At 56.6% G+C, this 57,671-nt stretch carries 46 protein-coding genes and 1 pseudogene (2 of these 47 running past the window's edge); 13 read left to right on the top strand and 34 right to left on the bottom strand.

The genetic code is table 11. The annotated features are described in order from the left end of the window. Together ACW5W7_RS00255 and ACW5W7_RS00260 are read right to left on the bottom strand one after the other, a co-directional pair. Nucleotides 1-365: the start of a CheR family methyltransferase gene (locus ACW5W7_RS00255; protein WP_349918493.1), read on the bottom strand. 460 nt of this gene lie to the left of the window's left edge; 365 of the gene's 825 nt are visible here — the first part of the coding sequence; the start codon lies at nucleotides 363-365; its stop codon lies off the left edge, out of view. An 18-nt stretch (nucleotides 366-383) separates the two neighbouring features. Beyond that, complete coding sequence (locus ACW5W7_RS00260) at nucleotides 384-1,295, bottom strand: chemotaxis protein CheV (RefSeq protein WP_349918494.1); 912 nt, start codon at nucleotides 1,293-1,295, stop codon at nucleotides 384-386. A gap of 233 nt (nucleotides 1,296-1,528) precedes the next feature. Between ACW5W7_RS00260 and flgA the strand changes: the two genes are divergently transcribed. The 3 genes from flgA to ACW5W7_RS00275 all read left to right on the top strand — a co-directional run bounded on the left by flgA (nucleotide 1,529) and on the right by ACW5W7_RS00275 (nucleotide 2,955). Continuing rightward, nucleotides 1,529-2,134 carry a flagellar basal body P-ring formation chaperone FlgA gene (flgA, locus tag ACW5W7_RS00265; protein WP_349922492.1) on the top strand — a complete coding sequence of 202 codons (606 nt, stop codon included), beginning with the start codon at nucleotides 1,529-1,531 and terminating at the stop codon, nucleotides 2,132-2,134. Between the two features lie 93 nt (nucleotides 2,135-2,227). Then, on the top strand, nucleotides 2,228-2,542 hold the full coding sequence (gene flgM / locus ACW5W7_RS00270) for a flagellar biosynthesis anti-sigma factor FlgM (RefSeq protein ID WP_349918495.1): 315 nt from the start codon (nucleotides 2,228-2,230) through the stop codon (nucleotides 2,540-2,542). Beyond that, nucleotides 2,539-2,955, top strand: a complete 417-nt coding sequence (locus ACW5W7_RS00275; protein ID WP_349918496.1) for a flagella synthesis protein FlgN — start codon at nucleotides 2,539-2,541, stop codon at nucleotides 2,953-2,955. The genes flgM and ACW5W7_RS00275 overlap by 4 nt, the downstream gene beginning before the upstream one ends. Nucleotides 2,956-2,979: 24 nt before the next feature. Here ACW5W7_RS00275 and yfcE read toward each other — a convergent pair whose 3' ends face one another. Both yfcE and ACW5W7_RS00285 read right to left on the bottom strand, forming a co-directional pair. Then, nucleotides 2,980-3,522, bottom strand: a complete 543-nt coding sequence (gene yfcE, locus ACW5W7_RS00280) for a phosphodiesterase (RefSeq protein ID WP_456500360.1) — start codon at nucleotides 3,520-3,522, stop codon at nucleotides 2,980-2,982. Further along, entirely contained in the window at nucleotides 3,519-5,183 is a 1,665-nt protein-coding gene (locus tag ACW5W7_RS00285) for a peptide ABC transporter substrate-binding protein (protein ID WP_456500361.1), read from the bottom strand. The genes yfcE and ACW5W7_RS00285 overlap by 4 nt, the downstream gene beginning before the upstream one ends. A gap of 240 nt (nucleotides 5,184-5,423) precedes the next feature. Here ACW5W7_RS00285 and ACW5W7_RS00290 point away from each other — a divergent pair, with 240 nt between their 5' ends. Beyond that, nucleotides 5,424-6,329, top strand: coding sequence for an EamA family transporter (locus ACW5W7_RS00290; RefSeq protein WP_434663071.1), 906 nt, complete (start codon nucleotides 5,424-5,426; stop codon nucleotides 6,327-6,329). Between the two features lie 175 nt (nucleotides 6,330-6,504). On the opposite strand, the gene rsuA is transcribed toward ACW5W7_RS00290, so the two are convergent. Continuing rightward, entirely contained in the window at nucleotides 6,505-7,197 is a 693-nt protein-coding gene (rsuA, locus tag ACW5W7_RS00295) for a 16S rRNA pseudouridine(516) synthase RsuA (RefSeq protein WP_456500362.1), read from the bottom strand. 187 nt (nucleotides 7,198-7,384) lie between these two features. Between rsuA and ACW5W7_RS00300 the strand changes: the two genes are divergently transcribed. Next, nucleotides 7,385-8,578 carry an HD-GYP domain-containing protein gene (locus tag ACW5W7_RS00300; protein ID WP_456500363.1) on the top strand — a complete coding sequence of 398 codons (1,194 nt, stop codon included), beginning with the start codon at nucleotides 7,385-7,387 and terminating at the stop codon, nucleotides 8,576-8,578. Here ACW5W7_RS00300 and ACW5W7_RS00305 read toward each other — a convergent pair. Next, nucleotides 8,575-8,764 (bottom strand): annotated as a pseudogene (locus tag ACW5W7_RS00305) (hypothetical protein). The gene ACW5W7_RS00300 and the pseudogene ACW5W7_RS00305 overlap by 4 nt on opposite strands. A gap of 241 nt (nucleotides 8,765-9,005) precedes the next feature. On the opposite strand from ACW5W7_RS00305, the gene ACW5W7_RS00310 reads away from it, so the two are divergent. Beyond that, nucleotides 9,006-9,899, top strand: a complete 894-nt coding sequence (locus ACW5W7_RS00310) for an EamA family transporter (RefSeq protein WP_456500364.1) — start codon at nucleotides 9,006-9,008, stop codon at nucleotides 9,897-9,899. A 109-nt stretch (nucleotides 9,900-10,008) separates the two neighbouring features. Further along, the gene (locus tag ACW5W7_RS00315) at nucleotides 10,009-11,859 is read left to right on the top strand and encodes an extracellular solute-binding protein (protein WP_456500365.1); all 1,851 of its coding nucleotides are present in this window, start codon (nucleotides 10,009-10,011) and stop codon (nucleotides 11,857-11,859) included. Between the two features lie 100 nt (nucleotides 11,860-11,959). On the opposite strand, the gene ACW5W7_RS00320 is transcribed toward ACW5W7_RS00315, so the two are convergent. Both ACW5W7_RS00320 and ACW5W7_RS00325 read right to left on the bottom strand, forming a co-directional pair. Then, nucleotides 11,960-12,352, bottom strand: coding sequence for a DUF2750 domain-containing protein (locus ACW5W7_RS00320; protein WP_349918508.1), 393 nt, complete (start codon nucleotides 12,350-12,352; stop codon nucleotides 11,960-11,962). Between the two features lie 88 nt (nucleotides 12,353-12,440). Next, complete coding sequence (locus ACW5W7_RS00325) at nucleotides 12,441-12,992, bottom strand: hypothetical protein (protein ID WP_456500366.1); 552 nt, start codon at nucleotides 12,990-12,992, stop codon at nucleotides 12,441-12,443. Between the two features lie 241 nt (nucleotides 12,993-13,233). On the opposite strand from ACW5W7_RS00325, the gene ACW5W7_RS00330 reads away from it, so the two are divergent. Next, nucleotides 13,234-13,482 (top strand): TIGR02647 family protein, encoded by a 249-nt coding sequence (locus ACW5W7_RS00330; protein ID WP_349918511.1) that lies wholly within the window; start codon nucleotides 13,234-13,236, stop codon nucleotides 13,480-13,482. Here ACW5W7_RS00330 and ACW5W7_RS00335 read toward each other — a convergent pair. From ACW5W7_RS00335 to ACW5W7_RS00365, 7 genes are all read right to left on the bottom strand, one after another. Beyond that, the gene (locus ACW5W7_RS00335) at nucleotides 13,469-13,768 is read right to left on the bottom strand and encodes a hypothetical protein (protein ID WP_349918512.1); all 300 of its coding nucleotides are present in this window, start codon (nucleotides 13,766-13,768) and stop codon (nucleotides 13,469-13,471) included. The genes ACW5W7_RS00330 and ACW5W7_RS00335 overlap by 14 nt on opposite strands. A gap of 96 nt (nucleotides 13,769-13,864) precedes the next feature. Next, on the bottom strand, nucleotides 13,865-14,074 hold the full coding sequence (locus tag ACW5W7_RS00340) for a cold-shock protein (protein ID WP_005331438.1): 210 nt from the start codon (nucleotides 14,072-14,074) through the stop codon (nucleotides 13,865-13,867). Between the two features lie 205 nt (nucleotides 14,075-14,279). Further along, entirely contained in the window at nucleotides 14,280-15,380 is a 1,101-nt protein-coding gene (locus tag ACW5W7_RS00345) for a dihydrolipoamide acetyltransferase family protein (RefSeq protein ID WP_456500367.1), read from the bottom strand. A 94-nt stretch (nucleotides 15,381-15,474) separates the two neighbouring features. Beyond that, nucleotides 15,475-16,461 (bottom strand): alpha-ketoacid dehydrogenase subunit beta, encoded by a 987-nt coding sequence (locus ACW5W7_RS00350; protein WP_456500368.1) that lies wholly within the window; start codon nucleotides 16,459-16,461, stop codon nucleotides 15,475-15,477. A gap of 68 nt (nucleotides 16,462-16,529) precedes the next feature. Then, a complete protein-coding gene (pdhA, locus tag ACW5W7_RS00355) occupies nucleotides 16,530-17,627 on the bottom strand; it encodes a pyruvate dehydrogenase (acetyl-transferring) E1 component subunit alpha (RefSeq protein WP_456500369.1) in 1,098 nt (365 codons plus the stop codon). A gap of 271 nt (nucleotides 17,628-17,898) precedes the next feature. After that, a complete protein-coding gene (gene astE, locus ACW5W7_RS00360) occupies nucleotides 17,899-18,924 on the bottom strand; it encodes a succinylglutamate desuccinylase (protein WP_456500370.1) in 1,026 nt (341 codons plus the stop codon). A 271-nt stretch (nucleotides 18,925-19,195) separates the two neighbouring features. Then, nucleotides 19,196-19,405, bottom strand: a complete 210-nt coding sequence (locus tag ACW5W7_RS00365) for a DUF1127 domain-containing protein (RefSeq protein WP_349918520.1) — start codon at nucleotides 19,403-19,405, stop codon at nucleotides 19,196-19,198. Between the two features lie 517 nt (nucleotides 19,406-19,922). Here ACW5W7_RS00365 and ACW5W7_RS00370 point away from each other — a divergent pair. After that, the gene (locus ACW5W7_RS00370) at nucleotides 19,923-20,816 is read left to right on the top strand and encodes a DNA replication terminus site-binding protein (protein ID WP_456500371.1); all 894 of its coding nucleotides are present in this window, start codon (nucleotides 19,923-19,925) and stop codon (nucleotides 20,814-20,816) included. A 68-nt stretch (nucleotides 20,817-20,884) separates the two neighbouring features. On the opposite strand, the gene ACW5W7_RS00375 is transcribed toward ACW5W7_RS00370, so the two are convergent. From ACW5W7_RS00375 to rfbB, 19 genes are all read right to left on the bottom strand, one after another. Continuing rightward, entirely contained in the window at nucleotides 20,885-24,835 is a 3,951-nt protein-coding gene (locus ACW5W7_RS00375; RefSeq protein ID WP_456500372.1) for a DEAD/DEAH box helicase, read from the bottom strand. A gap of 266 nt (nucleotides 24,836-25,101) precedes the next feature. Continuing rightward, on the bottom strand, nucleotides 25,102-25,755 hold the full coding sequence (locus ACW5W7_RS00380) for a YceH family protein (protein WP_456500373.1): 654 nt from the start codon (nucleotides 25,753-25,755) through the stop codon (nucleotides 25,102-25,104). Between the two features lie 227 nt (nucleotides 25,756-25,982). Then, nucleotides 25,983-26,432: a hypothetical protein gene (locus ACW5W7_RS00385; RefSeq protein ID WP_434663102.1), complete on the bottom strand. Its 450-nt coding sequence runs from the start codon at nucleotides 26,430-26,432 to the stop codon at nucleotides 25,983-25,985. 140 nt (nucleotides 26,433-26,572) lie between these two features. Then, the gene (locus ACW5W7_RS00390; RefSeq protein ID WP_456500374.1) at nucleotides 26,573-28,279 is read right to left on the bottom strand and encodes a Wzy polymerase domain-containing protein; all 1,707 of its coding nucleotides are present in this window, start codon (nucleotides 28,277-28,279) and stop codon (nucleotides 26,573-26,575) included. Nucleotides 28,280-28,375: 96 nt separating this feature from the next. Then, complete coding sequence (locus tag ACW5W7_RS00395; protein ID WP_456500375.1) at nucleotides 28,376-29,473, bottom strand: LPS O-antigen chain length determinant protein WzzB; 1,098 nt, start codon at nucleotides 29,471-29,473, stop codon at nucleotides 28,376-28,378. A gap of 135 nt (nucleotides 29,474-29,608) precedes the next feature. After that, entirely contained in the window at nucleotides 29,609-30,889 is a 1,281-nt protein-coding gene (locus tag ACW5W7_RS00400) for a sugar transferase (RefSeq protein WP_456500376.1), read from the bottom strand. 27 nt (nucleotides 30,890-30,916) lie between these two features. Then, the gene (locus ACW5W7_RS00405) at nucleotides 30,917-31,726 is read right to left on the bottom strand and encodes a glycosyltransferase (RefSeq protein WP_456500377.1); all 810 of its coding nucleotides are present in this window, start codon (nucleotides 31,724-31,726) and stop codon (nucleotides 30,917-30,919) included. A gap of 73 nt (nucleotides 31,727-31,799) precedes the next feature. Then, entirely contained in the window at nucleotides 31,800-32,639 is an 840-nt protein-coding gene (locus tag ACW5W7_RS00410) for a glycosyltransferase (protein ID WP_456500378.1), read from the bottom strand. Further along, nucleotides 32,636-33,949 (bottom strand): O71 family O-antigen polymerase, encoded by a 1,314-nt coding sequence (locus ACW5W7_RS00415; RefSeq protein ID WP_456500379.1) that lies wholly within the window; start codon nucleotides 33,947-33,949, stop codon nucleotides 32,636-32,638. The genes ACW5W7_RS00410 and ACW5W7_RS00415 overlap by 4 nt, the downstream gene beginning before the upstream one ends. 35 nt (nucleotides 33,950-33,984) lie before the next feature. Next, complete coding sequence (locus tag ACW5W7_RS00420; RefSeq protein ID WP_456500380.1) at nucleotides 33,985-35,421, bottom strand: hypothetical protein; 1,437 nt, start codon at nucleotides 35,419-35,421, stop codon at nucleotides 33,985-33,987. Nucleotides 35,422-35,430: 9 nt separating this feature from the next. After that, nucleotides 35,431-36,681 carry an O-antigen translocase gene (locus tag ACW5W7_RS00425; RefSeq protein WP_456500381.1) on the bottom strand — a complete coding sequence of 417 codons (1,251 nt, stop codon included), beginning with the start codon at nucleotides 36,679-36,681 and terminating at the stop codon, nucleotides 35,431-35,433. Next, nucleotides 36,678-37,781 (bottom strand): DegT/DnrJ/EryC1/StrS family aminotransferase, encoded by a 1,104-nt coding sequence (locus ACW5W7_RS00430; RefSeq protein ID WP_456500382.1) that lies wholly within the window; start codon nucleotides 37,779-37,781, stop codon nucleotides 36,678-36,680. The genes ACW5W7_RS00425 and ACW5W7_RS00430 overlap by 4 nt, the downstream gene beginning before the upstream one ends. Nucleotides 37,782-37,786: 5 nt before the next feature. Then, complete coding sequence (locus tag ACW5W7_RS00435) at nucleotides 37,787-38,194, bottom strand: MaoC family dehydratase (RefSeq protein ID WP_456500383.1); 408 nt, start codon at nucleotides 38,192-38,194, stop codon at nucleotides 37,787-37,789. A 1-nt stretch (nucleotide 38,195) separates the two neighbouring features. Beyond that, nucleotides 38,196-38,936, bottom strand: coding sequence for an N-acetyltransferase (locus tag ACW5W7_RS00440; protein WP_456500384.1), 741 nt, complete (start codon nucleotides 38,934-38,936; stop codon nucleotides 38,196-38,198). Further along, nucleotides 38,933-39,331 (bottom strand): sugar 3,4-ketoisomerase, encoded by a 399-nt coding sequence (locus ACW5W7_RS00445; RefSeq protein WP_456500385.1) that lies wholly within the window; start codon nucleotides 39,329-39,331, stop codon nucleotides 38,933-38,935. Before ACW5W7_RS00445 ends, ACW5W7_RS00440 begins: the two co-directional genes overlap by 4 nt. Further along, nucleotides 39,322-39,879, bottom strand: coding sequence for a dTDP-4-dehydrorhamnose 3,5-epimerase (gene rfbC, locus ACW5W7_RS00450; protein WP_456500386.1), 558 nt, complete (start codon nucleotides 39,877-39,879; stop codon nucleotides 39,322-39,324). The genes ACW5W7_RS00445 and rfbC overlap by 10 nt, the downstream gene beginning before the upstream one ends. A gap of 5 nt (nucleotides 39,880-39,884) precedes the next feature. Next, entirely contained in the window at nucleotides 39,885-40,763 is an 879-nt protein-coding gene (gene rfbA / locus ACW5W7_RS00455) for a glucose-1-phosphate thymidylyltransferase RfbA (protein WP_456500387.1), read from the bottom strand. Nucleotides 40,764-40,887: 124 nt separating this feature from the next. Continuing rightward, nucleotides 40,888-41,775 carry a dTDP-4-dehydrorhamnose reductase gene (gene rfbD / locus ACW5W7_RS00460; protein WP_456500388.1) on the bottom strand — a complete coding sequence of 296 codons (888 nt, stop codon included), beginning with the start codon at nucleotides 41,773-41,775 and terminating at the stop codon, nucleotides 40,888-40,890. After that, nucleotides 41,775-42,860 (bottom strand): dTDP-glucose 4,6-dehydratase, encoded by a 1,086-nt coding sequence (gene rfbB, locus ACW5W7_RS00465; protein ID WP_456500389.1) that lies wholly within the window; start codon nucleotides 42,858-42,860, stop codon nucleotides 41,775-41,777. The genes rfbD and rfbB overlap by 1 nt, the downstream gene beginning before the upstream one ends. A gap of 849 nt (nucleotides 42,861-43,709) precedes the next feature. Between rfbB and ACW5W7_RS00470 the strand changes: the two genes are divergently transcribed. From ACW5W7_RS00470 to ACW5W7_RS00485, 4 genes are all read left to right on the top strand, one after another. Continuing rightward, the gene (locus tag ACW5W7_RS00470; RefSeq protein WP_456500390.1) at nucleotides 43,710-44,384 is read left to right on the top strand and encodes a response regulator; all 675 of its coding nucleotides are present in this window, start codon (nucleotides 43,710-43,712) and stop codon (nucleotides 44,382-44,384) included. Nucleotides 44,385-44,418: 34 nt separating this feature from the next. Continuing rightward, complete coding sequence (locus ACW5W7_RS00475) at nucleotides 44,419-45,777, top strand: ATP-binding protein (protein ID WP_456500391.1); 1,359 nt, start codon at nucleotides 44,419-44,421, stop codon at nucleotides 45,775-45,777. A gap of 187 nt (nucleotides 45,778-45,964) precedes the next feature. After that, the gene (locus tag ACW5W7_RS00480; RefSeq protein WP_456500392.1) at nucleotides 45,965-57,076 is read left to right on the top strand and encodes a VCBS domain-containing protein; all 11,112 of its coding nucleotides are present in this window, start codon (nucleotides 45,965-45,967) and stop codon (nucleotides 57,074-57,076) included. A gap of 17 nt (nucleotides 57,077-57,093) precedes the next feature. Further along, nucleotides 57,094-57,671, top strand: the start of a protein-coding gene (locus ACW5W7_RS00485) for a TolC family protein (protein WP_456500393.1). It continues 949 nt past the right edge of the window; 578 of the gene's 1,527 nt are visible here — the first part of the coding sequence; its start codon is at nucleotides 57,094-57,096; its stop codon lies beyond the right edge, outside the window.

Here is a 57,671-nt window from a genome sequence, read left to right on the forward strand (position 1 = left end):
GTCATGGCGATGGAATAGGGCTCCTGCCCGGAGGAGGAGGCGGCCGACCAGATCTTGATGGGGCGGCCGCTCTTGCCCAGCTCCGGGAAGATCTTGTCGCTGAGCAGCTGGAACGGATAGGTATCGCGAAACCACAGGGTCTCGTTGGTGGTCATGGCGTCCACCACGGCCATCTTCAGCTCCCGCTCCCGGATCCCCATGGAGCGGGTCACCAGTTCAGACAGACTCTCGATACCAAACTGAGTCATCAAGGGCGACAGACGACTCTTGACCAGATACTGTTTGTTGTCACCCAGCACGATCCCGCTCTGTTGCGCCAGAAAATTGCTGAATTGTTTGTATAAGTCGTCCGAAAGTGTCTTCATGCAGTTTTTTCTTCTTTATTAGAGTGCGCCTTGTACGGCCTTGGCCAATTCATCCGGCTGGAACTTGGCGATGAAGTTGTTTGCACCAACCTTCTGGACCATGGCCTGATTAAACACCCCACTGAGGGAAGTGTGCAGAATAACATGCAAATCCTTGAGTGCGGGATTGTTGCGGATCTCGGCGGTGAAGGTGTAACCGTCCATCTCCGGCATCTCGATGTCCGAGATGACCAGGGCAATCTGATCCAGGATGGGCCCCTGCTTGGCCATCTCCAACAGCATGTTGAGGGCCTCGCGCCCATCCTTGGCCAGCACGCACTGCACGCCGATGGCTTCCAGCGCCCGCTGCACCTGCTTGCGCGCCACCGAAGAGTCGTCCGCCACCAGCACCGGGCGGCCATGGGGATTGCGCTCCACGCTGGCGTCCACCAGCTCGGCACTCACCTCGGTGGAGACCGGCGATATCTCGTTCAAAATCCGCTCCACGTCCAGGATCTCCACCAGCTCGCCGTCCACCTCGGTGACCGCCGTCATGTAGTTGATGCGCCCGGCGCCTTTGGGGGGCGGCAGAATGGATTCCCAGTTCATGTTGATGATGCGCTCCACCGAGTGCACCAGGAACCCCTGAATGGATCGGTTGTACTCGGAGATGATGATGAAGCACTTGGAGAGATCCTGGATCGGACGTTTACCCATCGCCATGCTGAGATCGATGACCGAGATGGTCTGGCCACGAATGTGCGCCACCCCGCGGATGCAGGAATTCAGCTTGGGCATGACGGTCAGGGGCGGACACTGCAGCACCTCACGCACCTTGAAGACGTTGATGCCAAATCTTTGACGTCCGTTGAGACGAAACAACAACAGTTCCAACCGGTTTTGTCCCACTAGCTGGGTACGTTGATTGACCGAATCGAGAATACCCGCCATAAACACTCCCTAAAAACGCTGGCATTAATCATGCATATGTCTTCGCATACAGGCTGGCGTGCGTCAGACTCTTGTTGTCTGGGCGGCCAAATTCTGCAGCAAGCATAGTTAACTACGGTGGTATACGTGAACAGCTTATCGACCGGCAAGCAAAAATGATTAGTAGACTTTTCCTCATCTTACTGCCTTTTGTCGGCCTCTCTCAGGCCCGGGCATCCGAGGTCACCCAATACCTGCAGGAGCAGGCACAGGAGTTCGTGCTCGGCCAGCTGGATATCCCCCTGGATGCCCAGGCCGAGGTGACTGCCGCCTCCATCGACGAGCGCCTCCCCTTGAGCCGCTGTGAAGAGGCCCTGACCCTCTCCTTCCCCAGCAAGATAGAGATCCGCCGCAACACCACCGTCTATCTCAAGTGCGAGGGGGACAAGCCCTGGGATCTCTACCTGCCGGTACGGGTCAGCATCCAGAAACCCTATGTCACCGTGGCGGCCCCCGTGGCCAAGGGCGACATCCTGAGCGAGGGCATGCTGACCCTGGCCTATCAGGATCAGACCCTGATCCGTGGCGACTACCTGAGCGACACCGCTCCCCTCATCGGGGTGCGCAGCAAGCGGGAGCTCAAACCCGGCCAGCCCATCCGCCTCACCCAGGTTTGCGTGGTGTGCAAGGGGGACCAGGTCACCCTTAGCGCCGAAAACAGCAGCATGCAGATCAAAACCATGGCCCGAGCCTTGCAAGATGGCAGCTTCGGAGACATGATCAGGCTCGTCAACATCCGCTCGGGCAGGCAGGTGCAAGGCAAGGTCGATGCCGTCGGTTCCGTGGTGGTCACATTCTGATTATTTTGTTAATGCCCGATTTTTTTTCTAAAGTTCTGACCGCCGTCACCGATAACCAGATAAGCGAACAGCAAAGCAGACGAAGGTAACCCTATGGCTATCAACAATATCAACAACTTGGCAAACAGCCGGCTGCAAAACAATGCAACCAGCGTCGCCAGCAAGTCTACGACTTCGGCCGAAGGCAGCCGCGCGACCCCCGTCAAGGCTGACTCTGTCTCCTTGACCAGCGAGGCACAGCAATTGCAACAGATGAGCAAAACCCTCAACACCGTCTCGACCGGTAACGAGAGCCGCGTCGAGAGCCTCAAGAAGGCCATCGCCAGCGGTGAATACAAGGTCGACAGCGAAGCCGTCGCCAAGAAGATGTTCAGCTTCGAAGCGGATCTGGATAAACGCCTCGGATGATGGACTTAGCCGAGCTGTTGCGCGCCCAGGACGACCATCTCTCCCAGATGCAAGGCGTGCTGGCGGAGGAATTTGATCTGCTCAAGCAGCACAGGGCGCTGGCCCTGCCAGCCTTGGCCGAGCGCAAGCAGCAACTGCTGGCTGCCATCGAAACCCTGGATCAGACCCTGGCCAAGCAGCCGGATCTGCGTCAGCAACTGAGCGCCTTCCCCGCGCAGTTGCAGGCCCTGCAAAGCAAACTGGATGCCTGTCAGGAGCAAAACGATCTCAATGGTCGTCTGCTCGAACTCAGCATCATCTCCAATCGCCGTCTGGCCAGCTTCCTCAGCAAGCTCAGAGACAGCAACTCCCTGACCTATGACGCCAAGGGCAACACCCGTTCGGGGACCCGCTCCCTCGGCATCAAGGCCTGATCGCCGCTCTCTTCTCGCTTTTCGTTACAACGCCAGTCGCATCAGCTCGGCCCCATCGGCGCAACCGTGAATGCTCAGGACACCATCCTGATAGCGGCCATAACTTGCCGCCCACTCCCCTCGCGGAAAACAGATAGACCCAGGATTCACCAGCACCCGATCCCCTTCCCGCTTCAGCACGGGCAGATGGGTGTGGCCGCTGATGAACAGGCTGCCCGCAGGCAGGGGCACCGCCTGCGGCTGATAGAGGTGACCGTGGCTCGCGAACCAGCGTCGCCCGTCCACCAGCAGCTGGTTGTAGGGGGCCGTGATGGGGAAATCGAGCAGCATCTGATCCACTTCCGAGTCGCAATTGCCCCGAACCGCCATGATCTGCGGCGCCAGTCGGTTGAGCCGCTCGGCCACCGCCGCCGGGGCATAGCCCTCGGGGACCGGATTGCGCGGGCCGTGATTGAGCAAGTCCCCGAGCAGCAGATAGTGATCCGGCTGCCAGGGGGCGAGCCGCGCCAGCGTTGTCTCCAGCGCAAGCAGGCTGCCGTGAATGTCGGAGATGATGGCGATCTTCATGGTGCGCTCCCTTCCTTTGCGACCGGCGGCTGGCTGAAGTAGAGATCCTTGGTGGCGATGGAACCCTTGAGATTGCTGCTCGGCAGGCCGCGCAGGGAGGGGTCCACCAGCCGCATCTGGTTGTAGTGATAGACGGGGATGACGGGCATCTCGTCCATCAGCATTCGCTCGGCCTGATGGTAGTAGCCGTTGCGGGCCTTGCCATCCAGGCTGTCCGCCGCCTGTTGCAACAGGGCATCGAAGGCGGGATTGCAGTAGCCGCTCTCGTTCTGGGGATCCTGGCAGCGGAAACTGCTGAGCATTGATGATGGTTCAACATAATCACCAAACAAAAATGAACGGGCCAGCATAAAATCACCGCTGTCCTTCGCCACCTGGTAGGCATTCCACTCCATGTTGTTGAGCACCACCTCCACCCCCAGCGGCTTCCACATGGCGGCCACCGCCAGCGCCAGCCGCTTGTGATTCTCCGAGGTGTTGTAGGTCAGGGTCAGCGTGAGGGGATGATCCCGGTTGTAACCCGCCTCGCTCAGCAAGGCCGCGGCCTTGGCCAGCCGCGTCGGCTGATCCAGGGTGGCGAGCTCGGAGCCGAGCGCCTCATAACCCGGCATGGCGGGCAGCAGGGACCAGGCCGGCGGCTCACCCTGGCCGCTCACCTTGTCGGTCAGCAAGCGGCGATCGATGGCCATGGCGAGGGCCTGGCGCACCCGTACATCCTGCAGCTCCGGGCGGCGCAGGTTGAAGGTATAGAGATAGGTGCCTAGCAGGGGCAGGCCCCAAATTCGCTCGGGGGTCGTCTCCTTGGTCTTCTGGTAGTACTCCAGCGCCACCTTGTTGGTGAGCTGGATCTCGCCCGCTTCGTAGCGCAGCCGCTCCGCATGCTGGGAGGCGAGCGGCAGGTAGGTGACCCGCTGGATGCGGGTATGGGCGTCGTCCCAGTACTGGGCGTTGCGCTCGGCCTCTATCCGCTCGTTCGGCACCCAGTTCACCAACTTGTAGGCGCCGTTGCTCACCAGCTTGCCGGGCTGGGTCCACTGCTTGCCAAACTGCGCGATCGCCTGCTTGTTCACCGGCACGAAGGGGCGCTGGCTGATGAGCTGCAGGAAATAGGGCACGGACCGCTCCAGGGTCACCTTGAGGATCTGGTCGCTCTCGGCCTCCACCCCCAGAGCATTCAGATCCAGGGCGCCGGCATAGATGGACTGGGCATTGTTGATACCGGTGGCCAGCAGCAGGCCGGCAGACGGGGAGCCCTGCGCCGGATCCAGCAGCCGCTGCCAGGCATAGACGAAATCCCGGGCCGTCAGCGGCTCACCGTTCGACCACTTGAGCTGGGGACGCAGGAAGAAGCGCCACACCAGGCCATCCTCGCTGGTCTCCCAGCGCAGGGCCTGGGCCGGCACTATCCTGCCCTGACCATCTTCACTCACCAGTCCTTCGAACAAGTCCACCAGCACCACTTCACCGGGAAAACCGGAGCGGATCTGGGCCGGATCCAGGGATTCGGGCTCGGCGCCGTTCCCCTTGACCAGGGTCTGTCGGTCCGCCAGCGCCGGGCTCTGGACAACGGTGGTCGCCTGTAAGGGAGGAGCTAGCATCAGACCCAGTAGAAAAGGGGGAAGCCAGCGGCGGGCACAATGGGGGGCAAGGGGGGAACGCATCACATCAACCTCATTCAATTCTGTTCACAACAAAAATAGGGGGAAGGCCGGCGGCGCGCCTTGGTCAAGAATGCATGATGCCGCGCTTGTTATCCCCGAAGACGGGCCGTATTGTATCGGGCTTGCCCGGCAGATGGAGTCTTTCGGGCTATTTTTTTCAGAAGTTTTTTGCGATGTCCGCCAGTGAAGGCTCAGTCACGACCTGGCACGCCTTTTCGATCATCTATGCAGGGATATGTTATGGGGTATGAGTGGCTGGCTCTGGCTGCCGCCGGCTTGTGGGCGGTCGCCGCCCTGATTTCCGTCAAACCGGCCCGTCATCTGGGGGCCTTTGCCTACAGTCGCTGGCGGATGTTCCTGGTCACGCTGATGCTGGGCAGCGCCAGCCTGGCCACCGGTGGCTGGCAGACCCTGACCCAGAGCGCCCTCCCCCTGCTGGCCCTGTCCGGCCTCATCGGCATCTTCGTCGGCGACACCGCCCTGTTCGCCTGCATGAACCGGCTGGGCCCCCGGCGCAGCGGCCTGCTGTTCTCCTGCCATGCGCTCTTCTCCGCCCTGCTCGGCCTCTGGTTGTTCGGTGAGCAGCTCGGTGGCTGGCGCTTGGTGGGGGCCTTGCTGGTGCTGGCCGGGGTCATGCTGGCGATCCTGTTCGGACGACGTGGCGGGGCCCAGGACAACGAGTGGGAGCATGTGCGCGGGCACCTCGCCATCGGCATCGCCCTCGGGCTCACGGCCGCCCTCTGTCAGAGCCTCGGCGCCATCATCGCCAAGCCGGTGATGATGGGCGGCGAGGTGGATGCGGTGAGCGCCTCCGGCATCCGCATGGGCAGCGCCCTGCTGGCGCACTGCACCCTGCGGCTGTTGCGGGTGCCGCTCGCCATGCCGCACCACCCCATCAACCGGCAGGTGCTCGGCATGATAGGGATCAACGGCTTCCTCGCCATGACCCTCGGCATGACCCTTATCCTGGTGGCCTTGCGCCAGGGGGACGTGGGCATGGTGGCCATTCTCTCCTCCACCACCCCGGTCATCCTGCTGCCCCTCCTGTGGTGGCACTCGGGCACGCGCCCCGCCCTGCCCGCCTGGGCGGGCGCCCTGCTGGCGACCCTGGGCACGGCCCTTGTCCTCGGCATGGGCGGGAGCTGACCGCCTCTTTGCCGCTCCATCGTTGTTCAACGAATCGGGGGGGGGGGGGGGGGCCCCCCCCCCCCCCCCCCCCCCCCGACTCAGGCTCCCGTCATCCCGGTCTTTTCTGACCTCACACCGTCTCCTGAAAGGGGCAATGTCATGGCGCTGAGGCCAACTCTTGCCCCTCAGGCAACTAGAACTGGGCTATCTCCTCGGCGGTCAGTTCGCGGTACTCCCCTTCGGCCAGGTCGGCATCCAGCGTCAGGCCACCGATCCGCTCCCGATGCAGCCCCACCACCTTGTTGCCGATGGAGGCAAACATCCGCTTCACCTGATGATACTTGCCCTCGTGAATGGTCAGGCGCGCCTCGCACTCGCCGAGCAGCTCGAGCTGGGCCGGCTTGGTCTTGTCGTTCTCGTTGCGAAGATACACCCCATCGGCAAACAGGGAGATGGCATCCTCGCTCACCGGATCCGCCAGCCAGACGTGGTAGGTCTTGGCGCATTCGTGCCGTGGCGAGGTGATGCGGTGGGACCATTGGCCATCATCGGTGACCAGCACCAGCCCCGTGGTATCGAGATCCAGCCGCCCCACCACGTGCAGCTTGCCCATGGAGGGCTCGTCCATCAGGAAGAAGACGGTGGGATGATCCGGGTCTTCATTGGAGCAGACATAGCCCTCCGGCTTGTGCAGCATGAAGTAGCGGTTCTGTTGATTGAGGGTCAGCATGACGCCGTCGAACTCGATTTGGCTCTGCTCGTTGATATGAAAGGCCGGCTGCTTGACCTGAATGCCATCGACCATCACCTCCCCCTGGCGGATCAGCTTGCCCGCCTGGGAGCGGGTCAAATCGGAGCAATCGCAAATAAATTTATCGAGCCGCATGCACAACCTCGGAGTCCATGATGAAAGGGGCGTCATTATATCGGCCATGTCAGGCAACGCCAGCACTATGGCCGAGGATACACGGTGTGACACAAGGCCACTCGGCGATCATGACGCCATCGATGGCCGGTGTTAGACTGCCCGCAGAGGGCCCACGTTACGCATAATAAGAATCGCAGGAAGTCGTATGAAGTCGCACACGCCTCATCCCGTCATCCCCGTCAGCCAGTTGCAACCCGGCATGTATGTCATCGCCATCACCAGCCAGACCGGTACCATGGAAATAGCCCAGATGGGACTGGTCACCGATCGCAAGCAGATAGCCTCCCTCGTTCAGCGCGGCGTCACCACGGTACGGGTGGATCTCGCCCGCAGCAAGCTGGCAGGCATCGACACCCTGCTCGCCCCCGAGCCCATTCCTGCCGCCGCCCCCCAGCCTCCGGGCAACCCAGCCAACGGTGAGGGGCGCACGCTCAAGATCCGCCGCCTTTATCAGGAGGCCCGCGAGCTGCAAGGCAAGTTTATTCGCCAGCTCAAGGCGGGAGAGCCCATCGACATCACCCCGCTGGCCGCCGTCGCCGAAGAGATGGTGGACACCATGTTCAGCCACGGGGATGCCATGCTCTGCCTCGCCCGGATCCGGGCCAAGGATGCCTATCTGATGGAGCACTCCATGAACGTGGCCATCCTGCTCGCCAACTTCGGCCGCCATCTCGAGCTGGATCGCAGCGTGCTCAAAGAGCTGACCCTGGGGGGCCTGCTCCATGACGTGGGCAAGATCATGACCCCGGACGCGCTGCTCAACAAACCGGGCAAGCTGACCGAGGAGGAGTTTGTCATCATGCGCCAGCACGTGGTGCACAGCCACGACATCCTGATCGCCACCGCCGGCATCACCCCCACCATGCTGGAGGTGGCTGCCAATCACCACGAGCGGCTCGACGGCAGCGGCTACCCACGCCACCTGAAGGGCAGCCAGCTCTCCCTCTACACCCGCATGAGCGGCATCGTCGATGTCTATGATGCGGTGACCGCCGACAGGGTCTACAAGCAGGGCATGTCCCCCACCCAGGCGTTCCGGATCCTGCTCAAGGGAGCGGATCACCACTTCGATCGGGAGCTGGTCAATCGATTCATCAAGTGCATGGGGGTCTATCCGGTCGGCACCCTGGTGCGCCTCTCCAACCAGCGGCTCGCCATCGTCATGCAGCGCAATGCCCAGGAGCCGCTCAAACCCGTGGTCAAGGTGATCTATCACGCCACCCAGCGCCACTACCTCGAGGTGCAGTGGCTGGATCTGGCCAGAAGCGGGAGCCAAGAGAGCATTGAGTGCACGGTGGATCCCAAGGAGTTTGACATCCACCTCGCCCGCTTCATCTAGCACTCCGGCGCCGCGTTGGCCTGTTCGCGGCAATGGCGGATAAGAAACTCCTCATCCAGGGGGGGAGAGATCGAAACGCAGGCTCACCTCCTCGATGGCCCGCAGATCATGCTGATGGTGTTCACCCAGCCAGCGTATCGCGCGGCGCAAGTCTTCACCATGGGGCTGCAGGGAGTGATCGCTCATGGGGTATCTCCAGCCAAGGGGCCCGGGATGCCGGGCCCTCCTCACAGAGTCTAGTTCCGCCCCAAGTCTTGGCCGAGTGACGCCGCCCAGAGCCTCGCCCTCATCCATTGGCAAGAGATTGCCATCCCTTTCATCTCACGGGTTGACGCGGATCACCCCTTAGCGGTTATGCTCGAGCTTCTGCCCGTGCGCCGGTTCACCCGGCGCCTTCTCTTCTCAGTCATGCCAAACAAGGATGTATATGCAAGCCAAGGACAAGTGTCTGGCCGCCCTGGTCATTCTCTGCTGGGGCCTCAACTTCGTGGTGATCAAGTGGGGGTTGGAGGGAATACCGCCCCTGCTGCTGGGTGCCCTGCGCTTCATCGGCGTGGTCTTCCCCGCCATCTTGCTGGTACCCAGACCCGCCATGCCTTGGCGCTGGTTGCTCGCCTACGGCGGTGCCATCAGCCTGGGGCAGTTCGCCTTCCTGTTCAGCGCCATGAAGTTCGGCATGCCCGCGGGCATGGCTTCCCTGGTGCTGCAATCCCAGGTGCTGTTCACCCTGCTGTTCGCCATGCTCTGGCTGGGGGAGCGTTGGCAGGCCCACCATTGGGTGGCCTTGCCCCTGGCCGGGGGGGGTCTCTACCTCATCGCCGCCAACGGCGAAGGCAATCTCACCCTGCTCGGCTTCGCGCTCACCCTGTGCGCCGCCGCCTGCTGGGGCCTTGGCAATGTCATCAATCGCCAGATAGGCCTGCGCTACCAGACCACGCTGCCGAGCCTCATCGCCTGGGGCGGCCTAGTGCCCATCCTGCCCTTCCTCGCCCTCTCCTGGCTGTTCGAAGGACCGGAGCGCATCGCGGACAGTCTGCTGCGCTTCAGCTGGCAGGGGCTCTTGTGCGTCATCTATCTGTCGTTTGTCGCCACCTGGCTCGGTTACGGCCTCTGGGGGCGGCTGCTGATGCGCTACCCGGTCGCCCAGGTGGCCCCCCTCTCCCTGCTGGTGCCCTGTGTCGGCATGGTGACCGCCGCCCTCTTGCTGGATGAACACCCCAACACGCTGCAGTGGCTGGGGTCTGCCCTGGTGCTGCTCGGCTTCGTGGTACACCTGCTGGGAGGGCGCCTGCGGCTGTTCAAGACGCAATCCGAACGCTGAGCGATAACCCATTGACCCGCACGGGAAAACTTTCCATATTGAAGCAGGCCCCGAGGGGCCTGTTATCGTTTGCTGCCGGCAGGACGCCCATCATCAGGAGAGCAAGGACATGCTGCACCCTTCGTCACCGACCATTTCACTCCCCTCACGCATTCGACTGATCACTGCCTTTGCTGCGCCGCTATTTTTTAGCACATTCGTCTGGAGTGCAGCCCTGCCGGCAGATCTCGTGTGGGAGAGCAACGACACAGACCCGGTCTACGCCGATCCCGCCGCCCAGCGCGGGGGCACCTTTCACGACTTCATGCTGAGCTTCCCCCTCACCCTGCGCAAATACGGGCCGGACTCCAACGGCGGCTTCGCGGCCTACATCCGGGAGGGCACCCTGCCCCTGCTCGCCACCCACCCCATCACTGGCAAGCCCATGCCCATGCTGGCGAACCAGTGGGCGTTCGGGGCCGATCACAAGACCCTCTATTTTCGCATCAACCCCAAGGCCCGCTGGTCGGACGGCGAGCCGGTCACCACGGACGACTGGCTGTTTACCCTGAAGATGATGCGCAGCAAGGAGATCAACGATCCCTGGTACAACAACTACTACTCGACCCAGATAGTGGATGTGACCAGGTACGACGACCACACCTTCTCCATCACCAGCGGCACCGAGAAGAGCCGGGAAGATCTGCTGGACTCCCTCCCCTTCTCCCCCGAGCCGAGCCACGCCATCAAGCTCACCGCCAACTGGGTCAAGGAGTACAACTGGAAGCTGCTGCCGGTCACCGGCGCCTACCGGATCGGCGAGGTCAAGAAGGGCAAATCCGTGACGTTCGAGAGGGTCAAGGATTGGTGGGGCAACGACGAGCGCTACTTCCAGCACCGCTTCAACCCGGACAGGATCGAGGTCAAGGTGCTGCGGGATCAGAACATCGCCTGGCAGCACTTCCTGCGCGGGGATCTGGACAGTTTCGGGCTCGTCATGCCGAACTGGTGGCACGACAAGAGCAAGACGGCGGAGTTCGAGAAGGGCTATATCGACAAACTCTGGTTCTACACCCAGACGCCCCAGTCCCCCATGGGCCTCTACCTCAACACCGCCGACCCCTTGCTGCGCAATCCCGACGTGCGGATCGGCATCCAGCATGCGCTGGCCATCGACAAGATGATAGCGACCCTGCTGCGGGGGGATTATCAGCGCCTCAATACCTATGGCTCCGGCCAGGGGGCCTTCACCAACACCGAGATCAAGGCGCGCCCCTTCGATCCCAAACTCGCCCGCGAGTACTTCGCCAAGGCCGGTTTCAGCAAGGCCGGGCCGGACGGCGTGCTGCAAAACGACAAGGGGCAGCCCCTCTCCCTCACCATCACCTACACCACGGCGGAACATGCCCAGCGGCTGACTCTGCTGCGGGAGGAGGCGAAGAAGGCAGGGCTCAATCTGGAGCTGAACCTGATGGATGCCTCCGCCGGCTTCAAGTCCATGCTGGAGAAGAAACACCAGAGCGCCTGGATGGCCTGGGCCGGTAGCCGCTACCCCGCCTACTGGGAGTTCTTCCACAAGGTGAACGCCAACAAGCCCCAGACCAACAACATCATGAACATCGACGACGATGCCATCTCCGTCCTGGTGGAGCAGTACGACAAGGCGTTCGACTTCACGAGAAAGGCCGAGTTGTCACGCCAGATCCAGCAGCGACTGTTCGACCTCGCCAGCTTCGTCCCCGCCTATCAGGTACCCTACACCCGGGCCGGCGCCTGGCGCTGGGTGAAGCTGCCCAAGATACCGGCCACGCCCCAGAGCGATCTGCTCTACTGGCCGCTGGATGGCGCCAGCTCGGGTTACAGCTACGGCGGCCTGTTCTGGATAGACGACAAGATCAAGCAAGAGACTCGGGCAGCCATCAAGAGTGGTCAGCGCTTCCCCCCCGTGACGGTGATGGATACCCGCTATCAGCAGCCGTGAGCGCATCTGATGACGGTGGCGCCGAGATAGCCCAACCCTCCTCGCCATAAACAAAGACCCCGCACTCAGGCGGGGTCTTGTCTTGGCAGAGGCGAAGCGCTTAGCCGCGCTTGGCCTGCTTCTCGGCGATGGCGTCAGCCACGTCGGCCGGCTCCAGTACGATGCCTTCCTGCTCCGGGGTCGGGAACACGGCGACGCACAGCTCATCTTCCGCCATGCCGTCGATCCAGCGCTCCAGCCACACCTTGAGGGTGATGGACTGCGGCTTGCACTCGGCCCACTCCCCCTCGGCCCAGGCCTTGGCGTATTCAGGATGCGGCCAGACCGGGATGCAGTCTTCATCATCGGTGGTCAACATCATGACGCCGTGCTCGTCGGTCAGGACAAACAGCTCTTCGTGCTCGACCAGCTTGCTGATGAAGTGATCGAAGCGGTAATCGGCGTTCAGTTGCAGCGCGGCATTGCGCTCGGTGTCGCTAAGTTCATAGCTCATCGGTCAAGTCTCTCATTCAATAAAGGGCGACATGTTCACATCTTGCCGTCGGCTTGTCCAGCCGGGCATGCAGCGTCGCCACAAAGCCTCACCCCAGGGCCGGGGTGACGAGGGTGATCTCGGGGAGCTCACTCAGACGCTGGCGCAGCCAGTAGGCGGACTCCACCTCCACGAAGCAGAGCTGATCCCGCCCGGCCCTGGCCCCTTGCATGAGTTGCTCGAGGCGAGCCTGCTGCTGCTGCTCCCAGGCGGCGGCCAACTTGGCACCATGGGCCTCGTCCACCACTTCGCGGCGCAGCTCGAACAGGTTATCGGTGATCGGGCTGTTTATCTTGGCCGGATGGCTCCAGTACATCAGCAGGTTGTCCAGCATCTCCTCGTCATAACTCGCCAGCGCATCGAGCTCTGGGGTCTCCCCGCCATTGCCGCTTGCAAAATCGCACCAACCCGAGGCGAGGGAGGCCAGCTGCTGGGCACCTTTGCCTTGCTGCGCCAGAGCCGTCACTTCTGCTCCTTTGATGGCGGGCAGCCAGAGATCCCCCTGATGGCGCTCGACCAGCGGCAGCAGCAACGCAGGAGAATAGTGAGGAAAACGGGGGCCGAGCCTGTGCAGCAGAGAAACCAGAGTGACTGTGATCATGAGAGGCGCCTTGGGCAAAAGGCCGGATCATCCGGGCCAGAAAACAGAAGAGGGATGAGTCTACCATGTTTCATGGGCACGTTGACGGACACAGACCCAGATCCACAGTCGGCTCCAGGCCAAAAAAGCAGCGCTCGCACCGCCGCCGCCCTCATAAAGCCCAATACTTTGAGCCAGCGCCCACTAAAGTGAAACCGGGAATGCTAGTTTGCATACATCTTTAGCGTTAAGGAGTGCATCCATGAGTGGGATCGAACAGGTTTCCGAGGATTTTGTGAATGAGCTGAAAATACTGGCCTGCTTTGATCCGGCCAACATGAGCCAGGGGATCAAGCTGCGCAGCGATCTCTCCCCGGCGCTGAGCCTGGCGGCGGAGCGCCTGCACAGTCAGGGCCTGATCAGTGCCGTTGACGGCGGTTACCTGACCCCCTTCGGCATGACCATGCTCGAGCATCTCCAGCATCTGCTGGTAGCACTCAAGCCGAATTGAGCTCCTGCGGGGCCCAGAGCGAGAAGTTGAGCAACTCCCAACTTCCCTGGTGCTTCAACAGACAGGCAAACAGCAAAGGACCTTCGGGTCCTTTTACTTTGCCGTCCACCAGCCACTCCCCCACCCGTTTGGCCACGGGCTGCACCTTGACCTCCTCGGGCTGGGCCGTTTTCCCCAGGCGTACCTGCACAAACTGCTGACACACGGAAGCAGCCTCATTCGCCACAGGGTTGGGCGCGGGTGTCGCAACAAGCAGGGTGGCACTCAGCAGTAGGGATGGGATCATGGTGATTGGCACGGCTCAGACATGGATTCAAGAATATGCCATAAACAAAAAGCCGCGCTACCAGAGGCAGCGCGGCTTTCTTAAATTCTGTAAGAATTACAGAGCAGTTACGTTCTCAGCCTGCGGGCCTTTCTGACCTTGGGTCACAGAGAACTGTACGCGCTGACCTTCAGCCAGGGTACGGAAGCCGTTACCGCTGATGGCGCTGAAGTGAACGAAAACGTCCGGGCCGTTTTCTTGCTGGATGAAGCCAAAACCTTTGGTTTCGTTGAAAAACTTAACGGTACCGGTGATCATGTTAGACATATCTTTAACCTGTATTCAAAATAATTACTTATGCTTTTCAGCGGGTAAAGCTCAAAAACGGGATTTACTTATGAACAACAGGAAAAGATGCAAAACATCGTATTCATTGACATAACAATCGCCTTTTCAAGCTGTCTGAGATTATACGTCCCTTTGTCGATTACGCAAACAAATTTGTACCCTGCCAACGGCAGGGTACAAAGGCTTACACATCAACAGATTCCAGTGCCTGAACCAGGGCTTTGAGGAAGCGTGCAGCCTCGCCGCCGGTGCAGGCGCGATGGTCAAAAGTCATCGACAAGGGCAACGCCCGTACCGGTCTCGCCTCCCCGTGGATGAACACCACCTTCTCGAACAACTTGCCCGCCCCGATGATGGCCACCTGGGGGGGCGTCACTATGGGGCTGGCATAACGGCCCGCGATGGCGCCGAAGTTGGTGAGGGTGATGGTCGCCCCCTGCAACATCTCCCGCGGCACGGCGCGGGCCTTCACGTCGGCGATCATCCGATCCAGCCCCTGGCGGATATCCGCCCGCTCCCGCTCGGCCACGTTTTCCATCACGGGCACGTAGAGCCCGTGTCTGGAGTCCACCGCGATGGCCACGTTGACCTCGTTGAACAGCCGTCTCGACAGAGTATCCCCGTCAAACCAGGCGTTCATGGAGGGCTCAGCCCTACACGCCACGCCGATGGCCTTGATGAGGCGCACAGTCACATCTTCATCGGCGCGCCAGTGGCGCAGATCGACTTCATCGGTGAGGCTCACCGGCACCACTGTCTTGTGGGAGAGTTCCATCGCCTTGGCCATGGCCCGGCGCGATCCCTTGAGAAACTCGTTGCCACTGCCCTGCATCGCCTCAAACGCCAATTGCACGTCCTGCTCGGTCACCATGCCGGCACTGCCGCTTCCCTGTATTTTGTCGATATCGAGACCGAGCTTTTGCGCCAGCAACCGCACTGCGGGCATGGCCTGCACCAGGCTGCCGCCGGGGGCCATGGCGCCGACCACGAAGTGATCCTCGATGTGCTGCTGATGGGCGCTAACCTTGCCCACGACGGTACCGTCATCCTCACCCCCTTCAAACTCCACCAGAGGGGCGCCGATATGGAGGATGTCCCCCTCCTGGCCACAGAGCCGGGCGATGACCCCGGCCACCGGCGAGGGCACGTCCACCAGCGCCTTAGCCGTCTCCACCGACAGCAGCACCTGATCCACCTGCACCGTATCGCCGGCGCTCACCTTCCATTCCACTATCTCGGCCTCGGCCAATCCTTCGCCCAGATCCGGTAATTTGAAAAATTTCATGACCCGTTCTCCATCCGCTGGGAAATCACCGCACGTTGAAAAATTCCATGCCTGTCGTTTGCGTTGGGGTGCACACCCCATGTCATGAACAAGGTCATAGCCAGTTTTTCTCCATCAGCTGATGAGCCGCATCCGCGATGTCCTGCTCGGTGATGAGGTAATACTCCTCGTTGCGATAGTAGGGCACGGCGGCGTCCACCCCGGTGAGGCGTTTGGGCGGTGCCTTGAGGGAGGTCAGCGCCTCCTCGGTGACCCGCGCCACTATCTCGGCACCGACCCCGAAGCTGCCGCAGGCCTCGTGCACCACCAGCAGCCGACCCGTCTTGCGCACCGAGCTGAGGATGCTCTCCATGTCCAGCGGCTTGATGGTGGCCAAGTCCAGCACCTCGCACTGGATGTCCCGCTCCGCCAGTTGGGCGGCGGCCCGCATCACCTCCTGAATGCAGGCACCCCAGGCGACTATGGTGAGATCCCGCCCCGGTCTCAGGGTAAAGCAGACATCCAGTGGCAGACCCACACCATCATCCACCACGTCGGACTTCATGGAGCGGTAGATGCGATCCGGTTCGAAGAACATCACGGGATCCGGGTCGCGGATGGCGGAGAGCAGCAAACCATATGCCCGCTTGGGGCTCGACGGGATCACCACCCGCAGGCCGGGAATATGGGCGAACAGCGCCTCCACGCTCTCGCTGTGGTGCTCCGGCGAATGGATGCCGGCGCCATAGGGGGAGCGGTAAACGAGGGGACAGGAGAGCCGGCCGCGGGTGCGATTGCGCATGCGCGCCGCCTGGCAGATGATCTGCTCCATGCCGGGGAAGATGAAACCCTGGAACTGGAACTCCGCCACGGGCTTGAGCCCCTGGGTGGCCATGCCGACCGCCACCCCGGCGATCAACCCTTCGGCGAGCGGGGTATCTATCACCCGCTTGAAACCGAACTTGTCCCTTAGGCCCACGGTGGCACGAAACACCCCGCCGTTGACCCCCACATCCTCACCGAGCACAACCACATCCGGGTCGAGCTCCATTTCGTGATGCAGCGCCAGATTGATGGCTTCGAGCAACGTTATTTCACTCATGCAGCCTCCCCAAGCCCAGAGCCATCTCGTGATGCAATGTCAGGCGGACTGCTTCGAGCAGCGTCATTTCACTCATGATGTGTCTCCCCGCCCTGCAACTGCATCCCCTTGGCGATGATGCGCTGACGCTGGGTGCGATAGTCCTTCGGCAGCTCGGCGAACTGGTAATCGAGCAGGGTTTCCGGCGCCTGGGGCGCCGTCCCCTCGTAAACGGCGACGGCGCGCTCGACCTCACGGGCGGCCTCTGCCAGCAGCGCTTGCTCCTGCTGCTCATCCCACCAGCCCTGCTCGGCCATGAACTGGCGCAGCCGCTTGACCGGCTCCTTGGCCCAGGCGGCTTCCACCTCGGCGGATTCCCGATAGCGGGTGGCGTCATCGGCTGTGGTGTGATCCCCGAGCCGGTAGCTGACCGCCTCGATCAGGGTCGGCCCCTTGCCGCTGCGGGCCCGCTCCATGGCGGCGCGGGTCGCCTCATAGACGGCCACCACGTCGTTGCCGTCGACCTGCAGGCTGCGCACCCCGGCCCCTATACCCTTCTGGGCCAGGGTGGGGGCGCTGGTCTGCAACTTGCGCGGCACCGAGATGGCCCACTGGTTGTTGTTGATGATCATCACCATGGGCAGGTGCCAGACGCCGGCGCAGTTGAGCCCCTCGAGGAAATCCCCCTTGGAGGTGCCCCCATCGCCGATGGTGACCACGGCGACCCTGGGCTGATTGCGCAGTTTGAAGGCCGCGGCGATGCCGGCGGCGTGGGTGATCTGGGTCGCGATGGGCACGCAGATAGGCAAATCTTCCGATAATTCGCCGTCTGGCTTGTAGAAAACGCTACCCCGCTCATCCCCACCCCAATATTGCAGGTTTTGCTCCATGGGCACGCCTCTCACATAGAGGGTCGGCATGTCCCGGTAATAGGGTACGTAGACATCCTCTGGCTGCATGGCGAGCCCGACCCCGATCCCCACCGCTTCCGCCCCCAGGTGGGAGGGGAAGGTGCCGAGTTTGCCGGTTCGTTGCAGCGCAATCGCTTTCTTGTCATAGCTGCGCACCATCACCATGTTGCGGTAGAAGGTGTGCAGTGTCGCCTTGTCCAGCCAGGTCGGCAGTGTCGCGACCGGGCGCCCCTCCTCATCGAGGTAACGAAGGAAGGGGATGTCGACATGGGTCATAACTGGCTCCTTGCCGTTGTCAGCGTCACCACCATGAGGTGACCCTCAAAATGTAAACAACATGTTAACTTTGTGGCAATGGGATTTCGTCAGGTTAGACCAGTAGAAACTTCTTTAATTTCAGAAAGAAGAGGAGATTTTCGGCGAGCAGAAAGGAAGAAGGGAGCCCGTTCGGGCTCCCTGTCAGGGTGAGTTCGGGATCACGTCCATCGGCTATGTTGCCCCCGCGGCCGCCTGGGGCGCCACTTCAGTGGGAAGAATCGGGCTCAGATCACTCCCACAACCGGGTCGGCACCACCAGCAGCATGGTGCGCTGGCCGATGGCCACGTTGGCGTTGGGAAAGACCACTGCCTCCCGCGGTTTCTCTACCCTGTACTGCTGATCCCCGTCCTCCGCCAGCACAAATCCCTGGGGAAACTCGGTGAAATTGTCCACGTCGCTGGCAAACAGGAAGCGGAACTGCTCGGAACGCTTGTTGATCACCCGATCGATGGCGAACAGGGTGAAGTCATCGGCGCGCCAGGGTTCGAGCGCCATCTCGTCCCAGGTTACCAGTTCCTGCAGCGCCTGACGGGCTTCGATGAAGCGGGTCATGTCGTTCTCGCCAAAGGGGCGCACCTTGCCGAGCTCCACCGTGAAGGCGTGGGCGCCGTGGCGATGGGAGCTGTAATAACTGAAGGTGGTGGTCGGCCCGCCGGAGAGCAGTATGGTGCGCACCCCGCAGGCACCGAGGAATTGCACCTGCTCCTTGCAGTGGGGCCGCTCGTGGGGGAAGGGATAGACCGCAAACTTCTCGTGGCGCGAGCCGCGAATGGCGGTGTGCAGATCGTAGTGATAGCGCGGCCGGGCCGGGTCTTCGAAGAAGCGGCTCACATACTGCTCGAGGCGCATGGCGCGGATCCGCTCCCGGTTGCAGAGCCCCTCCCCCTTGCTGTGGGCGCCGGAGAAGAGGCGGTTCATGTTCTCCTCCACCTCCCGCAGTCCCAGATTCATGGCGGCCGGGTTGCCAAACAGGAACAGCACCCGGTGACGGGTTTGCAATTCACCGCTCAACAAGCGCGTCAGCAGCTGGTTGCAGATCTCGATGGGGGCGGTCTCGTTGCCGTGGATGCCGCAGGAGAGGACGATGTCCTTGCGTCCACCCGGCTCATCACCCGCGCCGCTGGCGGGCTCCAGGCAGAGCACTCCCGTGTCCCACACGCTCACCTTGTCGCCGTTTGGCAGCGTATAGGCGAAGGGCTCGAGCTGCCACTCGTGGCGGCGGGTCAGGGCCAAAAAGTCATGCTGGGGAATCATCCATCTCACCCTCTTGTCGGTTCACACTTGTCGATGTCAGACAAGGCGGATTATACGCAAGAGCCGGAGCCTTAGAACCAATTTTTAAACAAATTCAAACAGTAAGGATACAAATGCAACAGTGGCTAACGGGGGAGATCGATGAAGAACAGAGGGAGAAAAACGGGACACTGCGGGAGGACGGGGATAACAGGGATCAGCTCATGCCGCTCTCAGAGGCGGGATGGCGGATGACAATCAGCAGAAAAACGAGGCATCCATGCCCGGTCATTCAGCCACGCCAGAACGGCTTGGTGGTCTCTTGATAACGGTCGGCTTCGTTCAGGCCGATGTCTTTGAGCAGGTAGGCGGGCAGCTCGGAGAGCTGACGACGGCTGCGGCTGCGCTCAAGCCAGGTCAGGACGGTCGTTTTGACGCGAGCCACCAGATTGGTCTGGCTGGAATGCTGGTAACCGGCTTCGGTATAAGTCATGTTGGCCATGGGATGGCTCCTCTGAATAAAGTGCGACACTGGGTTCAAATTTGTTGCGCAGAGCTTAGTCAGGGAGCAGAGGCGTCTCAATTGACGAATTTTGATACAAGAGATTAGGAAAACTAATGATCAACATCACAGGAACGCCCAGTGTAACCTCTTGATTTCAAAAGAAAATGATATTTTAATACGCCAATGGGTGCCCCCGTAGCATTTTCTCCTGCCTCTTCCGCTTCTAACTATGCAGTTTCTCGCAGTAGCTATGCATGGCATCTCACCGGCAAGCATGCCGATAACCGTGGGTTCACAGCCAATTGTTAATCATGTGATCTTTCATTGATCCTTATTTAACAGTCAGATACAAACAATCAACGCTCAAATGGCACTGACCCTCCCGCCCCTGCTGGCAGATTGCAAGGGGGACTTGGCGCCCCGCCTTCATGCTGATATGGTTATTTATACAGTAGTTTTACCCAGCCCCGCCGCCCGTTACTCAGCCGGCAGGCGCTCACCACAGGATATGTCGATGGACGCCTTTACCCCGACCGCCGCCTTGCGCCAGCAGATGGAGACCCTGGAAGCCGCCCTGGCGCACCTCGCCAATCGCCTCGGCCAGTTACCCCTGCAGGAGGCCCATGTCTATCCCCTCCCCGCCGTGCCCCTGGGGGAGGAGCACGATCCCATCGACACCATAGAGGTGGGCTATCTAACGGGTGAGGAGGCACTGGCCGTCACCCAGGCCGCCTATCAGGATCACTGTGCCCGCCCCGGTTGCTCCACCAAGGCGACCCTGCGCCTGCCGGGCTGGCTGCGCTTTCCCGCCGCCTGCGCCGGGGAGCTCGTCCCCCTGATTGAGGCGATCAACGGCCACAAGCTCGCCTTCAAGGCACTGGTGCAACAGGCAGGGGGACGGGATGAGAAGTTCGAGCTGGTGCATCAGGCGCTGCCTGGGGTCATCACCCTGCAGGTCTATCGCAAGCTGACCCTGCTCCAGGGAGAGCTGCATTCCCTCGGCTTCACCTGGGCGGACAAACAGAGCATCAGCCGCCTGACCCGGGAGCAGGTACTGGAGATGCTGGAGCGCAGCCGCCGCTATGTGCCGGCCCTGTCGGACAACGAGGAGTGGAGCAAGATGGTGGATCAGGAGGTGTATGACATTCGCCGCCTGCCGGCCGACGTGGAGCTGCGGATCCGGCGACCGGTCAAGACCCACCCCATGATCAACCTGCTGTGGCAGGACAGGGCGCCGCGCAAGCAGCAGCTCAAGGCGAGCCTGCCGCTCCTGCTCTGCTCGGACACGCCCCCCAGCGTCACTCACCTCGGCCACTATCCTCCCAAGCTGCGTCAGGCCCGGCGGGATCGCAAGATAGGCGGCGAGGCCATCATAGAGCGGCTGCACCTCTACCGCTATCAGGGGTAGGCAGGAACCCAAACGACGAGGGGCGCATCACCGGATGCTCCCCGCGGCACGTTCGCCCGCCCGGGCAATCAGCTCATCAGCAGGGCACGCAGGCTCTCCACATCCAGTCCCTTCACCTCGGACTGACCACTCAAGAGGCCATCCGCCAGCGCCCGTTTCTCATCGTGCAGGGCCACAATCTTCTCCTCCACCGTCTGCTCGCACACCAGGCGATAGACGGTCACCGGCTGGGTCTGCCCCATGCGGTGGGCCCGATCGCTCGCCTGATCTTCCACCGCCGGATTCCACCAGGGATCCAGGTGCAGCACGGTATCGGCCTGGGTCAGGTTAAGCCCCGTGCCCCCCGCCTTGAGGCTGATGAGGAACAGGGGCACCGGTTCGTGACGAAAACGCAGGATGGACTCCTGACGGGATTTGGCGGAGCAGCCACCATCCAGATAGCAGTAGTCCCACTGGCGCTGCTCGATGCGTGCCCGCAACAGGCTCAGCAGATCCACGAACTGGCTGAACACCAGCACCCGATGGCCCCCGTCGATGGCCTCCTCCAGGAGCCCCATGGCTTCGTCCAGCTTGCTGCTGGTCTGTGACCACTCCGGCATCACCAGCTGGGGGGAGCAGCAGAGTCGGCGCAGCCGGGTCAGGCCGCTCAGCACGTGCATCAGGGCGCGGCCATCGGCGCTTTGCACCTGCTGCACCACCTCCCGTCTCGTCGCCTCGTAGAGCTGACGCTCCTCCGGGGAGAGGCTGATGTGATGGATGATCTCCGTCTTGTCCGGCAACTCGGTCAGCACCTGCTGCTTGAGGCGGCGCAGGATGAAGGGGCTGATCACCGCCCGCAGCAACGACATATGGCGGGGATCTTTGACCGCCTTGCCAAAGCGACGCTTGAACTCGCTGAGGCTGCCGAGCAGCCCCGGGTTGATGAAGGCAAACAGGCTCCACAGCTCGCCGAGGTGATTCTCGATGGGGGTGCCGGAGAGCGCCAGGCGAAAATCGCCGTCGAGCTGGAACAGCAGCTTGGCACGCTGGGTGCCGGCATTTTTGATCTGCTGCGCCTCATCCAGCACCATGCTCGACCAGTGACGGGACTTGAGAGCCTGGGCGAGGCTGCCGAGCATGCCGTAGTTGACCAGCACGATCTGACCCGGCCTGGCCTCCTGGATCAGTGCCTCCCGCTCGGCCGGGTTCTCGAACACCACCACCTCCAGTTCGGGGGCGAACCGCGCCACCTCCTCCTGCCAGTTGGTGACCACTGACTTGGGCACCACCACCAGGGCCGGTCCCAGATGCTGGCGCATGCGCAGCAGGATCAGCGCCTGCAGGGTCTTGCCAAGGCCCATGTCGTCCGCCAGACAAGCGCCGAAGCCGTGGTGGGCCAGGGTCGCCATCCAGCGCACCCCCTCCTTCTGGTAATCCCGCAGCGCCGTCAGCAGCTCGGGCGGACACGCCACCTCCTGCTGCCACTCCTGCTGGAGGGACTGCCAGGCCTCGTCCCCCGCCGTGGTCACCGCGGACAACAGGCGGGCCAGAGGATAGGCCAGCTTGTTGTTGATGCGCTGTTCGGTGTCGAGCATGGCCCCCAGCATGGTGAGGCGATCCACCAGCTTGTCGGTCAGCATCAGGCTGGTCTTGTCATCGAGCTGGACGGTGCGCTGGCCCGGGGTGAGCTGACGCAGGATGAGACGCAAGTCGAGGATCTGGTGTTCGTCCAGCGCCAGGGCCCCTTCCACCTGGAACCAGTCCTGGCGCCGCTCGATGCGAAGGCTCAAGGCCGCCTCGTCCAGACTCTTGAGGCGCGCGCTGTCCTGATGCCAGTGAATGACCACGCCGGCGTCCACCAGCTCCGGCAGGGCGTTGACCAGGGTCAGCGCCTGCTCACCCTCCAGCTTCCACTCGTTGCCCGGCAACCCGATGGGCAGTTGGCTGCGAAGCCGCTGGGCCGCCTCCTTCTCCGCCCCCAGATCCCGCTGCCAGTAGTGATACGCCTTCATCCCCTGCCGGACGATGGCCTCCCCCTTGCCAAGGGGCAGAGGGGGCAAGTCCCCCTCCCGGGTCACCAGCTGGACCACCAGCTGGCCATCTTGCCAATCCAGCTGCACCGAGGCCACGCCCGGCCAGGGGGCGATCTCGGCATTGCCCTGCAGGCCCGCCACCTGGCTGTGCCAGGGGAGATCCGGGATGGCGTCCAGGGTGCGTTGCAACTCGGCCAACCCCGCCTCGGGCAGGGGGGGAATGGTGGTCAAGGCAGGCAATCTGTCTACCAATGCCTGCGGCGTCAGAATAAGCTGCCATAAATCCTGCGCCAGCGGCACGATATGCGCCCCCCGAGCCGCAGCCCGGGGGTTTAGCAACGCCCGCATGCCCGGCATCCGGGACTCTGGAGTCGAAGGCTGGGCCGTCTGCGCCAAAGCTTCCGGATCGCTCTGCCCGTCATCCGGCACGATCTGCAGCAAGGGGGCGCTGATGGCCAGTTGCAGCTTCTGGCCCTTGGCGTTGAACAGGCGGGGATGGTCGGCAAGGGGCGCCCAGGCCTCTCGCGGCAGCTTGCTCATTGAGCGCGGCAGGGTACGCACCAGCGCCCAGTCGGCCTCGTCCAGCAGGGCCGCATACTGGGTGGAGAGCAGGGCGGGATCCACCCGTCGACCGGCGGTCCACTCCCCCTTGGTGCTCTGCTTCTGGATCTTGCATTCCAGTTCGGGCCCCTCGGCGTGAAGCAGCCAAACCAGCCGCTCCTGCGCCTTGCGCACGCCGCTGGAGCGCCCCAATCCCTGCAGCCAGTTCAGCCAGCTGGCGGAGGCGGGTGCCTTGTCATCTTCCGGCTCATCGTCGCCCTCACCATTGCTGCTGACCGGTAACTGATTGAGAGGAGGACGCTGTGCCCCCTGCCCCAGTAAGCTGCGCAGCAGATCCTGGCAAAACGCCATCAACCGGTGATGGGGCTCGGCCTCCAGCAGGTGGGAGAGATCCCACTTGTGCAAAATGGCCACCTGGGGGCTCTGCTCCCCATGGCGCGCGAGGGCGCAGAGATCGAGCCAGAGATAGCCCCAGTGCAGCTCCTCAAGGGGCAGTTGCAGGGTATCGAACAGACCGACCGCCTGACCGTGGCGATCACCGGCCCACTGCCCCAGCAGATCCCCGAGCAGCGGGAAGCCACTGCGTGCCCCCCCCTGACCCAGGCTGCGCTGCCACTGCTTGCGCTGCTCGCTGGCCAGCACGGGATCGGCCTGCTGCAACCAGCCCAGCCAGAGCAGGGTGCTGAACATGGGGGGCCAGGCGGGGGGCTCCCCCTCGTCCTGCCGTTCGGCCTTCCACTGCGCCAGGGCCCCGAGCAGGCGCTCCCCCAGGGGATGCTCATCGGTGCGCTCCGCCAACTGCTGCAGTGCCGGCCAGTGAGTGGTCACCCCGCCCCTGACCTCCCCCTCTGGCGAGCCGCAGAGCCACTGCCACTCGGCAGCCAGCATCTGTACCCGCCCGGACAGGGGGGCGGCGCAGGCCGCGGCAATCTCTGCCAGCGGCCAGCCTGACGCGGGCTCGGCATCCAGCAGGGTCTGCAGGGCGAAGTGTTCCAGCAGGAGTTGCTGCCAGGCGGGGCTCGCTCCGGGCAGCAAGCGATGGGCATCGGGCAAGTCCAGCAGACTCAACAACTCGGCACTCTGGTAATAGGCGGGTATCTGGCCCGCCTCCCCCAGACAGAGTTCGCGCACCAGGGCTTGCGCCATCTCCTGCCCGGTGACGGAGGGCACCCGTGACCACTCCGGCATGGGACAATGGCCACCACGCACTCCCAGGATCAGGGCCAGCGTCCCCTCCGCCGTCAGGCTCCACTGCTGCTCTCCCCGCAGACGCACCAAGCCCTGCTCCTGCAGCTGTGCCAACCGCTCGGCCAGCAGTCCGGGGGACTGGGGGCCAGGCCTTGCATCTTGCAAGGCGTCGAGCAGATAGCGGGGGCTGGCGGCGCGCTGCAGTTGCAGCTCGCTGAGCAGGGCATAGCAATCCGAAGAGAGGGTGAAGGCTGACATCAGGACTCGTGGGCTGGTGCAAAGGCGGAATTTTACCGAGAAAGGGGCGGCGGCTCGACCCTTAAGCGCGAATTAGTACAAAAAAAGCGGCCAGCTTCATAAAAAACGGTGGGGAGAATAGGACAGGGATCAACAAAAAGAGGGGAAAAATTAGCATGAAGGGAGTCAGATGGCGGACGTTGGCGACGATGAATTAATCTCGCCAACGGGCAACCCGGTGCAAGCAAAAAGGCGCCGAAGCGCCTTCTTGTGAACCATCGCGGGCTTCATCCCTCCAGCTGTGCCAGCCTGGACTCCAGGGCCGCCAGACGCTCCTTGAGGCTCTCGACCTCCTCCTCGAGCTGACTCAGGCGATCTCCAGCGGGAGAGGCGTAAGTGCTGGCGGGAGCCGCCTGTGCCAGTGCCTGCAGATCGATCTCGCCGCTGAACAGGTGGGCGTAACGGGACTCCCGCTTGCCCGGCTCCCGGGGCAGCTTGACCACATAGGGACCCCGTTCGGCGAGGCCAGCCAGCACGGCATCGACTTCGGTCACATCGTCGAAACTGCACAGACGGTTGGTGCGCGAGCGCAGTTCGCCCGGCGTCTGCGGGCCCCGCAGCAACAGCTCGCAGAGGATGCCGAGCTCTTGCGCCGTGAACTTGAGCTCACCAAACTCGGTGTTGCAGAAGCGGTGCTGATAACGCGGCACCCGCGCGTTGAAGCCGGCAGTATTGACCACCAGACGGCGGCGGATCAGCTCGTCGATCACGGCGCGGATATCCAGCTCGGCGAGATCCAGCACGGGCTCACGATTGCTCTTCTGGTTGCAGGCGTTGACCAGTGCATTGAGGGAGAGGGGATACTGATCCGGCGTGCAGATCTCTTTCTCTATCAGACAGCCGATCACCCGGGCCTCCAGCGGGCCTAGTACTAACTCCATTTCAACCTCCCTTGCCACACGTTAAGAGACTCATCTTAACCAAGGCGCGCACCTCGTCCAGCCCTGAACCACAATTTTGCGACCGGGGAAAACAGTTGGTGAAACATCGTGCAGGAATGGACCACAAACGGGGTCATTCAACCCCTGTCCAGAGGCAGTTCAGGGAGAACCTCACCCTGTTCTGGCCAAGCGGTCACCGAGTCAGCCCCCAGTCGACGCATCGCCATTCAGAGCGACTTGTCGACCCGGGTGTCTGCACCCGAGGTCAGGATCCGCACCCTGTCCCCCTTGGCAAAGCTGAGCTTGGGATCGCTCGCCTGCACTACGCTGAGCACCTTGCCGCCGTCGGTCTTGATCTGCAGCTCCACCGATTGCGCCGCCTGTGGTGAATTCTGCGCACTCTGGCGACGACGAGACACCTCAGCGCCAGCAATCGCCCCCGTGGCTGTCATGATGGTCTGACCCGAGCCGCCGCCGAACTGGTTGCCAACGGCCGCACCGAGCGCCGCCGCGCCTATGGTGCGAAGGGGTCTGGCCCCCTGATGGGCAGGCGGGGTGGTCTGAGTGATGAGATGGCTCTCCTGCACCGTGCCGTATTCGACCTGGGCGCTGGTACCGGCCATGGCGGATGAGCTGAGAATGAGCAGACTGGCGGCGATGAATTCCACTTTCTTCACGATGTAGGCTCCGATGAGGGGCCCGGCGGGGATGCCGGGCCGGTGGCAGGAGGGCCCTGCGATCGAGTCATCAGGCTACCGGAGCCAAGCTGACTGCAGGCTTGCCCGCACCACAGATAGTGACGAGAGCCTGAACGTCGTCAGGAGGAGGGCTTGCGCTCCAGGGTCGCCGCCACCGAGGCGGCCCCCTTGCCGGTGAGCAAGGGCTCACCCGGATAGAGCAGCAGAGCCCGGGTCCGCAGCTGGTTGGCGTCTTCCGTTCGCCCCAGCGCATTGAGGGCGATCACCATGTTGGCGTAGATATTGGCCCGCGGGGTATGGCGCACGAAGGCATGTCCCCACTCGAGGTAGGCCTCCAGCTCCGCCTTGTTGTGTGTCTGCAGGCCCACCATCAGCCGCACCGCGTTGACGTCGAACTCCACTCGGGTCAACCAGGCCATGGGATTGACCACATCTAGCAGCAGGGTCGGCTCCTTGTAACCGCCGCGCTCATACTTGGTCACCACCCAGGCGGTGTGAATGGCAGTCAGCATGAAGGGCACCACCACCAGGGGAATGGCCATGGCCATGAAGCGCAGCAGCAGCCAGGGACGATAGACATATTCCCGCCAGCTGGCCGCCCCCCCCTCCTCCACTTCCGCATCCACCACATAGATGAGCAGCAACAGGGCCCACCAGAGGGCGATGGCATGATAGAAGGGGTATTCGGTCTGGCTGTGCAGCAAGATGGGGGTCACCAGAGCCAACAGCGCGGCGCCTTTGACCCAGCCCGCCCGACTCAGCCGCCACAACAGAGCGCCCCCCATCAGCAGCATGCCAAGCATGGGGGCAATCCCCCCCTCCACTGCCCAGTAGAGAAATTCGTTGTGGGGATGGTCGAGGTTGTACTCAATCTGCACCATGGCTGGGTTGAGGGCCTTGTCGGCCATGTAATGCTCGAGGAACACCGGCTCGAAGCTGCCGTAACCCCAACCCGTCCAGGGGGACTCTGCAATCAGCTTGGCGACATAGGGCCAGTAGATGGAGCGCATGCCGCCGGATTGGTAGATATCCAGCCCCCGCTTGGCCCCTACCATGGCGTATTGGGAGAGAAGCCCCAGGGCGATGCCCAGTCCGACCAGGACGAGGATACGTCCCAGCTGTCGTTGACGTTGCAGTTGCGGCACCAGCAGCCACAAGGCCAGCAAGCCCCCCAGTTGGCCGACCCGGGATTGCAGCACGACCAGCAGCACTGACGCCGCGAGGATCACCCCGTAACGCAGCCCCCTGAGCCAGGGGTGAGTACTCCCCCTCATCTCGAGCCAGACTGCCAGCGACAGACCGGTCGCCATGAAGCTCGCCATCACATTGGGTTGCTGGAAGATGCCATAGGGTCGGTTGGCACGCGTGTCGTATCCCAACCAGTTGCCCGGAGTCAGCAGATAGAACTGCACCAGGCCGAGAACACCTTCAATGGCTACCGCCACCAACAACAGATAGAGCAGTTTATCCCGCGCAGGCTTCTCCCATTTCCACTGGTAGAGACAACTCAGAAACAGCAGGCCCGCAAACAGCCCCAGCAAACGGGGAATGGCGTAGTCTTTCAGCTCAAAACCCGGATAGGCCATGGGCAGCAGCAGCAGCGTGCCCCCCAGCCAGAATCCAATCTGCAGCGAAGAGACGACCAACTGCTGGCGCAACGTCGCCTGCCAGAGGCCGAGCCCAATCACCAGGCTCGCAAAGATCCAGCCCCAGGCATTGAACGGCAGATAGAGCCCGGAGCCCCCCGGATTGTGCATAAAGAAATGCATACCGAGCAGCCAGTAGAGTCCGCTCACTACTCCAAAAGACTTTGCAGTCGTCATCATCTTCCCAGGTTCCTCAATCCCATACTCTTCGCCACTCGCGTACCCCCCAGAAAACAAAAAAGGGGGCTAATGCCCCCTCTCGCTCATGGATGAATACTATACCTGTTGTGACCCAACATGTTCCGGCCTGCGGAACGCATGACGAACCAGCACTATGCCCACCCCCAGCATGCCACCCAGCAGGGTTGCCAACACTACAATAAGTGGTCGCTTGGGTTTGTCACGGGAGAGCGGCTCACTAGGCGATGCAAGATAAGCGAAAGACTGAAATGGTAGGGTTTCGACCTTAAGAGCTTGGAGGCTGCTCAATTGCAAACGCAGATCACCCAAAGCTGGATTCATAAACTCAGGATTTTTAATTTCTTTCAACACTTTGAGTTGTTCAGCTAAAGCCCGGGCGCCAAGATCGATGGTAAAACTCCCCTTATTCTGCAAATTCTGTACTGGAGTCTCAATTCCAGCAGCTTGGCTTATACGAAGACTATAGTCAGTTCTAAGAATATCATCTTGTAGCTGTTTAAGAGTGTCCTCTCGAGCACTTTTATATTGTGACTCTAAGGTTTTTATTCGATTTTTCCATATTGTGGAAAGCTCTTTACTTTTAGTCACAATTTCTTTTTTCTGAATATAATCAATGTACTCCTCTAACCGCGACTTTGCATCTTTTGCAGTTCCAGCAGAAAAATATAGCGTTATATTATCACTTGATTTATCTAACACCCGAGCGTTTATTCCATCAGCCATGTCATTAAGCAGCAGACGTTTAGCATTGTTATTTTCTGCGCCAATACGAAGAGCTTCGATATCAAGATAACCATTTTCAATCAAAAAGGATTTTTTGTTGTCGAAACCATTGAAGCTATTAATAAAATCATCATATATATTTTTTTTACCAAAACCACTGAATGCGCCCTCTGAAACTTGAGCATTAATTAATTGATTAACATTAAACTCTAATGATTCAACCTCTTTTAGAGTTGGTGGTTTTATCTCTGCTTGGCTAACCCATATTTGAGGAGACAATAATGCATAAGATAACCCAAGGCAGAAAAAAACCACGGTGCAACATAATATGGTAACTCTTTGACGCCAAAAAACCAAGACCATCTTGCGTAGCTCGACCGTGTCATTGGATATAGGCTGCCAGCCTTGTGGTACCGTATTGCCTAGATTGCTAGATGATATTTCGTTCATTATGCTCTCTAAAAATAAAGTGATTAAAGGTGTATGGCTTTATCTTTTATGGATGACTACAACGGTACTAATTAAGCATGTTTTATGTTAATAAATACGACCGTACTATATGCGATTAGTGTACGATATAAACAACTATCTTGCCCCAAATCCAGTCAAAATAGTTCTGATTGTTTTAAATACAATCAATACATCTAACCAGAGTGAGAAATGCTTTATATAATAGAAGTCATGTTCAATTTTAACACGTGTATCATCTGCATCGGCAGCATAACCATGTACAACTTGAGCCCAGCCACTGATACCAGGTCTGACAATCAAACGGTACATATAGAAAGGAATTTCTTTCTCAAATTTGTCAACAAATGCCCTTTGCTCTGGTCTTGGACCAATGAGGCTCATGTCACCTTTAAGTACATTGAAAAACTGTGGTAACTCGTCAATTCGCAATTTACGAATAACTCTCCCAACTCGGGTTACACGCATATCTCCAGCTTTTGCAAATTGAGCACCATTTTCTTCAGACTCTTGACACATACTACGAAACTTATATATTTTGAAATCTTGATTTCCTTTTCCCACTCTATTCTGCAGGAATATCACAGGACCAGGGCTTTCTATTTTTATCAAAATAGCTGTTATTAGCATAAATGGAGATAGCAATGGAATAGCAAGTAGTGCAGTTAAAATATCCACCCATCTCTTGATAAGAGTATATAGCGGTGATGGTAAGAGAGAGCCAAGTTGATTTTCATGTAAGTGATCTATCTTTACCCGACCGGTGAGAGCTTCACTAATCTGTTTTATATGATAAACCGGAACATGAGACAGTGCACAATGTGCCAGAAAGCGCTCCCAATCACCGGCAAGATTGCTGTCTCTTAGATCTGCGACTACCGCATCATACCTAACAGAGCCTAGATCTGGGGTCTCTAAAACCCGCCACTTTGCGGCACTGTTTTTCAATAATCCGCGGTAATCACCGAATGGTAAAAGTGCATACTTTGGTATTCTATATCTACGGCCAATGAAATAAACAACCCAACAGCATAATAATGCTACCATATATGATTCAAAAAGAGCCTGTCGACTATATTCGAGACGAATAAAGAATAGCATTACAACTAAAATACCATAGGCAGCAGTAACTGTTGGAATTACATAGGCAACAGGACTTGCACCAGGATATCGGAGTATTCTATGTAAAATAATACCGGTAAGGAGAAAAGCAAGAAATGCGCCAGTAAGCGTATTAACCCTCACCGAATCTAGATGCTCCCAAAACCCCCACCCCCAGCGTTCCAAGCCAGGAATTAGCACTGAAAAAAAAGCACCCAGAAGAAATAATACGGGGGAACTGAAAAAAAATCTCTCATACCAACGGGAGTGGCGTCTCTGATACTGTGTAATCTTCACATTAGTCCCCAAATACTTCAAGTTGATTTATTTTCTGAGAAAACTACGATATATTTTCTTTCTAATTTGCCCGGGTAACAACCTAACTGGGAACCTAGTAACAACATTTCTCATAAATTCAAAAAAAGAAATAAATCCTATTTGATAAAACTTTCTCTGAACATGAAATTCTGACAGTGCGTATTTTAAACCACCTCGGCGAACTTCCATCCCATTTCCTGTTCTAGCAAAAACAAGAGCTCTAGGAATATTTGAAACTAAGCAACCGTCTATAATCATTCTAACCCATAAAGCATAATCTTCATATAAATAATCATTTTGATAGCCCCCAGCAGAAATAACTGCAGACTTTCTAAAAACAACTGACATATGATTCATCGGATTTCTATATTTAGCATAACGTACTATGTCATTATGAGCGCATGGTACATGCCTTATCGAATGAACGTCATATATCGTAGAATCAAATTCACTAACATATGCACCTAACAACTTTACTTCTTTATTATTTCTAAGAAAGGACTCTTGAACCTCGAATCTATCCTGATAAGCTATGTCATCTGTATCCATTCTAAATACAATGTCATATTTACATACATCAAGACCTTTATTAAGGGCCCCTCCAAGTCCGATATTTTTATCTAAGGATAGGATAATTATTGGTAGCTTTTTTCTCCAACGGTCAAGCACTATATGTAACTCTGCAGTGACAGGACCATCAAGAACAATAACTATCTCATCAGCCTGCTTTGTTTGATTAAACAAACTTGATAGACATTCATCTAAAAAACTAGGATTTTCTTTAATATATAAAGACATTAGAACACTAAAAGCCATAGTAAACCTTATTGTCAGCAGTTAAATCTTTTATCTTTAAAGCGTAGACTCAGTAGGTCAGAAAATTTAACTTTTAACTGAAAAAATCTTTTATGCCTTTCAAAAAGAATTTTCGCCTTTTTTTGTTTTCTGAATAAAAAAATGAAAAAATAATAAACCGAATTGGAAATAGACACAATTGAGATATTTTCCAGCGTAGTGGAACATAGTTCAAGGTCATCATTTTAAGCATGTTTCTTGTTTGAAAATAATGCCTAACGGGAGATGGTACTCCCAACCTAAAAACTTTTAGATCTAATACTCCCTCTCCAAGATGATGAGAAAAGACAACTGAAGAGTCTATTATAATATCATACCCCATATTACGAGCGCGCCAGCCCCATTCATAGTCAACATAGTCGATAAATAAGCTCTCATCAAACATACCAATATCATTAAATGTTCTAACTGCCGTAATAGAACTTGAACTCATTAGATTTTCACTTGAAAGGTATCTCTCCAATTTTGGAATTGACTTTTTTACATCCAACCCCCCAGTCTGATTGGGGACTGCGCATAAGGCCGCAACCTTGTAGCCATTACGTTCCAAGAAATCGTAGCTGGATAACAGATCATTAATCTGTACAAGTGAAATGGAGCTATCATCATCAATAAATATTACATACTCATAATCATGCTCTTTTGCAAATCTTATCGCCGTATTTTGAGCTGCAGCTATACCAATATTTCCACCATTATGGTGGTAGAATACTCCATTAGAAAACCCACCATCAATAGAATATGGTTCTTTACTATTATCGGATATGAAAACATCTATCTCACTTGATATGTCAGTAATGTTTTCAATCACCGAACCCCAATTAGGTTCATAAGTCACAACTATTGAAAGTACTTTTCCACTATGAACAGTCATACATTGCTCTGATTTATATTTTTCATGTAAGGGCTCATTATAAATCTCACTGACCTTTCCAATTTAATTGCTAACAGTGGGAAAATCATAAATAAAACAAATCCAAATAGAAATCGGCCATACAATAGGTCTGTAATATTATTTGCCAATGGCAACGTTTGAGTCATAACAAAAATTGCCGGATAAAATACCCCACGATTCAATCTAAGTAACCATGAGCTAATGACACAAAGAAAAATAACATTGATGCTTATGGCCATAACAGAAACGATCATCGAATAATCACCAAATATAGCTTTGGCTTCGCCTATCATAAATGATGTTGCATTCACCCAAGACTCATTAGCATTCGGAAATACATGTCCTATAATGTCACTCAGGGGATCAATTTGTTCAATTCCCAATATGCTGGAAAATGGTAACCCCCAATATAAATACAATTCATTTTGCTTTGAAAAATTATAGACCCAAAACATACCATCAACTTGAGCAACAAAAAGACGATTTAATATCGCATCCAAAAAATATGAAGAATCACCACCAAAATCGAAAGAAATATAAAATAAAAAACTAATAATCATCAAGCTTAAAACACCGCCAAGTATTATACTTCTCATTTTCCCATTACGGCTCCAATATAACCAAAAAGAACCGATAACCATCATAACAAGGGGGCCCTTTTGAAGATCATATAGAATACACAGCGATGTCACGATGAATGCAATGACGACAACTTTCTTTGTACAATCTTTATTAAAATATGAAATAAGGCAGCTGTAATAGAAATATAAGGGAAAATATTTTATGAAAAAATTTATAACTGGGAATGAAAAACCATCTTCCCCTCGCAATATACTGGCTTTTTGGGCTTCAGCATCAAGCGAACTTCCAACAAATGCAGTAATAAGTGGTATGTTTTTTGTAAAAACAAATTTCGCTACCAAAATAAATAAAACTAATAGCAGACAGATATATATATATAACTTTTGGCTATTTGCAGCTGGAACAAACTCATTACGACAGCCGACAAATAAGAAAGCAATGCCAATTGAAACGAATAACGTGAAAAGCACAATGAAGTAATCAATAAACACTGCTTTTTTAATATCTGAAGATACTAAGCTGCATGTTATAGAGCCTAAACAATCCGAACTATAGCTAATAATGAAAATCCCAGGCAAGGTTAGAATTAAAACTTGGAAGGCAATAACAAATCCTAGTGGATGTGCTGAATAACCAAATATTGGCCATGCTTTGTAGTGAACAAAGATAGCAACAATCAATGCCATGAAGAAAACTAGATATTCCATTATTGGCACTCTCGCATAAGGTAGTAATTGTTAATCTATTTTTTCATTAGTTTTTTCATAAACAAGATCAGTAAGCTTTTAATTGTAACAAGTGGGTAGTTAAATATAAAAAATGCAAAATCACTCCAGTCTGACATAATCAATGATAAGATTTCACATGGAAATTTATCCAAGTCGTTTTTCTCTAAAAAGTGTTCATCTCCACGCCACTTAACATCTGACTCCAGCAGGTTATCTGAATATTTCATATCATAAATAGCACTCAAAAACCTATCTTTCACATTATAAAATGAATGGACTGATTCTAATTTACCCATAATCATTTCAAGATTACGAATATTGATACCATTATCTAGATTAATAAATTTATTCTCCTCTAGAGAAGTGTACCCCTGAAGAGGAGACTCAATACCCGTACAATAAGCACCATTCAAGCACTGTTCAACAAATGCCGTACCACCTGGCATCGGATGGCTATCAATATATACATCACTAGAACTGGTCAACGATAAATATTCATCATATGGTAAAGAATTTATTATTTTTAAACGTTTAAAGTGCTTAAGCTTCACTGCCCACCACCAATAATCAGTATACAAATTAACACCGATTATATAGATGACAGCATGTGGATGCCCCACCATCAGTTCTGATATTGTAGAGAAAATAGAAATCCCTTTTATCGGTTTGAACTTTGCACCTGATGCGGCAGAAACTATTTTCTTTATCTCACTTTCGGACCGTGGATACCTTATATTCATACTATTGAATTTAGCACTTTTATCCAGCGGGATACCTAAAAATGAGCTTGGGCAGGTAATGCCTCTAAGCTTATCTATTTTCCGCCCAAAATTGCTGATTTCAAACCATACATCCGCAACAGTTACACCCACATTAAAAACATGGTCTGCATGATTTATAAAGAAACACTCAAGATCAGGATTTTTCTCCTTAGCTAATCCACATGATAATACAGATATAATATCATCAGGATGAATATTTAAGATCAGCTTATTATACTTTGCATATATATCTGATATATGAACTATTTTTTTCAAGATTGATAATGAACTAGGTACTGTAATTACACTGGAAAAGAAAGATGACATTCTATCTTTTTCTCGATCACCAGATCGCCGAGTGACCAATAAATCCACACCTTCATCCAACATTTCGGAGAGGCGCTCCATCAACCTGGTATGTCCGCCAGCAAGATATGGCTCACTAATAACAAACAATATATTTTTATTTTTATTTTTATTTTTATTTTTATTTAATCCTGACGAACTAATGGAATCGATTATCTTAATTTTAAGATGTCTTTCTATATCAGGAAAACTATAAATTCCTACATTATTAGACCATAGTAACTTGGCTAACGCTTCTGCCAAGGAAATTGCATATTCAAGATCATCAGTAGAAGTAATCTTATTCTTCAACTCTAAAATAAATTTACTGCATGAAGAATTCATTCAACTACCTTATTTTGCTATTTTATTAAAATTTATAACAAAAAATAAAAAATACAATGCATAATTTAAGGCATATGCAATATTAACACCGTTTACACCGGCGCTAACAATAAATAACCAAGATAGGAGCACAAATGACAGTGAAAATATTATTTCTGAACTAACAAACCATTTCACAGCACCACGAGATAACATAGGATATGCAACAAGCCAGCTTGCAATCTTTATTACATCACCAACGAGTTGAATAGAAAAAAGATCACGTGCAGGTGAGAACGTTGATGTGAACAAAAGAGATATTGCTATATCTCTAAAGAGATAAACCATCCCGGCACTGATAGCAACCAGTGGCATAATAATTCTAGCTGTACCGATAATTTCAGCCTTGATAGCTGCCACGTTATTTAGTGACGACAATCTAGGTAAATAGTAAGTACCAAGAGCCATAGTAATTACAGCTAAATATGCTTCCGATATCTTCCACACAGCCTGCCAATAACCAGCAACCTCCCAACCAACATTAGCCACCAGAATATTTCTAATTAAAATCAACGCAACAGGGGCAGTCAGAGCGGAAGTCACTGCCATCAGCACATAACCACCTATCGCCTTACGGTGTACATGCTCAGTTTTACCCCACCAGTAACGTGCTTTAAACCAGGGTTGCCGCAGGGATATAATTAACATAACCAAGCCTGAAATGCTGCTATTTATAACAGCAGAGATTAATGCGCCATGTAGATTGGACGTCAGTATCAATCCAATCATGATTACAGTCGCCACACATACTGAAATCATGCCCGCTATGACATAACGCCGATACTGCTGCTGACCATTAATAACTGAAGCTATTAATGTATTCGCGGCAGAAAAGGGAAGTGCACAACAAGATATAACAACTAACCAAATATAATCAGGATTCCCGAAAAGCCATATAGAAAGGGGCTTGGCCAGTAAAAAACCTAATGGAATAACTACACTTAACAATATAGAAATCCATTGAATCGCAGCCTTCCACCAAGGTGCACATGCCTCATAGCCATTAGCTTGATGTTCTGCGGTAAACCGCACAACACCATTTCCTGCTGGAGCCGTAACCAGACCATTTAACATGCCCACCATGCTTTGAACTTGTCCAAGCATAGCCATGCCAGTGGGGCCGGTATACACGGCCACCACCTTGGCAATAATAAACCCAGCAACCATTCTCAGCAGGGTTAATAATGCTGTAAATGCTGTTACTGTTAACAAGCGTCTCATTCAGTAAATCCATTCACCGCAGCAATGACTCGAGTCACAGCCTCTTCAGACATTGTTGGATCCATCGGCAGAGATAAAACTTGCCGATGTAACCGCTCTGTCACCGGTAACGTCATATGGTTAAATGTGTTATATGCTTTTTGCTTGTGAGGTGGAATGGGATAATGAATAAGGGTTTGGATATCACAGGACTGTAAATGTGATTGAAGTGCCTCACGAGTAGCACTTTGGATAACAAAAAGATGCCATACATGACTTTCTGGCTTATCAACAATAGGTAATTTAACTGCTGAATGAGTAATTTCAGTACAGTAACGTGCAGCGATTTCTTGGCGACGTTTGGTATCGCTCTCCAGATAACCAAGCTTTACCCTTAGCATGGCGGCCTGAATTTCATCCAAACGGCTATTTACCCCTTGATATAGATTTTCATATTTTTTATGGGAACCATAGTTACGCAATGCACATACAACCTCAGCTAAAGAGTCATCATTGGTGGCAATCGCACCAGCATCCCCCAAGGCGCCCAAGTTTTTACCCGGGTAGAAGCTGAATGCAGCTGCATCACCCCAGTTACCAGCCTTACGCCCATCAATCATGGCTCCATGAGCTTGGGCGCAATCTTCGAGCACCAGCAGATTATGCTCTTTCGCAATATTCATAATCTCATGCATTGGAGAAATCTGGCCATAAAGATGGACTGGCAAAATGGCTTTAGTTTTTTTCGTAATAGCCGCACGGACAACTTCTGGACATAAATTGTAAGTATTTGAATTAGGTTCAACTAATACTGGAGTCAAGTCATTCTGAGTGATAGCAAGAACAGATGCAATATAGGTATTTGCCTGAACAATAACTTCATCACCGGCCTTTAACTTGCCCTGTTCTTTCCAAGCATCTAGAACTAGAATAAGTGCATCCAAGCCATTAGCGACACCCAGAACATGTTTTACGCCACAGTAGTCTGAGAACTCGGTTTCAAACTGAGAGAGCTCATTACCCATAATATACCAACCAGAATCGATGACGCGAGCACATGCATCTTTCAATTCTTGCTTATAACGGGAGTTCACATTTTTAAGATCGAGGAAGTTAATCATTTTTCTCACTCTGGAATATAAATTTCTGCAACGCCAGTAATTACTTTTGATTTCCCTACCTTGCAATAGGTATCAAAAAACACTCTGCGCTTATCTACATCAATGGATGTGACTTCTACTGTCGCGGTAATAGTATCGCCAATATATACGGGCTTTCTAAATCTCAAGCTTTGTGCAACGTACACACACCCCTGACCGGGTAATTTAGTTCCAAATAATGCAGAAAAAAAGCTAGAACTTAACATTCCATGCGCAATTCGCTTACCAAATCTAGATTCTTTTGCGTATTCATCATCCATATGCACGGGGTTTTTATCCCCAGATATTCCTGAAAAATCTTTTACATCGGCATCGGTAATCGTTTGAGAGTATGACTCACTCATACCTATTTTGATTTCTTCTAATTTATACATCTTATGAGAACTCCTTCACCCACTGTTGAACTACATCCTCAGGATAACCACGAGTAAAATGAGATCTCCATGGATAAGCCGGTTTTCTGGAGCCATCCTTTAATTTTAATTTAGATGTAGCACCAACTGCTTTTGCCGGAGCTCCTGCATAAATAGTATCAACTTCAGTTACCCCAGAAAGAGATGAGTGGGCACCGATCAAACACCCTTCTGCGATATAAGCACCTGGCAAGATAACTGACATTGTTGCAATAACGGCATAATCACTCACCGTTACACCTTGCATTACATTGCTTGGCGGATGAGGATCATTAGTGAGTACAACATATGGAAATATCCATACAAAATTACCGATTTTGCTATGTTGACCTATATGCACATTACTGTGTGTTCTAACATAGTCACCGATATGACAATGACCTTGAATATCTGAAAGAGTACCTATTTGCAGGTTTTCTCCAGCAATGGTTTTCTCGCGAACAGTTACTCGATGACCAGTCACCAATGATGATCCAAAAACAGATCCTTCATAAAATATACTATGAGAACGGATATGCGATCTCTTGCCTATATGTAGTCGCTCACCATCAGAGAGGCTATTGCTAACTCCGATCTCACAAAATGCCTCAATGATAGTGTCATCTTCTATCAAAACGTTATCATAAATAATTGTGTATGCGCCGATAGTAACATTGTTACCAATCACGGCCTTATCAGAAATAATAGATGTTGGGTGAATCATTTCTTTGATGCCTCTATAAACACCTGATAATCTCGTACATAATCATTTTCATCATATAGCTGGTCTGCTAAGACCATCAGTACACAGTCATCAGAAAAATCATACATTTCGCGCCACATAAATGACTCAATAAGAAGCCCCTGAGCTGGATTATCCAGTAAAATCTCAACTCGCTCGTAACCATCATCAAGCAAAAAGCGACAAGATCCACGGACTGCAATTGCAACCTGTTTCAACGTCCGATGGGCGTGAAAGCCACGTCTCACCCCTTGGTTTGTCTTAAACATGTAATAAACACGCTTGATCTCAAAGGGTATATTTTTTCCCTCTTCCAGTGCTACTAATGAACCACGTTCATCACCATGTGTTTGCAGCGGGATTAATTTCACTTGCATAGATTCATTGCCTCAACATAGCTTGATAGTGGCAGTGCTACTTGATCTTTCTGCGATAATTTTATATTTGATACTGGCCATAAAATATTTAAATCAGTGTCATTCCAACTAATAGCACCCTCGCTTTCAGGATGGTAATAATCTGTTGTTTTATACAAAAACTCTGCTGTTTCACTTAAGGTTACAAAGCCATGAGCAAACCCTGCCGGTATCCATAGCTGCCTTTTATTTTCGGCTGATAGGTGCACACCAACCCACTGCCCAAAACTTGAGGAGCCAAGACGGATATCTACCGCAACATCAAATACTGCACCGGAAATACAACGAACTAGTTTACCTTGAGCATATGGAGCAGCCTGATAATGCAGCCCACGCAAAACGCCTTGACTCGACTTGGAGTGATTATCTTGTACAAATGTGACTGGATACCCTACAGTCTTCTCAAACTGTAGATGGTTGAAACTTTCAAAGAAAAAGCCACGCTCATCACCAAACACCTTAGGTTCAAAGAGCAACACCTCTGGAATTTCAGTTTGAATACCCTTCATCGACACTATTTCCCTTTGATCATCTTGAGCAAGTATTGACCATATGCATTTTTGGAAAGTGGCGCAGCCAAATTCCTGATCTGTTCCTCGTCAATGAATCCTTTCCGATAGGCAATTTCTTCCGGGCAAGAAACCTTTAATCCCTGCCTAGTTTCAATGGTTTGAATAAAATTGCTCGCTTCAATCAGGCTCTCGTGGGTACCGGTATCCAACCAAGCATAGCCACGGCCCATCATGGCAACCGACAGATTGCCTTGCTCAAGGTAAATACGGTTGGCATCGGTAATTTCCAGCTCACCACGGGGAGAGGGCTTAAGACTCTTGGCTATCTCGACCACGCTATTGTCATAGAAGTAGAGCCCCGTCACTGCATAATTACTCTTGGGCTCTACTGGCTTCTCTTCCAGAGAAATCGCCGTTCCTGAATGGTCAAATTCCACTACCCCATAACGCTCAGGGTCATGTACATGGTAGGCAAACACTGTCGCACCACTAGCCTTAGTTGCCGCAGATTCCAACTGTTTCTGCAGGTCATGACCGTAAAAGATGTTGTCACCCAGCACCAGTGCACAGTCATCACTACCTATAAACTCTTCGCCCAGAATAAAGGCCTGTGCCAGCCCATCCGGGGTCGGCTGTACCTTGTATTGCAGGTTCAGCCCCCATTGGCTGCCATCACCCAGCAGTTGTTCAAAACGAGGGGTGTCTTGCGGCGTGCTGATGATAAGGATGTCGCGAATACCTGCAAGCATCAGGGTGCTCAGCGGGTAATAGATCATCGGCTTGTCATAGATAGGCAGCAACTGCTTGCTGACAGCCATGGTCACAGGATAGAGACGGGTGCCTGACCCACCGGCCAGAATAATGCCTTTACGTTTAGTCATCGTGCTTAATTCTTATATTTGAATAATAATGTAATCCATCAAAAAGAGGGAACTTAACACCGCTCCTTTTGCGTTTATCCCTGTCGGCGAGAGGCACAACATCACCACACCGTTTATCATTCTCTTATTTGCCTAGGATCTCGGTCAGCATCCGCGCCACACCCACTGTCCAATCCGGCAGTACCAGCCCGAAGGTGCGCTGGAACTTACTCGTATCGAGCCGTGAGTTATGAGGGCGCCTGGCGGGTGTCGGAAACTCGCTGGTCGGCACAGCATTGACTTGAGTCACGGCCAAATCGACACCGGCGTTTTTCGCTGTGGCAAAAACTAACTTCGCATAGTCAAACCAGGTGGTGGTTCCGGAGGCGATCAAATGATATAGGCCCGCAACCTCGGGTTTGTGCTGTGCAACCCGGAGCGCGTGAGCGGTACAATCGGCCAGCAACTCGGCTCCGGTCGGCGCACCAAACTGATCGTTGATGACCGACATCTCGCTGCGCTCCTTGCCAACACGCAGCATGGTCTTGGCAAAGTTAGCACCACGGGCGGCATACACCCAGCTGGTCCGGAAGATAAGATGGCGAGTACAAAGGGCTGCTGCATGTTCCCCTGCAAGCTTGGTCTCTCCATAAACGTTGAGCGGCGCCGTCTGATCCGTTTCGACCCAAGGTCGCTCGCCGCTGCCATTGAACACATAGTCAGTGGAGTAATGCACCAACCAGGCACCCAGCGCCTCGGCTTCTTTGGCTATCGCCTCAACACTGGTGGCATTAAGCAGTTCGGCAAAGACCCGCTCGCTCTCAGCCTTGTCGACCGCTGTGTGGGCTGCGGCATTGACAATTACATCCGGCTTGAGCAGGCGGACCGTCTCGGCCACCCCGGCCGGGTTGCTGAAGTCGCCGCAATAATCCACAGAGTCATAATCAACCGCAGTAACACGGCCCAGCGGGGCCAATGCGCGCTGTAACTCCCAGCCTACCTGACCATTCTTACCAAACAGCAGGATATGCATCAGCCACGCTCCTCGTAGTTCTGCGCAATCCAAGATTGATAGGCCCCGCTCTTGACGTTGTTGACCCACTGCTGGTTATCCAGATACCACTGTACCGTCTTGCGAATGCCGGATTCGAAGGTCTCTTGCGGTTGCCAATGAAGCTCGGCACTCATCTTGCTGGCATCAATTGCATAACGGCGGTCATGGCCGGGGCGATCGGTGACATAGGTAATTTGATCACGATAGGAGCCCACTTTCGGCACCATCTCATCGAGCAGATCGCAGATGGTATGCACCACATCCAGGTTCTGCTTCTCGTTGTGGCCGCCGATGTTGTAGGTCTCACCGACAACCCCAGTGGTGACGACGGTGTACAGTGCACGAGCATGATCTTCTACGTAGAGCCAGTCACGGATCTGGTCACCTTTGCCATAAATCGGCAGTGACTTGCCATCGAGGGCATTCAGGATCACCAATGGGATCAGCTTCTCGGGGAAGTGATAAGGGCCGTAGTTGTTGGAGCAGTTGGTGACGACGGTCGGCAGACCGTAAGTCCGACGCCAGGCGCGCACCAGATGATCACTCGATGCCTTGGAAGCAGAATAGGGACTGCTGGGAGCATAGGGGGTGGTTTCGGTAAAGAGCGGTAGCTCCTCACCTGTATCCACCTCGTCCGGATGAGGCAGATCGCCATACACCTCATCGGTAGAAATATGGTGGAACCGGAAGGCGCTTTTGCGCATCTCATCCAGGCTATTCCAGTAGGCCCGGGCAGCTTCCAGCAACATATAGGTACCGACGATATTGGTCTCGATAAAATCAGCAGGCCCGGTGATAGAGCGATCGACATGGCTCTCAGCCGCCAGGTGCATCACGGCATCGGGCTGATGGGTTGTAAAGACCCGATCCAGCTCGGTGCGGTTGCAGATATCAACCTGTTCGAAGGCATAGCGCTTGCTGCTCGATACTTCGGCCAGGGATTCCAGGTTACCCGCATAGGTCAGCTTGTCGAGGTTGATAACAGAATCTTGGGTATGCCCAATGATGTGACGTACCACTGCTGAGCCGATAAAACCGGCTCCACCGGTAACGAGAATTTTCATATTGATAGGTACTCTCACGAGGTAACTGAGTGGTATGGGAGATGCAGGATACAAGCTACGTGAGGCCTGGGCCTCTTAAAAGCCATAAAGGCCATAAAGGCCATACAACATGCTTATCGAAGGCGCGAGAAAAGCGTTAGCTACCGCAGTGGGTTACAGCTCCCAACATGCTGTTTTTAACCTGATTGTGTGTGCTGTTGGCCATCATATCCTCCAGCTTCTTGTATTGGTTGATGTGTCACAATGGCATCAAATAACGTTGCACATCTGTGTCTTCCGAGAGCATACATTGTTCACATCTTGGGCAACCAAGGCCCTATCCCCGATTTCGGGTCAGATTCTATCTCGTTTAGCCCGAAGATTAACAGTCAAAACATAGGAAACCATCCATCCTATAAGGGATTCAAAGAATCCCTACTACTCCGCCCCCTGAAATATACATTCTCATTGTATGGCAACCCTCGATACCCTTCACCTGACCAAGAAGACAGAATAGCTATTTTTTCAAACAATTACAGATGGTTAATGGTCTGACCATAGCAGCTTGAATGCTGTCCCAGCCGATGCCGACAGATAGCTGAGTACTCCCCGACACAGGTACGCAGACCAAATCCGTGCGAACAGAATAGTCGCAAAGCTGCACTTAGAACGATGAACTACGGCTCTAGATGCAGGAGGTACCCATCAAGCCAGACTCATAAGACTTGATGCCACGGCTCAGAGAGTGAGGCGGAAATAAAGGGGTATGCGATTCAGTCTCGATACAGGGGGGGAGTGTAGGATCCGGATTGACTCTCTTCTCCTTACCCTCTCTAATTGACAGCCTGGACCCTCATCATCATGCATCTTATGAAAATCCTTTTGGTCGAAGACGACAAGCTGCTCAACCACCACCTCACCACGCTGTTGACCGAGGCCCAGAATCAGGTTTACAGCACGGACCAGGCCCAGATTGCGCTGCATTACGCTCGCGACTACCCCATCGACGTGGCCATCATCGATCTCGGCCTGCCGGACATGGACGGGCTGCATCTCATCACCCAGTTGAGAGAGCAGCAGATCCCCTTCCCCATCATAGTGCTAACTGCGCGCGGAAGCTGGCAGGACAAGGTCGAAGGGCTGGAGGCCGGAGCCGACGATTACCTGGTCAAACCGTTCCAGAAAGACGAGCTGCTGGCCCGTTTGAACGCGCTGGTGCGCCGTAGCGCCGGCTTCATTTCTCCCCGGGTGAAAGCCGGTGACTACGAGCTGGATCTCTCCCGCAAGGAGCTGACCATCGCCGGTGAAGTCACCGTTCTCACCAGCTTCGAGTATCTGATCCTGGAGTATCTGATGCGCAACGCCCGCCAGGTGGTCTCCAAACAGCAGTTGCTGGACCAGCTCTACGGTGATGGTGAAGGGGATCCGAACACCATAGAGGTGATGGTGAGCCGTCTGCGCAAGAAACTGGATCCAGAAGGGACCACAGCCCCCATCTCCACCATCCGCCGCCAGGGTTACATCTTCAACCTGTCATGCAGTTAATCGGAACATCGCCATGGCGCTTGGGGGAGACTTGATGAAGCTTATCCGCCGCTCCCTGCATATCAAGCTGATGATGAGCGCCATGCTGGTCATCGCCATCATCATGGCGTTTTCCGTCTATATCCTCTATCTCGGCCATGCCGAAGAGCAGGCCCAGAAGGCCAGTACCCGCATGCAGGAGAACCTCTCCAAGCTGTTCTCCTCCAAGCAGCCGGATCCCCATGCCATCACGGATCTCGCCAGCATCACCCCCGATGCCATCGACCCCAACCTCGATACCCTCATCTGTCGTTCGGATGGCGAGCTGAGCTGGTCCAGCCTGCACATGCCGGAAGTGATCACCATCAAGGGCACCATCTGCCAGGACCTGATGAAGTACTTGGGAGGGCTGGATCAGGATTACTTCTTCAAGCTGCACACCATCAAGAACGGTGACAGCTATTTCATCTACAGTCTGCGCTTCCTGCGCAATCACGGTGATGGCCCCACCACCTACTACGTGGTCATGGTCGACTCCGCCAAACGCTATCAGGATCAGACCCGGGAGTACCTCTACCAATGCATCCGCCAGGCGCTGCTGGCCTATTGCCTGCTGGGTGCCCTGCTGCTGCTCACCAGTTTCTGGAGCCTCTCCTCCCTTCGTACCATGGCGCGGCAGATCAACGAGATCCGGGCCGGCAAGCGGGAGGCCCTCTCCAGCGATTATGAGCGGGAACTGCTGCCGCTGACCGAGTCGGTCAACCAGTTGCTGGAAAATGAGCGCCAGCAGACCCAACGCTATCAGCATGCGCTGAACGATCTGGCCCACAGTCTGAAAACCCGGCTCGCCCTCATCCAGATCACGGCTCAGGAGTTCAAGCTGGGCCACCCGGTACACGACAACATCAATGAACAGATCACCACCATGGATCAGATCATCCAGTATCAGCTGCGCCGTGCCGTCACCGGCCGCAAACGCCTCGCTAGCAAGGGCACCGAACCCGTCCCCCTCATCGAGAAGCTGCTGGCAAGCCTGGCCAAGGTCTATCGCCACAAAAAGCTGCAGACCCAGTTCCAGTTCGACGACGACGTCTTCTTCCATGGCGAGCAGGGGGATCTGATGGAGATGATGGGCAATCTGCTCGACAACGCCTGCAAGTTCGCCATCAGTGAGGTACAAGTGCAGGTACGTCGGCAAGGCAGTGGCCTGCTTATTCTGGTGGAAGACGATGGTCCAGGCATCACGCCCGGCAAGTCGGAGCAGATCTTCCAGCGCGGTGTCCGGGCTGACAGCTCCCCCGGCCAAGGCATAGGTCTCGCGGTCGTGACCGAAATAGTGCACAGCTACGGTGGCGACATTCGGGTGGATGAATCTCCCCTTGGCGGCGCCCGTTTCCAGATGACCATTCCCTGAGGCTGAAGAGCGAGTGGGCAACCCTCATCAGGTTGCTGCCTGAAGCTGCCATTTTTTGACGAATCAAACACTAACAAGCTGGCAAGGGGTTGCCGGCTATGAGATAAACTAAAGCCAAATACGACTGCATGGATGCGTTGCTATGGCTACTTCGAACCCTAGATCCATTCTCCGGCCCCAACACCAGATGTTGGCATTGGAGCCGCGCATACTGTTTGACGGTGCCGCGGCCGTGGCAGCCGAGCATCAGAGTCAGGAGCACCAGGACAACCCAAGCGATGCCCCCGCTCACGGTGAACCTTCACAAACAGCCCAACCCCGCCACCTGCTGGTCATCGATACCCGGATCGAGCAAGCGCAGCAACTGACCGAACACCTGGACGGCAACACCAGCCTGCTGCTGATTGACAAGCAAACCGATGCCCTGGCCGCCATTGGGCAGAAACTGGCGCAGCTCGGCCAGGTCGACAGCATCCAGATCCTCTCCCACGGCTCCGCGGGTCAATTCACCCTGGGCAATCGCACCCTCACCGCCGACAATCTGGCAAGCGTCAGTGCGCAATTGCAGGGCTGGCAATCCCATCTGAGCCAGAATGCCGACATTCAACTCTACGGTTGCCGAGTCGGTGCCGGGGAGTCCGGACAGGCGCTGGTCAATGCCCTGGCACAATGGACTGGGGCCGATGTCGGGGCATCCAGCGATGACACCGGCGCCATCAGCAAAGGGGGAGACTGGCAACTGGAGGTGAGCAAGGGACTCATCGATCAGCCACTCGCCCTGGGTGCTGCAGCGCTGCACAGCTACGATAGCCTGCTGGCCAACGCCGAGCCCAGCAGCAGCCTGCCTCAAAGCAGTGCCGATGTGCTGCTCGGTGACGAGGTCCAGTTCACCGTCAACGTTCGCAATGCCGCCAGCCAGAGCGGTTATGCTCCCTATCTGGATATCTATCTGCCCAGTACAGGCAAGGACGGGAACGATGGGATCACCTTTACCCAGGCAAGCTATCTGGGCCAGGTCCTCCAGACCCATACCGTCGTCTTCGACGCCTCCGGCAATGCGACCCACCCCCTCGCCGTCGACAGCAACGGCAATCCTCTCATCATCCGGGCGGCCGATGTGGGACTGCGCGCCGGGGATACCCTGGTGGTGGTGGTGGTGCCCTTTGCCAGTGTGACCCAGGGGCAGCCGGACATTCCCATACAGATCAGCGCCAGGTTGAGCGAGCTGGCGGATACCAGCTACTCCTCGGCCACGCCACAGCTCACCATAGGAGTGCGCAGCGGCTTCCAGTATGGCAACGACGCCCTGAACAACCCGCTAGATGATCCCACCCTGACCGAGAGCAGTCTGCACAGCTTTGTGGTCAGGCCCACCATCATCGAGTTCGAACAGAGTCTCGACATGAAGGAAGGGGAGACCACCACGGGCCCCAACTTCAACCATACCCTGACTCTGACCGCCACCCCGGCCGCAGGCCAGACACTCAGCAACGTCGTCATCAGCCAGGCTCTGCCGGCCAATATGCAGGTCACCGCCATCACGCCGGGGACCAACGGTACCCTGACCTCCATCACCCTTTCCGATGGCCGGGTCATCACCAATCCGACCCTGATGGCCAATGCCATCAACAGCGATCTCATCTTCATCAGTGCCTTCACGGTGCAATACAGTACCCTGAGCGCCGCCACCGACACCCTCGTCAGGTTTTACGTGCCCGACGCCGATGCCAACGGCCAGCAGGTGATTGACCCCAACAGCGGCGATGCCGTCCAGATCACCATCGCCGCCCCCACGGCCACCGGTGAGTGGACCCCCATCGACAGCCGGGATGTGACGCCACCGGACACGACCATCGACTTCAGCGGCCAAGGTGACACCATTGCCTTCACGGCTCGCTCCATTTCGCTGCAAAAAGAGGTCGTCCTCAGCGTCGACAGTGGCAAGACGGGTCTCAGCCCGGGAGATACCCTGGCTTACACCGTCAAGATGGCACTGTCAGACTACTTTGCCTTTGGCAAAAACATCCTGGGGGAAGGGCAGTTCGTGGTCACTGACACGCTGAGCGACGGCCAGACCTTCACCGGCACTCCGACCCTGACCCTGATGCGCAACGGCACCAGTGAGACCATCGCCCTGGTTTACACCGCGACACAAAATGCCGATGGCACCACCACCATCACTTTCGATATCGGCCAGTCCCTGCAAAATGCCTTCCCGCTGCTGAGCTGGCTCGGCGGCGATCTGGCTTTCGATGACAATCAGCAAGGCGCCACCCTCGCCCTGCTGAGTTACAGCGCCCTCATCAGCCAGAGTTATACCCCGCCCGCCGGCAACCCCCAGAGCGAGATCAATGAAGGGGACAGCATAGGCAACAGCGCCACCGTCACGGCCAGCATCCTTGAGAACAGCACCAACCTGACTGGCGGCACGGAGTCCGACAGCTCCCAGACCACTACCCGCATCCCCACCAGCCAGGTCGATATCCAGCTGGCCACCGTCAATGGCAGCAACAGCCCGGGCGGCCCCGTCGAGCTCAGACCCGGGGATGAGGTCACCTTCCGGCTCAGTTACGACCTGGTGACCGGGGACTATGAACAGTTCAAGCTGACCGCCTATCTGCCCCTCCCCCTGTTTGATATCAGCACCATCAACTGGACCGAGGGCACCGGGGTCGGCATGTGGCACTTCGGTACCGGCGACACCAACCTCGGCAACATCGTCAGCGTCACCGTGGGGCCCGGCAACGCCCTCATTTTCGACTTCGGCAGCTATGCCACCAGCGCGCTGGGGGGCAGCCGCATCGAGGTGGAGTTCACCCTCAGAGTCGGCGATCAACCCTTCGCTGATCAACGCACCCTGGATGTGCTGGCACAATCCAGCCAGGTCACCACCCTGAACAAGACCCAGCTCAGCAGCTCGGATGTCACCATCATCACCTCCATCGCCGAGCCGGATCTCGCCATCAACCACGGCGTGGTCTCGTCCAGCAATGGTACCGTCAGCGGCACCACAGGCAGTTGGACCGCGCCAGGCAGCGGCGGTCGTCCCTTCACCGCCCCCATCACCGATATCAATGCGGTGAATGGCGATGTCGTCGATATAGACGGTGCAGATAAACTCCGTCTGGCCACGGCCATCGAGAACCGGGGGGGCGGCGGCGCTTATGACGTCGTCACCAGCATCAACCTTCCCGCCGGTCTCACCTTCAGCAACGGATCCCTGGCTTTAGCCAATCTGCAGGTCTATCGCGGCGATGGCACCCAGCTGACCCTGGGGGTCGACTATCAGGTCAACGGCAACACCATCAGCTTCCTGGACGCGGGCAATGTCGCCAGCCTGCTGCCCGGACGGAGCGGCACGACAGCCGACACAAACGGTAGCAATCTGATAGTCATCACCTATGACGTGGATGTAGCGACAGATATTCGGGCCAGCAGCACCCTGGAGACCAGCGCCGTGCTGAGCAACTATGCCAGCGTCAACAACGGGCTGGACTTCACCCCGGTGGATTTGACCGACACGGCAAGCGAGCAGGTTGCCGCCCCCAGTCTCGTCATCGACTTCATCAACGGGGATGCGGATGCCTCGTCCAGCGCCGGCCATACCTCCGGCAATGTGTTGGTGATCGGTGAGAGCATGGGTTACGACATCCGGGTCACCCTGCCGGAGGGGAGCACCCAGCAGTTGCAGATCACCGACCTTATCCCGCCAGGGTTCAGGCTCGACACCAGCTACAACGGCGGCAAGGGCTATGAGCTCATCACCACCGGCTTTGGTGGCACCATCAGCGATCCAACCCTGAGCGGTAGCGGGCTGGGAACGAATGATGCCGACGCCCTCTTCAGCTTCAACGTGAGTAGTGCCACCGCGGACAACAACCAGGGCAACAACAGCTTCACCATCAGATTGCGTCTGGTTGCCGACAACGTCATGAGCAATCAGCCAGGTACCCATCTCAGCAACGGCGCCAGCTTGCACTACCAGGACCCCGATGGGGATGTCGCGGCGGGCGCCCCCATCGTGCGAGAAGTCACGACGGCACCGGCCTCCGATGTCATCATTCAGGAGCCCAGACTCACTGTTATCCAGAGCTTGCAGACCACGCCCCCACCCTATGGCTTCGAGGAGGGAGACAACCTCAGCTTCAACATCGTCGTCAGCAACACCGGCGCCCTGGACGCCTTCGACATCCGTCTGAGCAATGCCCTGCCCACCCAACTGGGCAACTACAGTCTGGGGTCGGTCATCTATGATGGTGTCGACGTCAGCAGTCAGTTCGAACTGGTGGGCGACCCACAGGCCGGCTACCACTTGCAGACCAAGGCCGATGCCAATATCGACATGGCGGTGGGCAAGCAGCTCATCATCACTGTCTCCGCTACCGTCAATGCCAGCGCCACCAGTTTTGCCCAGCTGACCAACCAGGCCGAGGTGCAGTGGACCAGCCTGAACGGCACTCAGGGTACCAGTGCCGACCCCGCTGGCGAGCGTACCGGTGTCGATGGCCAGCTCATCGACAACGTGCTCAACGACTTCCAGGTCATCAGCAAGGGGGTCATCCCTATCGCCAGCGGCATTCTGATCTCCCGGGTCGGCGGTGTGGCAGAAACCGGTGGGGGGGCCACCGATGCCAGCATCGAGCAGGTCACGGTGGGCGAGATAGTGCGCTACAAGGTGGTCGCCCTGATCCCCGAAGGGGAGAATGACAACTATGAGCTCAGGGTGAGCCTGCCGAAGGGGCTCAGTTTTATCGATCCGGAACAGGTCCGGCTAGCCTTGATCTCCAATGGCGCCCTCACCAGCAGCCTGGGTGGGTCGCTCATCACCGGGGCTGACGTCCTTGGCGATCAGACCAGTATAGCCGCGCAGTCCATCTCCCCGACCCTGGCCAACGGCCTGCAAGGCCTGCTTGCCAACAGCCAGATCCAAGTTGTCACCGACGCCGATGGTAACCAGACCATCATTTTCCGCTTGGGCAACATTGATAACTTCGATGGCGATAGCAACCTTGAAGGCATCGCCATCGAGTTCAACGTCCGGGTCGACAACGTCCAGAGCAACCAGGCGGGTACCCAACTAGGGGTCATCGCCAAGGATTATGTCGGGACGGATCCCGCCAATCTGGTCCAGCGTGGCACCAGCGCCACCGTCATTCAGAGCGTCATCGAACCCGGCATGGGGGGCCTTGACAAGACCATCACGGGCTTCACTCCCAGCATCAATGGTACAGCCGGTAGTGCCAACGTCCAGATAGACTTCCAGCAGACCGGGGGCATCATCGCCTTCGAACCCCGCCTGACCGATGGCTTCCCGGGTGGCAGCAACTACGCCCTGACCAGCCTGACCATCACCCTGAACGGTACTACCTACATCTATGACCGTAGCGCCAGCGGCAACAACTTCGGCCTGCCTCCCGGCACGACAGTGACCCTGACCGAGGGCAACAGCTTCGCGGTCAACTTCTCCCAGCTGGATGTGGGCGCCAAAGTGAGCCTTGTCTACAGCGTGGACCTGCCCAATGGCGCCAACATCACCGGTACGGATGCGACCCTCACCTGGTCCAGCCTGCCGGAAAGCTTCACCGGCTGGGGCGGCTCCAGTGTCGGCGCAGATGGCAGCGACAGTGGCGAGCGTACCGGTCAGGACGGGCCGGGCAACACGCTCAACAACTATGTGCTCACCAGCCGGGCCGGTCTTGGCATCATCAGCGGTACCCTGTGGAACGACACCGCCAGCGCCAACACCAGTACCACTCCGGATGGCCCGGGCCTGACAGGGAAAACCGTCACCCTGGTCTGGGGCGGTGCCGATGGAGATCTGGCCACCACCGGGGATAACCGGAGTTTTACCGCCACAACAGACAGCAGCGGCCACTTCTCCTTTGGTATCCTTCCCGCCGGTGTCTATCGTCTCGACGGGCCCGCCGGCGCCACCATCACGGATGCCAGCGCAGGCACCCTGCAGGTGCGCATCGACAGCGATGGCAACACCCTTGGCCAGGTCAGCGTCACCCTCACCGAAAGCGGTATCGACGGCAGTCAATATGTCGATGGTGCCAACATTGGCTATGTGGAGCTCAACGACGCCCCCGAACTCGGCAATACCACACCGGCCCAGAGCGTGGATGAGGACACCGACCTCACCATCACAGGGCTGTCGGTGGCCGATATCGACGCGGGCACCGGCGCCCTGACCCTGACCCTCACCGTCAGTCATGGCGTCTTGTCTCTTGGCAGCGCCGCGGGCCTGACCGTTGTAACCAACAACAGTGGTGCCCAGCTGATATTGACCGGCAACCTGAGTGCCCTCAACGCGGCCCTGCTGACCCTGAACTATCGCGGCAATCAGGATTTCAACGGCAGCGACGTCTTGTCCGTGCTGGTCAATGACAATGGCCAGTTCGGTGACAAGCTGAATGGGGATGGCATCCCCGGCAATGCCGAAGATGCCCTGACCGACACGACCAGCATCGCGATTACCATACGGCCAATCAATGACGCCCCCATCGGCCAAGACGATAATGTCACTGCCACCGAGGCCGGTGGCACGAGAAACAACCAGCCAGGAAACAATCCACAGGGCAATCTGCTGACCAATGACCTGGATGTCGACATTGCCACCAATGGCGATCGTCTGCATCTGGGGCTGGTCACCAGTTTGGACACGGCCCCCAACAACACCGTCACCCCGAACTCGGCCGATATCCCCGCCACCCTGAATGGCAAATATGGCACTCTCTATCTGCTGTCCGGCGGGGGATATCGCTACGAGGTCAACAACAGCCATCCGGACGTCGAAGCCCTGCGTCTTGACAGCGACACCCTGACCGAACGGTTCAGTTACACGCTGATAGACAGCCTGGGTGCCAGCAGTCTGGCTTACCTCGACGTCACCATCCAGGGAGCCAACGATGCTCCTGTGGCAACTCCGGATACGGGCAGCGCCACCGAGCAGGGGGTCGGCCAGCCCGGCACGGATGCAACCGGCAATGTGCTCGGCAACGATACGGACATCGACAACGCCGACAGCAAGCGCGTCGACAAGGTCGCACTGGGCCCCGTCACCGATCTTGGGCAGATCATCGATGTGCCGGCGGGCAGCACCAGCGCCAACGGCGGCCAGGTGCCCGGTCTGTACGGCACCCTGATCCTCGGGGCCGATGGCAGCTATCGCTATGTCGTCGACAACACCAACGCCACCGTCCAGGCCCTGCTCACGGGGGAGAGCCTCACCGAGACCTTCAGTTACCGGGTCATGGATCTTGGCAACCTCAACGACATCACTACCCTGCTCATCACCATCAACGGTAGCAATGATGCCCCCATCGCCGTTGCCGACACCGGCACCGCCATCGAGGCGGGCGGCATCAACAACGCCACCCAGGGCAGCAACGCCACCGGCAACGTGCTCACCAATGACACCGACCCCGACTCGGCGAACCTGAATGAGACCAAGACCGTCAGTGCCGTCAGCACTGGTGGTGGCACCGCCGGGATCCTGGGCTCAGCACTGAAGGGCACCTACGGTTGGCTCACCCTCAATGCCGATGGCAGTTACTCCTATGTGGTGGATAACAGCCTGCCAGCGGTGCAGGCCCTGCGTCTGACCAGCAACACGCTCACCGACAGCTTCCGCTACACGATGCGCGATGCTGCCGGGGCCACCAGCCAGGCCAACATCAGCATCACCATCCAGGGGGCCAACGATGCTCCGACCGCTGTCGCCGATACCGCCACGGCCATCGAAGCCGGTGGCCTCAACAATGGCACCGCGGGCACCAATCCCACCGGCAATGTGCTCGCCAATGACACCGACCCCGATACCAACGGCGAGCAGCTCACCGTCTCCAGCGTCAACTTTGAAGCGACCACGGGCACGGTCGGCAGCGCCATCAACGGGCGCTATGGCACCCTCACCCTCAATGCCGATGGCAGTTACAGCTATGTGGTGAACAACGCCCATCCCGATGTCCAAGCACTGCTGCCGGGGGGAACCCTCACCGAGCAATTTGGCTATCAGATCCGGGATCTCGGCGGTTTGCTCAGCGCCTCGACCCTGACCATCACCATTGAGGGGCGCAACGATACCCCGATCGCCATCGCCGATATCGCCACCGCCATCGAGGCCGGAGGCCTCAACAATGGCACCGCGGGCACCAATCCCAGCGGCAACGTACTCACCAATGACACCGACCCCGACTCGGCGAACCTGAATGAGACCAAGGCCGTCAGCGCCGTCAGCACCAGTGGCGGTACCGCCGGAACCCTGGGCTCCGCGCTGAGAGGCACCTACGGCTGGCTCACCCTCAACGCCAATGGCACTTATACCTACGTGGTGGATAACGCCAGTCCCGATGTCCAAAGGCTGCTCCCCGGGGACACCCTCACAGAACAATTTGGCTACCAGATCCGGGATCTCGGCGGCTTGCTCAGTGCCTCTACCCTGACCATCACCATTCAAGGACGCAACGACACCCCGGTCGCCGTTGCCGACACTGGAACCGCCATCGAGGCGGGCGGCATCAACAACGCCACCCTGGGCAGCAACGCCACCGGCAACGTACTTGCCAACGACACCGACCCGGATTCGGCAAACCTGAATGAAACCAAGACCGTCAACGCCGTCAGTACAATTGGTGGCACAGCCGGTACCCTGGGCTCGCAACTGAGGGGGACCTACGGCTGGCTCACCCTCAATGCCGATGGCAGCTACACCTACGTGGTGGATAACAGCCTGCCTGCGGTGCAGGCCCTGCGTACCAGTGGCGATGTGCTAAGCGATACCTTCAATTACGGCATGCGGGATGCCAACAATGCCAGCAGCCAGAGTACGCTCACCATCCGCATCGAAGGAGCCAACGACACACCCGTGGCCCAGAACAATACTGGCCTCGCAGCCGCCGACAATGGCGCAGGCAACGTCAGAAACCCCAGCGGCAATCTGTTGACCAATGACACGGATGTCGACAGTGGCGACCTCCTCACCCTGACGGGGGGCCGCACCGGGGAGGAGGCCTCCGGCGGCACTCTCGACCCCGTGAGTCTGGGAGTGCCATTGGTGCTGGTGGGCCAATATGGCACCCTGACCCTGCATCTGAACGGCGACTATCAATACGCGCTGGACATCACCAACGCCGCCGTACTGGGCCTGGGGCCCTTGCAGACCCTCAATGACCATTTCACCTATCGGGCGCAGGACTTGGCCGGCGCCGCCGATCTGGCTCAACTCACCATCATCATTCGCGGGCGCAATGATGCGCCGGTCGCCAACCCGGACCAGGCGCAGGTCATCGAAGCCGGTGGGCTGAACAATGCCCAGCCCGGCCTCGACCCCAGCGGCAACGTACTCGGTAACGACACGGATCTCGAAAACGATCCCCTGACCGTGACGCAGGTACAGAACGCCGATGGTCAGAGTGCCAGCCTGGGCACGATATTGCGCGGTCGCTATGGCGATCTGGTGATGAACAGCGATGGCAGTTGGCACTACAGCCTGGACAACAATCTGGCCGAGGTGCAAGCCCTGCGCAGGCCGGATCAGACCCTGACCGAAGTCTTCAGCTATCAGATTGTCGATATCTGGGGGGACGGCAGTGTCAGCACCCTGACCTTGACCATCAGGGGCAGCAACGACACCCCCATCGCCCAGGACGATCAGACCACGGCCATCGAGGCTGGCGGCATTCACAACACCACGGCAGGGCGGGATCCCACTGGCAATGTACTGGACAACGACAACGATGTAGACAGCGCGGCCAATGGTGAAACCCGTACCGTTCTCACCGTCAGCAATGCCCAGGGGGTCAGCGCCACGGCAGGGCAGACGTTGCAGGGCCGCTATGGCCAGCTCATCCTCAATGCCGATGGCAGCTACCGCTATCTGCTGGACAATGACAACCCTGAGGTCGAGGCGCTGCGTACCGCCGGTCAGACACTGACCGACACATTTATTTATCTGATGCAAGATACGCTGGGAGCACAATCCCAAGCAAAATTGACAGTGCTGATTGAGGGAACCAACGACACCCCCATCGCCCAGGACGATCAGACCACGGCCATCGAGGCTGGCGGCATTCGCAACACCACGGCAGGACTGGATCCCACTGGCAATGTGCTGGACAACGACAGCGATGTAGACAGCGCGGTGAACGGTGAGACACGTACCGTCCTCACCGTCAGCAATGCCCTGGGAGTCAGCGTCGCGGCAGGGCAGAGGTTGCAGGGACGCTATGGCCAGCTCATCCTCAATGCCGATGGCAGCTACCGTTATCTGCTGGACAATGACAACCCCGAGGTCGAGGCGCTGCGCACCGCCGGCCAGACACTGACCGAGATCTTCAGCTATCAAATGCGTGACACCACCGGGGCTCAGTCCCAGGCCCGGCTGACGGTACTCATTCAAGGGGCCAACGACAACCCGGTCGCTCAGGATGACAGTGCGGTCGCCAACGATCAGCAGCCCGCCCCCCATACCCAGGGCAAGGTGCTGCCAAACGACGGGGATGTGGATGCCAATGATCCCTTGCGTGTCGTGGCCGTGCGCAGCGGTGCCGAGAATGGCAGCGGCGACGGGGGCGTGCTCGGCCAGCCCCTGGCAGGCCGTTACGGCTGGCTCACACTCAATGCCGACGGCAGCTACAGCTACACCATCGACCTGACCAACCGGGAAGTGCTTGCCGCTGCCGGGCTCGGACAGGTACTGGAGGATGTCTTCACCTACACCCTGGGGGATGGCAGCGATGCCACCGACCAGGCCCAGCTGGTGATCCACCTGGATATCTCGGCCCCCTATGTTCCGCCCCCCGAAGAGGGACCCGCTGGCCACCATGAGGACGGGGCATCCGGAAATACCAGCACCGTTGACGCTTACCCCGACCCGATCCCCGTGGTGTTCGTGACCCCTGTCGTACAGAACATCAGCCTGCGGCTCGGGGCCAGCGCCGAGCAGTCCGATGGCAGCCAGCTGTTCTTCGGGCTGGCGCCGGAGATCCAGAGCCAGAGCATCGGTCAGGGTCTGGGTCAGCTCGACGGCACCTTCGTCAGCCAGAGCGTACAGGAGAGCTGGCTTGCCCAGGAGCTGGATCTGGCGACCTTCCTCGGTCGCCACGGGCGGATAGATCTCAATGCCGACGGCCTGCTCAGCGATGAGTCCGTGTTCGCCATGACTCCCCAGCAGATGAGACCCCATCTCGCTGACGGGCGCACCGGCAAGGCCAGCAGTTTTACCAGGCAGTTGCAGGATGCTGCGGGACGCACCATCGCACGCAATGCTGTCACAACAACAAGATCAGGCACTTGATTCCAAGGACGAACCCTATGCCACGACTCGCTTCCAGACCCTTGCTCCTCAGTACCCCACTGCTGCTGTGCGCCTGCAGCACTCTGCCACCTGAGACCTATACCGAGCAGGACAAGACCGACAGGATCCAGTTCGATCGCCAGATGATGTATGGCCAGCAGGAGCCGGTGAACCACCCCATCACCTTCTACGAGGCTGCGGCCCGCGCCCTCAAGTACAATCTGGACTATCGCCTGAAGCTGATGGAGAGCGCCCTGGCCGCCGATCTGCGGGATCTCTCGAGCCACGAAATGCTGCCCCAGCTGGTGGCCTCCGCCGGACTGGCAGGACGCAGCAACGACTCCGGCGGCACCTCGGTCGGGATAGAGGATGGCGAGGTGAGCCTGCGCCCCTCAACGTCCCAGGAACGTTATCGTGATCTGAGCGGGCTGGGCCTGAGCTGGAGTCTGCTGGACTTCGGGGTGGCCTATTACCGCAATCAGCAAAAAGCCGACCAGGTGCTGATGGCCGAGGAGCGCAGACGCAAGGTTGCCCAGAACGTGCTGCAGGATGTGCGCAGCGCCTACTGGCGCGCCCTGGGGGCGCAGCGGCTGCT

It is taken from the genome of Aeromonas intestinalis, from assembly GCF_054052485.1.

Coding starts and splice junctions, on each gene's coding strand:
- ACW5W7_RS00260 (WP_349918494.1), bottom strand. CDS start 1,295: ATGGCGGGTATTCTCGATTCGGTCAATCAACGTACCCAGCTAGTGGGA.
- flgM (WP_349918495.1), top strand. CDS start 2,228: ATGGCTATCAACAATATCAACAACTTGGCAAACAGCCGGCTGCAAAAC.
- ACW5W7_RS00275 (WP_349918496.1), top strand. CDS start 2,539: ATGATGGACTTAGCCGAGCTGTTGCGCGCCCAGGACGACCATCTCTCC.
- yfcE (WP_456500360.1), bottom strand. CDS start 3,522: ATGAAGATCGCCATCATCTCCGACATTCACGGCAGCCTGCTTGCGCTG.
- ACW5W7_RS00285 (WP_456500361.1), bottom strand. CDS start 5,183: ATGCGTTCCCCCCTTGCCCCCCATTGTGCCCGCCGCTGGCTTCCCCCT.
- ACW5W7_RS00290 (WP_434663071.1), top strand. CDS start 5,424: ATGGGGTATGAGTGGCTGGCTCTGGCTGCCGCCGGCTTGTGGGCGGTC.
- rsuA (WP_456500362.1), bottom strand. CDS start 7,197: ATGCGGCTCGATAAATTTATTTGCGATTGCTCCGATTTGACCCGCTCC.
- ACW5W7_RS00300 (WP_456500363.1), top strand. CDS start 7,385: ATGAAGTCGCACACGCCTCATCCCGTCATCCCCGTCAGCCAGTTGCAA.
- ACW5W7_RS00310 (WP_456500364.1), top strand. CDS start 9,006: ATGCAAGCCAAGGACAAGTGTCTGGCCGCCCTGGTCATTCTCTGCTGG.
- ACW5W7_RS00315 (WP_456500365.1), top strand. CDS start 10,009: ATGCTGCACCCTTCGTCACCGACCATTTCACTCCCCTCACGCATTCGA.
- ACW5W7_RS00320 (WP_349918508.1), bottom strand. CDS start 12,352: ATGAGCTATGAACTTAGCGACACCGAGCGCAATGCCGCGCTGCAACTG.
- ACW5W7_RS00325 (WP_456500366.1), bottom strand. CDS start 12,992: ATGATCACAGTCACTCTGGTTTCTCTGCTGCACAGGCTCGGCCCCCGT.
- ACW5W7_RS00330 (WP_349918511.1), top strand. CDS start 13,234: ATGAGTGGGATCGAACAGGTTTCCGAGGATTTTGTGAATGAGCTGAAA.
- ACW5W7_RS00335 (WP_349918512.1), bottom strand. CDS start 13,768: ATGATCCCATCCCTACTGCTGAGTGCCACCCTGCTTGTTGCGACACCC.
- ACW5W7_RS00340 (WP_005331438.1), bottom strand. CDS start 14,074: ATGTCTAACATGATCACCGGTACCGTTAAGTTTTTCAACGAAACCAAA.
- ACW5W7_RS00345 (WP_456500367.1), bottom strand. CDS start 15,380: ATGAAATTTTTCAAATTACCGGATCTGGGCGAAGGATTGGCCGAGGCC.
- ACW5W7_RS00350 (WP_456500368.1), bottom strand. CDS start 16,461: ATGAGTGAAATAACGTTGCTCGAAGCCATCAATCTGGCGCTGCATCAC.
- pdhA (WP_456500369.1), bottom strand. CDS start 17,627: ATGACCCATGTCGACATCCCCTTCCTTCGTTACCTCGATGAGGAGGGG.
- astE (WP_456500370.1), bottom strand. CDS start 18,924: ATGATTCCCCAGCATGACTTTTTGGCCCTGACCCGCCGCCACGAGTGG.
- ACW5W7_RS00365 (WP_349918520.1), bottom strand. CDS start 19,405: ATGGCCAACATGACTTATACCGAAGCCGGTTACCAGCATTCCAGCCAG.
- ACW5W7_RS00370 (WP_456500371.1), top strand. CDS start 19,923: ATGGACGCCTTTACCCCGACCGCCGCCTTGCGCCAGCAGATGGAGACC.
- ACW5W7_RS00375 (WP_456500372.1), bottom strand. CDS start 24,835: ATGTCAGCCTTCACCCTCTCTTCGGATTGCTATGCCCTGCTCAGCGAG.
- ACW5W7_RS00380 (WP_456500373.1), bottom strand. CDS start 25,755: ATGGAGTTAGTACTAGGCCCGCTGGAGGCCCGGGTGATCGGCTGTCTG.
- ACW5W7_RS00390 (WP_456500374.1), bottom strand. CDS start 28,279: ATGATGACGACTGCAAAGTCTTTTGGAGTAGTGAGCGGACTCTACTGG.
- ACW5W7_RS00395 (WP_456500375.1), bottom strand. CDS start 29,473: ATGAACGAAATATCATCTAGCAATCTAGGCAATACGGTACCACAAGGC.
- ACW5W7_RS00405 (WP_456500377.1), bottom strand. CDS start 31,726: ATGGCTTTTAGTGTTCTAATGTCTTTATATATTAAAGAAAATCCTAGT.
- ACW5W7_RS00410 (WP_456500378.1), bottom strand. CDS start 32,639: ATGACTGTTCATAGTGGAAAAGTACTTTCAATAGTTGTGACTTATGAA.
- ACW5W7_RS00415 (WP_456500379.1), bottom strand. CDS start 33,949: ATGGAATATCTAGTTTTCTTCATGGCATTGATTGTTGCTATCTTTGTT.
- ACW5W7_RS00420 (WP_456500380.1), bottom strand. CDS start 35,421: ATGAATTCTTCATGCAGTAAATTTATTTTAGAGTTGAAGAATAAGATT.
- ACW5W7_RS00425 (WP_456500381.1), bottom strand. CDS start 36,681: ATGAGACGCTTGTTAACAGTAACAGCATTTACAGCATTATTAACCCTG.
- ACW5W7_RS00430 (WP_456500382.1), bottom strand. CDS start 37,781: ATGATTAACTTCCTCGATCTTAAAAATGTGAACTCCCGTTATAAGCAA.
- ACW5W7_RS00435 (WP_456500383.1), bottom strand. CDS start 38,194: ATGTATAAATTAGAAGAAATCAAAATAGGTATGAGTGAGTCATACTCT.
- ACW5W7_RS00440 (WP_456500384.1), bottom strand. CDS start 38,936: ATGATTCACCCAACATCTATTATTTCTGATAAGGCCGTGATTGGTAAC.
- ACW5W7_RS00445 (WP_456500385.1), bottom strand. CDS start 39,331: ATGCAAGTGAAATTAATCCCGCTGCAAACACATGGTGATGAACGTGGT.
- rfbC (WP_456500386.1), bottom strand. CDS start 39,879: ATGAAGGGTATTCAAACTGAAATTCCAGAGGTGTTGCTCTTTGAACCT.
- rfbA (WP_456500387.1), bottom strand. CDS start 40,763: ATGACTAAACGTAAAGGCATTATTCTGGCCGGTGGGTCAGGCACCCGT.
- rfbD (WP_456500388.1), bottom strand. CDS start 41,775: ATGCATATCCTGCTGTTTGGTAAGAATGGTCAGGTAGGCTGGGAGTTA.
- rfbB (WP_456500389.1), bottom strand. CDS start 42,860: ATGAAAATTCTCGTTACCGGTGGAGCCGGTTTTATCGGCTCAGCAGTG.
- ACW5W7_RS00470 (WP_456500390.1), top strand. CDS start 43,710: ATGAAAATCCTTTTGGTCGAAGACGACAAGCTGCTCAACCACCACCTC.
- ACW5W7_RS00475 (WP_456500391.1), top strand. CDS start 44,419: ATGAAGCTTATCCGCCGCTCCCTGCATATCAAGCTGATGATGAGCGCC.
- ACW5W7_RS00480 (WP_456500392.1), top strand. CDS start 45,965: ATGTTGGCATTGGAGCCGCGCATACTGTTTGACGGTGCCGCGGCCGTG.